Source organism: Ensifer sp. 22460 (genome assembly GCF_052044935.1).
GTDB lineage: Bacteria > Pseudomonadota > Alphaproteobacteria > Rhizobiales > Rhizobiaceae > Ensifer.
Genome location: NZ_JBQENZ010000015.1, coordinates 56,836 through 111,732, shown reverse-complemented (window position 1 = coordinate 111,732; position 54,897 = coordinate 56,836). Strand labels below are relative to the sequence as shown.

Annotated in this window: 56 protein-coding genes (2 of these 56 cut by a window edge); 29 read left to right on the top strand and 27 right to left on the bottom strand. The window is 62.8% G+C overall.

The annotated features are described in order from the left end of the window. Positions 1-259, top strand: the 3' portion of a protein-coding gene (locus ACTJKM_RS19550; RefSeq protein ID WP_058326543.1) for a DUF6958 family protein. It extends 41 nt beyond the left edge of the window; only the last 259 of its 300 coding nucleotides appear in the window; the start codon falls outside the window, past its left edge; the stop codon is at positions 257-259. Between the two features lie 42 nt (positions 260-301). Here the strand turns inward: ACTJKM_RS19550 and clpS are convergent, their stop codons facing one another. Both clpS and ACTJKM_RS19540 read right to left on the bottom strand, forming a co-directional pair. After that, positions 302-613, bottom strand: a complete 312-nt coding sequence (clpS, locus tag ACTJKM_RS19545) for an ATP-dependent Clp protease adapter ClpS (protein ID WP_057253114.1) — start codon at positions 611-613, stop codon at positions 302-304. A gap of 173 nt (positions 614-786) precedes the next feature. Further along, complete coding sequence (locus ACTJKM_RS19540) at positions 787-1,353, bottom strand: hypothetical protein (protein ID WP_058326542.1); 567 nt, start codon at positions 1,351-1,353, stop codon at positions 787-789. Between the two features lie 186 nt (positions 1,354-1,539). Between ACTJKM_RS19540 and ychF the strand changes: the two genes are divergently transcribed. Further along, positions 1,540-2,643, top strand: coding sequence for a redox-regulated ATPase YchF (ychF, locus tag ACTJKM_RS19535; RefSeq protein ID WP_093233981.1), 1,104 nt, complete (start codon positions 1,540-1,542; stop codon positions 2,641-2,643). A gap of 90 nt (positions 2,644-2,733) precedes the next feature. Here ychF and ACTJKM_RS19530 read toward each other — a convergent pair whose 3' ends face one another. Further along, on the bottom strand, positions 2,734-3,840 hold the full coding sequence (locus tag ACTJKM_RS19530) for a hypothetical protein (RefSeq protein ID WP_063893319.1): 1,107 nt from the start codon (positions 3,838-3,840) through the stop codon (positions 2,734-2,736). Between the two features lie 182 nt (positions 3,841-4,022). Between ACTJKM_RS19530 and ACTJKM_RS19525 the strand changes: the two genes are divergently transcribed. The 3 genes from ACTJKM_RS19525 (at position 4,023) to ACTJKM_RS19515 (ending at position 5,312) form a co-directional block, all read left to right on the top strand. Next, on the top strand, positions 4,023-4,475 hold the full coding sequence (locus ACTJKM_RS19525; RefSeq protein WP_057253110.1) for a MaoC family dehydratase: 453 nt from the start codon (positions 4,023-4,025) through the stop codon (positions 4,473-4,475). Next, positions 4,475-4,945 carry a MaoC family dehydratase gene (locus ACTJKM_RS19520; RefSeq protein ID WP_082616006.1) on the top strand — a complete coding sequence of 157 codons (471 nt, stop codon included), beginning with the start codon at positions 4,475-4,477 and terminating at the stop codon, positions 4,943-4,945. The genes ACTJKM_RS19525 and ACTJKM_RS19520 overlap by 1 nt, the downstream gene beginning before the upstream one ends. A gap of 154 nt (positions 4,946-5,099) precedes the next feature. Continuing rightward, positions 5,100-5,312 carry a hypothetical protein gene (locus tag ACTJKM_RS19515; protein ID WP_057253108.1) on the top strand — a complete coding sequence of 71 codons (213 nt, stop codon included), beginning with the start codon at positions 5,100-5,102 and terminating at the stop codon, positions 5,310-5,312. A gap of 69 nt (positions 5,313-5,381) precedes the next feature. On the opposite strand, the gene ACTJKM_RS19510 is transcribed toward ACTJKM_RS19515, so the two are convergent. Beyond that, the gene (locus ACTJKM_RS19510) at positions 5,382-5,924 is read right to left on the bottom strand and encodes an adenine phosphoribosyltransferase (RefSeq protein ID WP_057253106.1); all 543 of its coding nucleotides are present in this window, start codon (positions 5,922-5,924) and stop codon (positions 5,382-5,384) included. A gap of 195 nt (positions 5,925-6,119) precedes the next feature. Between ACTJKM_RS19510 and ACTJKM_RS19505 the strand changes: the two genes are divergently transcribed. Then, positions 6,120-6,305: a DUF1059 domain-containing protein gene (locus ACTJKM_RS19505; protein ID WP_057253104.1), complete on the top strand. Its 186-nt coding sequence runs from the start codon at positions 6,120-6,122 to the stop codon at positions 6,303-6,305. A 118-nt stretch (positions 6,306-6,423) separates the two neighbouring features. Here the strand turns inward: ACTJKM_RS19505 and ACTJKM_RS19500 are convergent, their stop codons facing one another. From ACTJKM_RS19500 to ACTJKM_RS19490, 3 genes are read right to left on the bottom strand one after another with little or no spacing between them, the layout of a single operon-like run. After that, positions 6,424-7,683, bottom strand: coding sequence for a CCA tRNA nucleotidyltransferase (locus ACTJKM_RS19500; RefSeq protein WP_058326540.1), 1,260 nt, complete (start codon positions 7,681-7,683; stop codon positions 6,424-6,426). After that, the gene (locus ACTJKM_RS19495) at positions 7,680-8,312 is read right to left on the bottom strand and encodes a CoA pyrophosphatase (RefSeq protein WP_057253100.1); all 633 of its coding nucleotides are present in this window, start codon (positions 8,310-8,312) and stop codon (positions 7,680-7,682) included. Before ACTJKM_RS19495 ends, ACTJKM_RS19500 begins: the two co-directional genes overlap by 4 nt. Next, positions 8,309-8,932, bottom strand: coding sequence for a DUF1285 domain-containing protein (locus tag ACTJKM_RS19490; protein ID WP_058326539.1), 624 nt, complete (start codon positions 8,930-8,932; stop codon positions 8,309-8,311). The genes ACTJKM_RS19495 and ACTJKM_RS19490 overlap by 4 nt, the downstream gene beginning before the upstream one ends. A 171-nt stretch (positions 8,933-9,103) precedes the next feature. Here ACTJKM_RS19490 and ACTJKM_RS19485 point away from each other — a divergent pair, with 171 nt between their 5' ends. The 6 genes from ACTJKM_RS19485 to ACTJKM_RS19460 are packed head-to-tail and all read left to right on the top strand — an operon-like array spanning position 9,104 to position 16,846. Then, a complete protein-coding gene (locus ACTJKM_RS19485) occupies positions 9,104-10,117 on the top strand; it encodes an AAA family ATPase (protein ID WP_057253096.1) in 1,014 nt (337 codons plus the stop codon). Positions 10,118-10,120: 3 nt separating this feature from the next. Continuing rightward, a complete protein-coding gene (locus ACTJKM_RS19480; protein WP_058326538.1) occupies positions 10,121-11,041 on the top strand; it encodes a DUF58 domain-containing protein in 921 nt (306 codons plus the stop codon). Then, on the top strand, positions 11,038-13,863 hold the full coding sequence (locus ACTJKM_RS19475) for a DUF4159 domain-containing protein (RefSeq protein ID WP_058326537.1): 2,826 nt from the start codon (positions 11,038-11,040) through the stop codon (positions 13,861-13,863). The genes ACTJKM_RS19480 and ACTJKM_RS19475 overlap by 4 nt, the downstream gene beginning before the upstream one ends. Before the next feature lie 10 nt (positions 13,864-13,873). Then, positions 13,874-15,943: a hypothetical protein gene (locus ACTJKM_RS19470; protein ID WP_440637844.1), complete on the top strand. Its 2,070-nt coding sequence runs from the start codon at positions 13,874-13,876 to the stop codon at positions 15,941-15,943. Continuing rightward, complete coding sequence (locus ACTJKM_RS19465; RefSeq protein ID WP_058326536.1) at positions 15,940-16,413, top strand: GNAT family N-acetyltransferase; 474 nt, start codon at positions 15,940-15,942, stop codon at positions 16,411-16,413. Before ACTJKM_RS19470 ends, ACTJKM_RS19465 begins: the two co-directional genes overlap by 4 nt. Before the next feature lie 10 nt (positions 16,414-16,423). After that, on the top strand, positions 16,424-16,846 hold the full coding sequence (locus ACTJKM_RS19460) for a GNAT family N-acetyltransferase (protein WP_058326535.1): 423 nt from the start codon (positions 16,424-16,426) through the stop codon (positions 16,844-16,846). A gap of 42 nt (positions 16,847-16,888) precedes the next feature. On the opposite strand, the gene ACTJKM_RS19455 is transcribed toward ACTJKM_RS19460, so the two are convergent. After that, positions 16,889-17,434: a GNAT family N-acetyltransferase gene (locus ACTJKM_RS19455; RefSeq protein WP_058326534.1), complete on the bottom strand. Its 546-nt coding sequence runs from the start codon at positions 17,432-17,434 to the stop codon at positions 16,889-16,891. A 259-nt stretch (positions 17,435-17,693) separates the two neighbouring features. Here ACTJKM_RS19455 and ACTJKM_RS19450 point away from each other — a divergent pair, with 259 nt between their 5' ends. Continuing rightward, positions 17,694-18,671 (top strand): glutathione S-transferase family protein, encoded by a 978-nt coding sequence (locus tag ACTJKM_RS19450; RefSeq protein WP_057253083.1) that lies wholly within the window; start codon positions 17,694-17,696, stop codon positions 18,669-18,671. A gap of 28 nt (positions 18,672-18,699) precedes the next feature. Here the strand turns inward: ACTJKM_RS19450 and ACTJKM_RS19445 are convergent, their stop codons facing one another. After that, on the bottom strand, positions 18,700-19,209 hold the full coding sequence (locus ACTJKM_RS19445; RefSeq protein WP_058326571.1) for an NUDIX domain-containing protein: 510 nt from the start codon (positions 19,207-19,209) through the stop codon (positions 18,700-18,702). 71 nt (positions 19,210-19,280) lie between these two features. Here ACTJKM_RS19445 and ACTJKM_RS19440 point away from each other — a divergent pair, with 71 nt between their 5' ends. Both ACTJKM_RS19440 and ACTJKM_RS19435 read left to right on the top strand, forming a co-directional pair. After that, the gene (locus ACTJKM_RS19440) at positions 19,281-20,183 is read left to right on the top strand and encodes a metallophosphoesterase family protein (protein ID WP_057253082.1); all 903 of its coding nucleotides are present in this window, start codon (positions 19,281-19,283) and stop codon (positions 20,181-20,183) included. A 235-nt stretch (positions 20,184-20,418) separates the two neighbouring features. Then, positions 20,419-20,970 carry a tetratricopeptide repeat protein gene (locus ACTJKM_RS19435; RefSeq protein WP_057253080.1) on the top strand — a complete coding sequence of 184 codons (552 nt, stop codon included), beginning with the start codon at positions 20,419-20,421 and terminating at the stop codon, positions 20,968-20,970. A gap of 89 nt (positions 20,971-21,059) precedes the next feature. On the opposite strand, the gene ACTJKM_RS19430 is transcribed toward ACTJKM_RS19435, so the two are convergent. Beyond that, positions 21,060-21,917, bottom strand: a complete 858-nt coding sequence (locus ACTJKM_RS19430; protein WP_058326533.1) for a DUF3313 domain-containing protein — start codon at positions 21,915-21,917, stop codon at positions 21,060-21,062. Between the two features lie 375 nt (positions 21,918-22,292). On the opposite strand from ACTJKM_RS19430, the gene ACTJKM_RS19425 reads away from it, so the two are divergent. From ACTJKM_RS19425 to ACTJKM_RS19405, 5 genes are all read left to right on the top strand, one after another. After that, positions 22,293-22,811 (top strand): RNA polymerase sigma factor, encoded by a 519-nt coding sequence (locus tag ACTJKM_RS19425; protein WP_058326532.1) that lies wholly within the window; start codon positions 22,293-22,295, stop codon positions 22,809-22,811. A 3-nt stretch (positions 22,812-22,814) separates the two neighbouring features. After that, complete coding sequence (locus tag ACTJKM_RS19420) at positions 22,815-23,642, top strand: anti-sigma factor family protein (protein ID WP_058326531.1); 828 nt, start codon at positions 22,815-22,817, stop codon at positions 23,640-23,642. A gap of 478 nt (positions 23,643-24,120) precedes the next feature. Beyond that, on the top strand, positions 24,121-24,330 hold the full coding sequence (locus ACTJKM_RS19415) for a cold-shock protein (protein ID WP_053248201.1): 210 nt from the start codon (positions 24,121-24,123) through the stop codon (positions 24,328-24,330). 184 nt (positions 24,331-24,514) lie between these two features. Beyond that, positions 24,515-24,739, top strand: a complete 225-nt coding sequence (locus tag ACTJKM_RS19410) for a hypothetical protein (protein WP_057253071.1) — start codon at positions 24,515-24,517, stop codon at positions 24,737-24,739. Between the two features lie 37 nt (positions 24,740-24,776). Further along, the gene (locus ACTJKM_RS19405) at positions 24,777-25,157 is read left to right on the top strand and encodes a DUF6481 family protein (protein ID WP_057253069.1); all 381 of its coding nucleotides are present in this window, start codon (positions 24,777-24,779) and stop codon (positions 25,155-25,157) included. Between the two features lie 112 nt (positions 25,158-25,269). On the opposite strand, the gene leuA is transcribed toward ACTJKM_RS19405, so the two are convergent. Together leuA and ACTJKM_RS19395 are read right to left on the bottom strand one after the other, a co-directional pair. After that, positions 25,270-26,979 carry a 2-isopropylmalate synthase gene (gene leuA / locus ACTJKM_RS19400; RefSeq protein WP_058321150.1) on the bottom strand — a complete coding sequence of 570 codons (1,710 nt, stop codon included), beginning with the start codon at positions 26,977-26,979 and terminating at the stop codon, positions 25,270-25,272. 409 nt (positions 26,980-27,388) lie between these two features. Continuing rightward, positions 27,389-27,976 (bottom strand): ATP-dependent Clp protease proteolytic subunit, encoded by a 588-nt coding sequence (locus tag ACTJKM_RS19395; RefSeq protein ID WP_057253064.1) that lies wholly within the window; start codon positions 27,974-27,976, stop codon positions 27,389-27,391. Between the two features lie 238 nt (positions 27,977-28,214). Between ACTJKM_RS19395 and ACTJKM_RS19390 the strand changes: the two genes are divergently transcribed. Continuing rightward, positions 28,215-28,793, top strand: coding sequence for a HupE/UreJ family protein (locus ACTJKM_RS19390; protein WP_057254325.1), 579 nt, complete (start codon positions 28,215-28,217; stop codon positions 28,791-28,793). 11 nt (positions 28,794-28,804) lie between these two features. Further along, entirely contained in the window at positions 28,805-29,320 is a 516-nt protein-coding gene (locus ACTJKM_RS19385; RefSeq protein WP_057253063.1) for a chloramphenicol phosphotransferase CPT family protein, read from the top strand. A gap of 20 nt (positions 29,321-29,340) precedes the next feature. Here ACTJKM_RS19385 and queF read toward each other — a convergent pair whose 3' ends face one another. From queF to ACTJKM_RS19370, 3 genes are all read right to left on the bottom strand, one after another. After that, positions 29,341-29,805, bottom strand: coding sequence for a preQ(1) synthase (gene queF, locus ACTJKM_RS19380; RefSeq protein WP_057253061.1), 465 nt, complete (start codon positions 29,803-29,805; stop codon positions 29,341-29,343). A 151-nt stretch (positions 29,806-29,956) separates the two neighbouring features. Further along, on the bottom strand, positions 29,957-30,874 hold the full coding sequence (locus tag ACTJKM_RS19375) for a cation diffusion facilitator family transporter (RefSeq protein ID WP_058326530.1): 918 nt from the start codon (positions 30,872-30,874) through the stop codon (positions 29,957-29,959). Positions 30,875-30,999: 125 nt separating this feature from the next. Continuing rightward, positions 31,000-32,574 carry an MFS transporter gene (locus ACTJKM_RS19370; RefSeq protein WP_197423419.1) on the bottom strand — a complete coding sequence of 525 codons (1,575 nt, stop codon included), beginning with the start codon at positions 32,572-32,574 and terminating at the stop codon, positions 31,000-31,002. Positions 32,575-32,751: 177 nt separating this feature from the next. On the opposite strand from ACTJKM_RS19370, the gene ACTJKM_RS19365 reads away from it, so the two are divergent. After that, on the top strand, positions 32,752-33,678 hold the full coding sequence (locus tag ACTJKM_RS19365; RefSeq protein ID WP_058326528.1) for a LysR substrate-binding domain-containing protein: 927 nt from the start codon (positions 32,752-32,754) through the stop codon (positions 33,676-33,678). A gap of 96 nt (positions 33,679-33,774) precedes the next feature. On the opposite strand, the gene ACTJKM_RS19360 is transcribed toward ACTJKM_RS19365, so the two are convergent. The 3 genes from ACTJKM_RS19360 to ACTJKM_RS19350 all read right to left on the bottom strand — a co-directional run bounded on the left by ACTJKM_RS19360 (position 33,775) and on the right by ACTJKM_RS19350 (position 38,350). After that, entirely contained in the window at positions 33,775-35,964 is a 2,190-nt protein-coding gene (locus ACTJKM_RS19360) for an anthranilate synthase (RefSeq protein WP_058326527.1), read from the bottom strand. 112 nt (positions 35,965-36,076) lie between these two features. Beyond that, entirely contained in the window at positions 36,077-36,121 is a 45-nt protein-coding gene (gene trpLE / locus ACTJKM_RS19355; protein WP_192494823.1) for a trpE operon leader peptide TrpLE, read from the bottom strand. 123 nt (positions 36,122-36,244) lie between these two features. Beyond that, positions 36,245-38,350, bottom strand: a complete 2,106-nt coding sequence (locus ACTJKM_RS19350; RefSeq protein ID WP_057253050.1) for a TonB-dependent receptor domain-containing protein — start codon at positions 38,348-38,350, stop codon at positions 36,245-36,247. Between the two features lie 399 nt (positions 38,351-38,749). Between ACTJKM_RS19350 and ACTJKM_RS19345 the strand changes: the two genes are divergently transcribed. Next, on the top strand, positions 38,750-39,670 hold the full coding sequence (locus tag ACTJKM_RS19345) for an extensin-like domain-containing protein (RefSeq protein ID WP_058321156.1): 921 nt from the start codon (positions 38,750-38,752) through the stop codon (positions 39,668-39,670). Positions 39,671-39,700: 30 nt separating this feature from the next. Here the strand turns inward: ACTJKM_RS19345 and ACTJKM_RS19340 are convergent, their stop codons facing one another. Further along, on the bottom strand, positions 39,701-40,153 hold the full coding sequence (locus ACTJKM_RS19340; protein ID WP_058326570.1) for a YiiD C-terminal domain-containing protein: 453 nt from the start codon (positions 40,151-40,153) through the stop codon (positions 39,701-39,703). A 241-nt stretch (positions 40,154-40,394) separates the two neighbouring features. Here ACTJKM_RS19340 and ACTJKM_RS19335 point away from each other — a divergent pair, with 241 nt between their 5' ends. After that, positions 40,395-40,904 (top strand): DUF1993 domain-containing protein, encoded by a 510-nt coding sequence (locus tag ACTJKM_RS19335; RefSeq protein ID WP_058321157.1) that lies wholly within the window; start codon positions 40,395-40,397, stop codon positions 40,902-40,904. A 99-nt stretch (positions 40,905-41,003) separates the two neighbouring features. Here the strand turns inward: ACTJKM_RS19335 and ACTJKM_RS19330 are convergent, their stop codons facing one another. The 8 genes from ACTJKM_RS19330 to ACTJKM_RS19295 form a co-directional block, all read right to left on the bottom strand. Then, entirely contained in the window at positions 41,004-42,683 is a 1,680-nt protein-coding gene (locus tag ACTJKM_RS19330; protein WP_058326526.1) for a formate--tetrahydrofolate ligase, read from the bottom strand. A 172-nt stretch (positions 42,684-42,855) separates the two neighbouring features. After that, entirely contained in the window at positions 42,856-44,079 is a 1,224-nt protein-coding gene (locus ACTJKM_RS19325; protein WP_057253042.1) for a DUF2333 family protein, read from the bottom strand. 3 nt (positions 44,080-44,082) lie between these two features. Beyond that, positions 44,083-45,372: a DUF6638 family protein gene (locus tag ACTJKM_RS19320; RefSeq protein WP_057253039.1), complete on the bottom strand. Its 1,290-nt coding sequence runs from the start codon at positions 45,370-45,372 to the stop codon at positions 44,083-44,085. Positions 45,373-45,388: 16 nt separating this feature from the next. After that, on the bottom strand, positions 45,389-47,308 hold the full coding sequence (locus ACTJKM_RS19315) for an AAA family ATPase (RefSeq protein ID WP_058321160.1): 1,920 nt from the start codon (positions 47,306-47,308) through the stop codon (positions 45,389-45,391). A gap of 2 nt (positions 47,309-47,310) precedes the next feature. Continuing rightward, positions 47,311-48,459: a hypothetical protein gene (locus tag ACTJKM_RS19310; RefSeq protein WP_058326525.1), complete on the bottom strand. Its 1,149-nt coding sequence runs from the start codon at positions 48,457-48,459 to the stop codon at positions 47,311-47,313. A gap of 58 nt (positions 48,460-48,517) precedes the next feature. After that, positions 48,518-49,606: a hypothetical protein gene (locus ACTJKM_RS19305; protein WP_058326524.1), complete on the bottom strand. Its 1,089-nt coding sequence runs from the start codon at positions 49,604-49,606 to the stop codon at positions 48,518-48,520. Between the two features lie 166 nt (positions 49,607-49,772). Then, on the bottom strand, positions 49,773-50,159 hold the full coding sequence (locus ACTJKM_RS19300) for a c-type cytochrome (protein ID WP_057254321.1): 387 nt from the start codon (positions 50,157-50,159) through the stop codon (positions 49,773-49,775). Positions 50,160-50,236: 77 nt separating this feature from the next. After that, a complete protein-coding gene (locus tag ACTJKM_RS19295) occupies positions 50,237-50,824 on the bottom strand; it encodes a thymidine kinase (protein WP_058321163.1) in 588 nt (195 codons plus the stop codon). A gap of 247 nt (positions 50,825-51,071) precedes the next feature. On the opposite strand from ACTJKM_RS19295, the gene ACTJKM_RS19290 reads away from it, so the two are divergent. The 4 genes from ACTJKM_RS19290 to ACTJKM_RS19275 form a co-directional block, all read left to right on the top strand. After that, positions 51,072-52,028 carry a choline ABC transporter substrate-binding protein gene (locus tag ACTJKM_RS19290; RefSeq protein WP_057253031.1) on the top strand — a complete coding sequence of 319 codons (957 nt, stop codon included), beginning with the start codon at positions 51,072-51,074 and terminating at the stop codon, positions 52,026-52,028. Between the two features lie 82 nt (positions 52,029-52,110). Continuing rightward, complete coding sequence (gene choW / locus ACTJKM_RS19285; RefSeq protein ID WP_057253029.1) at positions 52,111-52,956, top strand: choline ABC transporter permease subunit; 846 nt, start codon at positions 52,111-52,113, stop codon at positions 52,954-52,956. Further along, a complete protein-coding gene (choV, locus tag ACTJKM_RS19280; protein WP_057253027.1) occupies positions 52,953-54,002 on the top strand; it encodes a choline ABC transporter ATP-binding protein in 1,050 nt (349 codons plus the stop codon). Before choW ends, choV begins: the two co-directional genes overlap by 4 nt. Positions 54,003-54,195: 193 nt before the next feature. Beyond that, on the top strand, positions 54,196-54,897 hold the 5' portion of the coding sequence (locus ACTJKM_RS19275) for a HugZ family pyridoxamine 5'-phosphate oxidase (protein WP_058321164.1). It continues 42 nt past the right edge of the window; the window shows 702 of its 744 coding nt (coding positions 1-702); the start codon lies at positions 54,196-54,198; its stop codon lies beyond the right edge, outside the window.

The window sequence follows — 54,897 nt, the reverse complement described above, 5'->3', positions numbered from 1 at the left end:
CTCGCCCGGCCACAAATACCGTGTCGACCGGGTAAAGTACGAGGCAATGCGCGAAGCCCTGCTCGCGGTCCTGCCGGCCACACCGGGGCTGACCGTCGCGGAAGCGAAGGAGCGGCTATTGCCGTTGTTGCCGCAGGACCTTTTCCCCGAGGGTGCAAAGGCCGGCTGGTGGCTGAAGGCGGTTCAGCTCGATCTCGAAGCCAAGGGCACGATCAAGCGGGAAGCAAGCAAGCCGCTTCGTCTACATAAGAAAACATAAAGCGAACCGGCGACCCCCGCCATCCTTCGTACCGGCCGCTCGTTATTCCTCGGGTTCGGTGGTGAAGAGCAGCGGAAAACCCGCTTCCTTGGCAAGATCGGTCGCCGCCTTGGCCTTGGTTTCCGCAATGTCGCGCACACAGACGACGACCACCGAAGTGCCCATCTTGTGCGCCGTCATCATCACGCGGTAGCCGGCCTCCTCGCTCATATGGAACACGGCCTTGAGCACGCCGACGACAAACTCGCGCGGCGTATAATCGTCGTTGAGCAGCATGACTTTGTAAAGTTTCGGCCGTTCGAGCTTCGGCTTGACCTTCACTTTGACTTTTCTGGCAACCTCGTTGTCACTCATCGGAACCACCCCGTTGATGACAGAAAGAACGGAAATTCCTTAAACCAGAACCGATTTAGGGACAAAATCGTGAAGCAGATCTAAATGTTACAGCGACGCGCGGCGCTATATGCGCACTATCCTACGGGCGGGCGCACCGATCAAGCAAAAGCAGGGGCGGCAGTCACCGTCGGTCAGTTGGCGGGCCAGTGCCCGACGAACATCGTCGCCGCCTCGTCATAGGAGCGGGCCCGCTCCAGTGCCGCCTCGGGCGCCTGCTTGCGCGCAAGAAGCGCATGATAGAAGCAATGCACGAAGAGCGGCGCATCGGCCCCTTCGGGCGAACCATCGGGAGCGACGTAGAGGGCTGCGCCATCCGCCCCGACAAAGGCATCGCCGTATGCCTTGCCGCCGGTTTCGCAGCAGGTGCTGAGAACGATCTTGCCGCCGAGCCTGGCATGCTCGGCAACGACCGAAGGCGGCAGGCTACCGTCGACTAGCATCGATGTGTCGATGCCTTCGCAATACTCGCCGAAGACGAAACCATTTTCGTCGCCGTGACCGCAAATGACCAGATGCTGATGCACGAACTCGCCGCCGGCGATCAAGGTCAGGAAGTCCCCGGGTGTCCCCGGCAGATGCAGCGTGACGACGGCGCTAAGGCTCTCCAGCATGGAACGGATCAGCAGGGCTTCAAGCGTGTCGCCGATATCGACGACGGCCACCGGCACGCGCGGGAACATGAATTTCTGATCGATCAATGTGGGCTCCTCAGACTTTTCGCCGCGACGGGACCGGCGGATTTCTGAGGGCATATGCGGCCCAAATACCGCGCGTTCAACGGCGCAAGCCCCTTATTTACCGTGAACGGGGTGTCCACCCTTGACCAGGAAGCGCCCTTCCCGCATAGCCACGCCAACGGAATTTAAGGATACGGACGAGACCCCATGGGCTTCAAATGCGGTATTGTCGGGCTGCCGAACGTCGGCAAGTCCACGCTCTTCAACGCACTCACCAAGACGGCGGCCGCCCAGGCAGCCAACTACCCGTTCTGCACCATCGAGCCGAACACCGGCGAAGTGGCGGTGCCGGACCCGCGCATGCGCAAGCTTGCCGACATTGCCAAGTCGAAGGAAATCATCCCGACGCGCATCTCCTTCGTCGATATCGCCGGCCTCGTGCGTGGCGCGTCGAAGGGTGAAGGCCTCGGCAACCAGTTCCTCGCCAACATCCGCGAAGTGGATGCCGTCGTGCATGTGCTGCGCTGCTTCGAGGATGACGACATCACCCACGTCGAAGGCCGCATCCACCCGGTCGCCGATGCCGAGACGATCGAGACCGAGCTGATGCTCGCCGACCTCGACAGCCTCGAGCGCCGCACCGAGCAGACCCGCAAGCGCGCCGGCGGCAAGGACAAGGACTCCATGGCGCAGTTGCCGATCATGGAAGCCTCGCTGAAGCTGCTGCAGGACGGCAAGCCGGTACGCACGCTGCTTGCCACGCTCGATGCCGAAGAGCTGCGCATCCTGCAGGGCCTCAACCTCCTGACCGCCCATCCGGTGCTCTACGTCTGCAACGTCGCCGAAAGCGATGCGGTCGACGGCAACGAACACACCCGCGCGGTTGCCGAAATGGCAAAGGCGCAGGGGGCCGAAAGCGTCGTGATCTCGGCGGCGATCGAATCCGAAGTGGCACAGCTGCCGGAAGAAGAATCCAAGGAGTTCTTGAGCGCGCTCGGCCTCGAAGAAGCCGGTCTCGACCGTCTGATCCGCGCCGGCTACAAGCTGCTCGACCTCATCACCTACTTCACCGTCGGCCCCAAGGAAACCCGCGCCTGGACGATCCAGCGCGGCACCAAGGCACCGCAGGCGGCCGGCGTCATCCACACCGACTTCGAGCGCGGATTCATCCGTGCCAACACGATCGCCTACGAGGATTACATCACGCTCGGCGGCGAAGTGGGCGCCAAGGAAGCCGGCAAGGCGCGCGACGAAGGCAAGGAATACGTCGTCCAGGACGGCGACGTCATCCACTTCCGCTTCAACACGTAAGGCCGGTCGCAGCGCTTTTGCGCTGCATCAGGCATGAGAAAGCGCGCTGCCAGAGACGATCTGAATGCAGCGCACATCAAGGCTCAGAGATCACGGCGCGGCATGCAACCGCGCCGTCATCGTTTCCGGCAGCAGGCCCATGACCATACGGCGCAGCCTCTGCCAGAAGATGCCGATGACCAGAACAGTGACGCCGACGGCCGCGAAGGCGACGAAGACGTAGCTGTCGAGCGAAGCGCCGGTCTGGCTCAGCATCGTCCAGATCGCACCACCCAGCGACAACAGCCCTGAGGTGACGAAGGCGCGGCGGTCGATGATCAGCCCGACCAGCATGAAAGCGGCGACGATCAGGATCGCGGCAACCGCCTGGCCGAAGCCGGCCCGGCCGTCCCACCAGCTGCTGCCACCGTTCGACAGGAAAACCAGGCCCATCAGTGCGTAGAGCAATGCAGGTGCTGCGGCCAGGTGCAGCCAGAATGCCGTATCCGAGCGCGCGGTCTCACGCTGTGGATCGGAAACGTCGTAGCGCATGGCGGCCGCAAAAAGGCCCAGGGCTCCAACAAGAACGGTGAGCGCGAGAAGCATGAAATGGTCTTCGTTGGCAAGGTCGATCCCCAGGATCTTCTCGAGGGCAAGAAGGATCGCGACCACGCAGATGAGTGCGATCGATACCATCAGACCGGCCAGCGCCAGTGGTACACGATAGCGCCAGTAGAACAGGCCCAGCGGGATCGGGAACGCCGATAGGTAGGCGAGTGCAAAGACAAGCGGCTTCCAGGCATCGTCATGCTCGCTCACGAACAACAGTGACGTCGTCCCGACCCAGTGCACGAGCGCGACCGTCAGCGCCACCGACGGCAGTGCCAGCCGCTGGCGCCGCACCAGGATTTCGGCAAGGATGAGAATGACCGGCAGCGTTGCGAACGGACCACCCAGACCCCAAAGGCCGATCAGCACGACAATGACGCCGATGGTGATCAGGATATCGTGAAATCCCCGCACGAACCGCGGCTGCTCGCTGTCTTCGGCTGCACGCGCATCAAGCGCAGCGTCCTGTCGCTCCGCGGCGGCATCCGGCGCCGTCGGCCCGAAGATCATGCCGCGGTCCGCAAGATAGGCTTCCAGATCTCTCACCTGGTTCGCTGAGATGATCCCTTTTTCGGCAGCGCCTGCGAGCGCTCTGTTCAGTTCGGTCACGAATGCTCCTCGATCAAGCGCCGGCGGATGCGGCAGCTAGACAGGTGGTTGCATGAACGTCCGGCATGCGCAACCTGGAAATTCAGCCCGCGCTGCCTCGCAACAGATCCGCTCAAATGGATTCCGCTTCGATAAATTATGCAGTAGGTAGACGGCAGCAAATCAGACGGGACAACTCAAGCATGCTGTATTTCGAGGATTTTTCCGAAGGGCGCCGTTTCGACTACACGCCGGTCGAGATGAAGCCGGCGGAGATGATCGCCTTCGCCAGTGAGTTCGACCAGCAGCCGATGCATCTCGATGAGGAAGCGGGAAAACGCAGCATTCTTGGCGGCCTTGCCGCGTCCGGCTGGCACACCAGCGCCGTCGGCATGCGCATGATGCTCGACGCCTTCATGGGCAATTCGACGTCTCAAGGGTCGCCCGGCATCGACTTCATGGACTGGAGGAAGCCGGTCATCGCCGGCGATATCCTCAATGGCTTCAGCCTCGTGCTCGAGGCGCGGCGGTCGAATTCGAAGCCCGATCTCGGCATCGTCAAATTCCGCAACGAAATCACCAACCAGGCGGGTGAGCCCGTGGCGGTCTCCGAATGCACCGTTCTCTTTCGCTGCCGCGAGAAGGGGCAAGCCTGATGATGACGATGGAAGAATTTTACGCCGCCAGGGCCAGGACCGCCATCGGCAGCCTGACCTTCACGGCCGAAGACATCATCCGCTTCGCCCGCGACTTCGACCCGCAGCCTTTTCATCTCGATGAGGAAGCGGCACGGCATTCGCTGTTCGGCGGGCTTTGCGCATCGGGCTGGCATACCAGCGCCGGATGGATGCAATGCTTCGTCCGCTTCTGGAGGAACGAGCAGCGCCGGCTCGCCGCCGAGGGTCTGCGTGCGCCGAACCTCGGCCCCTCGCCCGGTTTTCGCGATCTCAAATGGTTGAAGCCGGTCTATGCCGGCGACACGGTCACCTATTTCGTGACCTTCCTCGAAAGCCGCTCGCTCACCTCGAAACCCGGCTGGCGGATCAACACGATCCTGTGCGAAGGCGACAACCAGCACGGCGAGGCGGTGATCCGCTTTGAGAGCAAGGTGATCGAGTTCGTGTAGCAACGAGCGCCGCCTTCGGGCGACGCACCTCCAGAGACATCTTAATTCCAGCGCGGTTTGCGCGTAAAATCAGCACCAGACAAAGCGCGGTGCCGACTGTCACTTACCCCGTGCGGGATGCCCGCCTTGCATCAAGGAAACGGGAGTGTTGGCCATGGAAAAAACCCATGTCTGTGAACTGGCGGACGCCTATCTGCGTCTTGGCGGCCATCGCCGTGTCGTGATCGACGATAACGAGACATCCGTCAGAAGTTGGGAAGACGAGCCTCCGGAAGCCGAACAGTTTTGGCAAAAGGAAGTAGAGACACTGCCACCCGCCACACAGCGTGAAGTTCAGCTGATGTTGCGGACGATCAATCGCCTCTGAAGCGATCGAAAATGATCCGGTGCGGAACGCGCGGATTTCGATCCGCAATGCCGCTATCGCCCGTCAGGATCAGTGGCCTTCGAATTCGATCAGCGTGCGGACATTGACGCCGAGCGCTTCGAGCTTCTTGCGTCCACCGAGATCGGGGAGATCGATGACGAAGCAGGCGGCGACGATATCAGCGCCCATCTGCTTCAGAAGCTTGGTGGCCGCTTCCGCCGTCCCGCCGGTCGCAATCAGATCGTCGACGAGAATCACCTTCTCGCCCGGCTTGATGGCGTCCTTGTGCATCTCCATTTCGTCGACGCCGTATTCCAGGCTGTAGGCGATGCGCACGGTGTCGTGCGGCAGCTTGCCCTTCTTGCGGATCGGAACGAAGCCGGAAGAAAGCTGGTGTGCAATCGCGCCACCGAGGATGAAACCGCGCGCTTCGATGCCGGCGATCTTGTCGATCTTGGTACCGGCGTAGGGATGCACCAGCTCATCGATCGCACGGCGGAATGCGCGCGGATTGCCGAGCAGCGTGGTGATATCGCGAAACATCACGCCCGGCTTCGGATAATCAGGAATGTTCCGGATGGCGGAGATCAGTTCCGATTGAACGGTGGTCATGGGCAAAAGGGCCTTTGCGTCTCTTGTTACCGCAAACCCATAACACCATCGGCCTCTTTGTCTATAACGGTTTCTTCTCGCGTCGTCGGCGGGAACAATTGGCCGCCCTTGGGGGTTGATGCTACTCTAATCGTGCGGTCGCCCGACCGGCGCGCCGCGCTCTCGCATCAAACTTTAGACAGGGAAGGAAGCACCATGCGCCTGTTTGAATGCGGTTCCCTCGTCCCGGGTTGCGAATGGCACACGCGCGCCGACAACGATGCCGAAATCGTGCGCCGCGCCGTCGAGCACATGCGCGAAACGCACGGCGAGACGGTTATTCGCGAAAACATGATCGACAACATCAAGGCCCGGATCACCGACGAATCCAAGGCGGCGTAACCGTCCGGCCAAGGCGGCGTAAGCCGTCCGGCCAAGGCGGCGTAAGCCGTCCGGCCAAGGCAGGGTAGCCGTCCTCAAGGCGGCGCTAGCCGTCCTCAAGGCGGCGCTAGCCGTCCGATTAGTCCGGCTGCACCATGGCTTCGAGCCGGGCGATGAGGTTTGCCCGGTCGAGACTGAAGTTGCGCTCGATCCAGAGATTTTCGAGTTCGCTGAGGATTTCTCCCACGCGCGGGCCGGCCGGAACGCCGGCCTTCAGCACATCGCCGCCATTCAGCGGGAAGCTCGGCCGCTTCCAGGCGTCGGCGCGTGCCAGCAGCCGGCGCAGCGCAGCGGTTTCGGACAGCAGCGCCGGATCGCCTTCCGACTTGCGCCGTGCCGTTGCCAGCGCCAGCCGCAGCCCTGTGACAATCCCCTCCACTCCATGACGATAGAGCAACCGATCGAAGGCCGTATCGACGGTGGTCGCGGGGACCGCCGGCGCCTTGGCCCAGCGGCTGAAATAGGCAGCTTCCGCCTTCGACAGACGCAGACGCTCCGCCATTGCCTCCAGCCGCTCTTCGTCCGGCGGCACGATCGCGGCCAGGCGCAGAAGCGGATCCGGCGCCCAGCCAAAGGCCCGCTCGGCGGCAACGATATCCGGGATCGCGTCGATGCCCCATTTTTCCGTTTCCGGCAGAACTTCGGTCAGCACGCCTGCCTGGCGCATCCACAGCAGCGCGCGGCCGGGATCGGCGGCGGAAAGCAACTTCTTTGTTTCGGCCCAGACCCGCTCGGCCGAAAGCGTTGCAAGCTTCGAGCGCGCCCTGGCACAGGCGCGCAGGCCCTCGGCATCCGGCCTGCCGCTGCCGTAATGCGCGAAGAACCGGAAGAAACGCAGGATGCGCAGATAGTCCTCGGCAACCCGCTCTGAAGCATCGCCGATGAAGCGCAGCGTGCGCGTCTCGATGTCCGAGAGCCCGCCGACATCGTCGAACACGTCGCCGCGGTCGTTCGCGTAAAGTGCATTGATGGTGAAATCCCGCCGTTCTGCATCCGCCTTCCAGTCGCTGCCGAAGGCGACTTCCGCGCGGCGGCCATCAGTCGAAACATCACGCCGGAGCGTCGTCACCTCATAGGGCGTACCGTCGATGACGAGCGTCACGGTGCCATGATCGATGCCTGTCGGCACCACCTTGATGCCTGCCGCCTTCGCCCGCTCGAACACTTCGTCCGGCCGCCAGGTGGTCGCCATATCGATGTCGCCGGCCGGCAGCCCCATCAGGCTGTTGCGCACCGCGCCGCCGACGACCCGGACCTCGCCGCCCTCGACGTTCAGGACCTCGAAAACACGGCGGAGAGAGGGCGATGAAAACCAGCCTTCGCCGGCAACGGAAGTCATGCGTAAAGCCTTTCATAGAGCATGCGGAGAATGCCGGCGGTGATACCCCAGATGTTGCGATCACCATAGGGCATTCGATAGAAATGCCGCTCCTCGCCCTGCCAATGCCCGCGACCGCGGGCGTGATTGCTCGGGTTCATCAGGAAGGACAGCGGCACCTCGAAGACGCTTTCGACCTCGTCCGGATTGGCGATCAGTTCGAAGCCGGGCTTGACCACTGCCAGCACCGGAGTAATCCGGAAACCGGACATGGCCATGTAGTGCGGCAGCCGACCGATGGTTTCGACGAAGCGCGGATCGAGGCCGATCTCCTCCTGCGCTTCGCGCAGCGCCGCCACTTCGACGGAACGGTCCTCGGGGTCGACGGCCCCGCCGGGAAAGGCAACCTGGCCGGAATGCTTGCGCAGGCTCGCCGTGCGCTGGGTCAGGATGACGCTGGCATCGTCGCCATCGTCGACGACGGGCACGAGCACTGCGGCATCCTTCAGATGCAGCGTCTCCAGATAGGGCACGATGCCCGGATTGAGCAGGAAATCGCCATGGTCGCGCCAGGAGGTTTCCACCGGTCCGCCCATCTGGGTCAGCGCACGTCGACGGAATTCGTCAGCGGAGAAGAGATGCCGGTTCATCGCGACAGCGCTTCCAGCTCTGCCGCCGGCATGATCGGGAAGACGGCGCCGCCCGAGCGCACGCAGAACATCTCGGTGCCATCGACTTCAAGCGTCTCACCGAGTTCGACGATGTCGTACATGACGGGCCGGGAGACCAGCGCCTCCAGGCGCCCGCGCACATGCAGATATGGTTTCAGCTCCCGGTTCTCGCCGTGGATGACGAAGCGCAGCGGATGCTCCGGCCCGGCTTCGACCACATCGCCGACATTGGTGCGGAAGGTCAGGACCTGGCCCTGTTCTCCCTCGGTCATGCTCATTTCGACGGCCACGAACGGCGCATCGACGATGCGGATGCCGACCTTTTCCACAGGGGTCACGAGATAGGTGCGCCCATCCTCGTCCTTGCGCAAAACGGTGGAAAACAGCCTGACCAAGGGCTGCCGGCCGATCGGTGTGCCGAGATAGAACCAGGTGCCGTCGGCGCGGATCTCCATGTCGATGTCGCCGCAGAACGGCGGATTCCAGCGGTCCACCGGCGGCAGGCCGCGCGCCTTTTCGCCGGTCTGCCCCGCAGCACGCGCAATCAGTGCCGCCAGTCCGGCGGCATCGCCGGTTTGCTGAATTTCGGCTTCTGCCATTGTTCCGTCCCGTTTGACCCCGATTTTCAGATCGAGACCTTTGATATGTCACGAGATAGTGCGTCGGCGCCGACTTGTCAGCCGTCCGGCAGGGTCTAAATTGGAATTTGGCAACTGAAATCCCGGTATAGGGCGATTCGGTTTAACAACGGGCGACCGGGGAGTACGACCATGACTGTCATGAAGGGCGCGGCCGACGCGATCGACGAGAAGACGATTGTCGCCGCGGCCGAAAGCGCACTCGGCGAAATCGCCCGGGTGCGTGCGGAAGTCGGCAAGGTTATTTTCGGCCAGGAAAGTGTTGTCGAGCAGACCCTGCTCGCCGTTCTCTCCGGCGGCCATGCCCTGCTCGTCGGCGTTCCCGGTCTTGCCAAGACGAAGCTCGTCGCCACGCTCGGCACGGTCCTCGGCCTTGATTCCAGCCGCGTGCAGTTCACGCCCGACCTGATGCCCTCCGACATCCTCGGCTCGGAAGTCATGGACCAGGATGCGGCCGGCCATCGCTCGTTCCGCTTCATTCCCGGCCCGATCTTCACGCAATTGCTGATGGCCGACGAAATCAACCGCGCCTCGCCGCGCACGCAATCGGCGCTGCTGCAGGCGATGCAGGAGTATCACATCACCGTGGCAGGCGCCCGCAAGGACCTGCCGGCGCCCTTCCACGTGCTTGCCACCCAGAACCCGCTGGAGCAGGAGGGCACCTATCCCCTGCCCGAGGCGCAGCTCGACCGCTTTCTGATGCAGGTCGATGTCGGCTATCCCGACCTTGCGGCCGAGCGGCAGATCCTGCTTGAGACCACAGGTGTCAGCGAAGCAACCGCTCACCCGGTCATCGATGCAGCGCGGCTGCAGCAGATCCAGGCCCTCATCCGACAGATGCCGATCGGGGAAAAGGTGGTCGACGCGATCCTGTCGCTCGTGCGCTCCGCCCGTCCGGGCAACGGCAATGCCGCGACCGACAAGAACGTTGCCTGGGGTCCCGGCCCACGCGCCGGCCAGGCGCTGATGCTCTGCGCCCGCGCCCGCGCGCTTTACGACGGGCGCCTGGCGCCGTCGATCGACGACATCCTGGCGCTTGCCGAGCCCGTGCTTCAACACCGCATGGCGCTCACTTTCGCTGCCCGCGCCGAAGGCATGACCGTGCGCGACGTCATCGCCGATCTGGTGAAACAGGCCAGAGGCTGACGAATGGCCACCGTCGGGCACATAGTCTCGCGTACTCCTGCTGGTGAAGTACTTTCCCGCGCGCAACAGCGCGCCATGCTCGTTCCCGATTGCCTGGTCGAAGCACGGCGGATCGCCAATACCGTGATTTCCGGCTGGCATGGCCGGCGCAAGCGCGGCATTGGCGAGAATTTCTGGCAGTTCCGGCCCTACAGCGACGGCGAGAGCCTGTCGCGCATCGACTGGCGCCGCTCGGCGCGCGACGACCACACCTATGTCCGCGACCGCGAATGGGAGGCCGCGCACACCATCTGGCTGTGGGCGGATCTTTCCCCGTCGATGATGTACAAGTCGAGGCTCGGCGCCGTCTCCAAGGAGAGCCGCGCGCTCGTGCTGATGCTGGCGCTCGCCGAGATCCTCGCGCGCTCTGGCGAACGCATCGGCTGCCCCGGCATCATGGAGCCGATCTCGGCCCGCAATGCCGCCGAACGGCTGGCGACCGCAATCATGCTGAGCCCGCTTGCGGAAGGCCTCCCCAATACCGGGATGATCCGCAGCGCCAGCGATCTCGTGCTGATCGGCGATTTTCTCGATCCGGCGGAAAAGATCATGGACCGCCTCGGCCCGCTGGCACGCCGGGGTTTGCGCGGCCATGTGGTCGAGATCGCCGACCCTGCGGAAGAGGTGTTTCCCTATAGCGGCCGCACCGAATTCACCGACCCGGAGACCGGCGAGAAGTTGACGGCCGGCCGCGCCGAAGTGCTGCGCGAGGACTATCAGCGCGCCTATGTCGGCCGCCGCGACAGCCTGGGCGTGACGCTCCGCCACCTCGGCTGGACCTTCACCCCGCACAGAACCGACCGGCCCGCCTCGGAGGCGCTCGTCGCCGTGCATACCTATCTCTCCGGCATGCCGGGACGCGCGACGCACGGGGGCCAGCTATGAGCAGCTTGCCCTTCCTGTTCACCAATCCCGCCATCCTCGCCGCCCTCGTTGCCCTGCCCGTCATCTGGTGGCTGCTGCGCATGACGCCGCCAAGGCCCGCGGCCGAAGTCTTCCCGCCGCTGCGCATCCTGGCGTCCGTGATGAAGCGCGAGGAAACCCCGGCGCAAAGCCCCTGGTGGCTGACGCTGCTGCGCATGCTGATGGCCGCGGCGGTGATCCTGGCGATCGCCGATCCGGTGTTCAACCCGCGGCAGAACACGCTTTCCTCCGCTGGCCCGCTGGCGCTCGTCATCGACAACAGCTGGGCGACGGTCTCCGATTGGGATCGGCGGGTCGAGGCCGCCAATGCGCTCATCGACGATGCGGAGGCGAAGGATCTGCCGGTTTCGATCGTCTTCACGACCGATCGACAGCACGATGCGACCCCGGCTTCCGCCACCACCGCGCGAGACCGGCTGGCCGCGGCGCAGCCGCAACCGCTGCCGGCCGCGCGCGATCGGGCGCTTGCCGCCATGAAAGCCGCCCTCGCGAACTCGCCGCCTGGCACGCTTGCGTTCCTCAGTGACGGGATCGAGGCTGGGGACGGTCAGACGATGCGCCAAGTCGCGGAGATCGGCGCGGCCAACGTCCGCCGGATCGAAGGCAATGCGGAAAGCGCCATCGCGCTGACATCCGCGACCAACGAAAACGAAGGCATGCGGGTCACGGCATCGCGGCTGCCGCTTGGCGAGCCACGCGCCTATTACGTCTTTGCCCGCGACGCGCGCGGCACCGCCATTGCCGAAGGCGAACTCCGCTTCGCCTCAGGCGCCACGGCAGCGAATGCCCTGTTGAGGGCCCCCTTCGAGCTGCGCAACGATTTCGCACGTCTGACGATCGAGGGCCAGGCGACAGCCGGCGGCATCCACCTGCTCGACGATGGCAATCGCCGTCGTCGCGTGGCGCTGCTGAGCGGCGAGGTTCACCAGTCGCAGCCGCTGCTTTCACCGCTCTATTACATCAAGCGGGCGCTCGAACCTCACGCCGACCTGATCGAGCCGCGAGAGGAAGCGATCGGCAAGGCGATTGCCGAACTTCTCGCTCAAAATCCGTCGATCCTGGTCATGGCCGACGTCGGCCGGTTGCCGGACGAAAGCTATCCGCTGGTGACGCGCTGGCTGGAGAATGGCGGCATGCTCGTTCGCTTTGCCGGCCCGAGGCTGGCCGGCGCGCCTGCCGACGACCCGCTCGTCCCCGTCATGCTCAGGCAGGGCGAACGGTCCCTCGACGGCGCGCTCTCCTGGTCAGAGCCGCAGCCGCTTGCCGACTACCCATCTTCCAGCCCCTTTGCCGGTCTCGAGCATCCGCGCGATGTGCTTGTCAAACGCCAGGTTCTGGCGCAGCCGACACCGGACCTTGCCGAACGGACCTGGGCCAACCTCGCCGATGGCACGCCGCTGGTCACCACAGCCGAACGCGGACGTGGACGCATCGTGCTCTTCCACGTGAGCGCCGACCCGGGCTGGTCGAACCTGCCGATTTCAGGCTCCTTCGTCGACATGCTGCGCCGGTCCATCCAGCTTTCACGTGCCGGCGGCATTGCCGGTGACCAGACAAGCAAGGCGCAGACCCTGCCGCCCTATCGCCTGGTAAACGCCCGGGGCGAACTGACCACGGAGACGGGCAGCGCCCGGCCGCTTGAGATCGCCCCCGGAGTTGCGCCGATTGTTTCCGCAGACACACCGCCCGGCCTCTACGGCTCGGAAGAGGGTTTTGTTGCCAACAATCTTCTCCCCGACGGCGGCAGCATCGCTCCGATCAGAGGCAACCTCGTCAGCGAACGCGCGGAAGGGCTGGAAGGCGTGCGCCCGTTCTCGATCCGGCCCTATCTCTTCGGGCTCGCGCTGATGCTTTTCCTGATCGACACGTTGATCGTGCTTTCCATGGCCGGCGGCCTCACAGGATTGCGCCGCCGCGCTGCCGGTGGCGCCGCCACGGCAGCCGTGCTTGCAACCCTTGGCCTTGCCACCCTTGGTGTTGCTGCCCTGGCACCCTCGATTGTTCACGCGCAGGATAGCCAGCCAAGCGACGCGCAGACACTGCAACGCCTCGACACGACCCACCTCGCCTATGTCATCACCGGCGAGGCCGAGGTCGATCGATTGTCGGAACAGGGCCTCCTGGGCCTCAGCAACTACCTGACCTATCGCACGGCTCTGGAACCGGGCGCCCCCGTTGGCGTCGATCTGGAACAGGACGAGCTGGCGTTCTACCCGATCATCTATTGGCCGGTATCCGCCACGGCGCCGATGCCGAGCAGCAGAGTGATGAGCCGGATCGACGCCTATATGCGCAACGGCGGGACCGTGCTCTTCGACACGCGCGACCAGTTCTCCTCGCTCACGCCTTCGACGGCGGGCGACAGCCCCAATGTGCAGCGCCTGCAGGAGATGCTGAACGGCCTAGACATTCCGCCGCTGGAACCGGTGCCTTCCGACCACGTGCTGACAAAGGCCTTCTACCTGCTTTCGAATTTTCCCGGGCGTTACACCGAGAGCCAGTTGTGGGTGGAAGCCGCCCCCCATGACGCCGAGGAGCAGAGCAACCGACCGGTGCGCGGCGGCGATGGCGTCACGCCGATCATGATCACCGGTAACGACTTCGCCGGCGCCTGGGCTGTCGACGCCAACGGCGCGCCGCTTCTGCCGACGGTACCGCCGGACGAAATGCAGCGCGAATATGCCTATCGGGCGGGCGTCAACATCATGATGTACATGCTGACCGGCAACTACAAGTCCGATCAGGTTCATGTGCCGGACCTCCTCCAGAGGCTTGGGCAGTGAGGGCTGATCGATGACTTATGGTTTTGCTCCGCTGCTTCCACTGGTGTTCTTCGTGCCGCTTCTGGTCGTCGCGGCGCTGTTCATCGGCTACGGTCTGTGGCGAAAGATACGCGGCGCCTGGCTGCGCGCCCTCGCCTTGGCCGCACTCGCCCTGGCGATCGCCAATCCTTCCATCTTCGTCGAACTGCGTGATCCGCTCTCGACGATCGTCGCGATCGTGGTTGACCGCAGCCAGAGCCAGCAGAATGGCGACCGCACCGAGCAGACCGATCGTGCGGTCGAGGGCCTGAAGGCGCGGCTGGCGGCGATACCGCTCATCGAGCCGCGTATCGTCGAGGCCAAGACCGATCCGGCGAGCGTCTCGCCGGCGACCAACCTCTTCACCACACTTACGACAGCGCTCTCCGATGTTCCGCCAGCGCGCATCGGCGGCGCCATCTTCGTGACCGATGGCCAGATCCACGACGTGCCCGATGTCAGCCGCAAACTGGGTTTCGACGCCCCGGTTCATGGCCTGATCACCGGCAAGCCTGATGAGTTCGACCGGCGCGTCGAGCTCATCAACCCGCCGCGTTTCGGCATCGTCGGCGAAGAGCAGAAGCTCTCGTTCCGGGTTGTCGACGACGGCGCCGCACCCGGCGGGACCGCGGAAGTCAGCATCCGCCTCAACGGCAACGAAATCGCCCGGGAACGGGCCGAGCCGGGCACCGACGTTCCCTTCAGCTTCAAGGTTACGCGCGGCGGCAACAACGTGCTCGAATTTGCGGTGGATGCGGTTCCAGGCGAAGTGACCACGACCAACAACCGTGCGGTTCACGTACTCGACGGCATTCGCGAAAATCTGCGCGTGCTGCTTGTGTCCGGCGAGCCTCATGCCGGTGAGCGTGCCTGGCGTAATCTCCTGAAATCCGACGCCGCGGTCGATCTCGTGCACTTCACCATTCTGCGCCCGCAGGAAAAGCAGGATGGTACGCCGATCAACGAACTGTCGCTGATCGCGTTCCCGACGCGTGAACTGTTCGTCGACAAGATCAACGAGTTCGACCTGATCATCCTCGATCGCTACCAGCATCGTGGCCTGCTGCCGATCCTCTACTACGACAACATCGCGCAATATGTGGAGAACGGCGGCGCGCTTCTGATTGCCGCCGGGCCGGAACACGCCGGCGACGATTCGATCGCCGCAACGCCGCTCTCGGCCGTGCTGCCGGCCGCACCCACGGGTGTGATGAACGAGAAGGCCTTCTTCCCCCGCCTGTCGGAGGAAGGGAAGAAACATCCGGTAACCCGCGGCCTCGAAGGCTCCGACAGCGAGCCGCCGCACTGGGGCCGTTGGTTCCGCACGGTCGATGTCGACAGGCCTGAGGGCAATACGGTGATGGAAGCGGCCGACGGCAAGCCGCTGCTCGTGCTCAACCGCGTCGGCAAGGGCCGCGTCGCCATGCTGCTCTCCGACCAGGGTTGGCTTTGGGCCCGCGGCTTTGAAGGCGGCGGTCCGCATGTCTCGCTCTATCGCCGCACCGCCCATTGGTTGATGCAGGAGCCCTCGCTCGAGGAAGAGGCGCTGACGGCACGCGCCCGGGGCCGCACGCTGGAAATCACCCGTCAGACGATCGACGGCGACCCGGGTCCCGTTTCGCTCGTCTCACCCTCGGGTCAAAAGCAGGACGTGAAGTTGACGGAGCGCCAGCCGGGTCTCTATTCGGCAGAACTCGCCACGACCGAGACCGGTCTGTTCGAGATGGCCAATGGTGAACTCACGGCCCTTGCCCATGTCGGCGATCCCAATGCGCCCGAGTTCAAGGCGGCGATCTCGACCGAGGACAAGTTGCGCCCGTGGGCGGAGAAGACCAAGGGACTGGTGCGGCGTCTCGCAAGCGCCGACGGGCCGCTCGATCTGCCCACGGTCCTGCCGGTCAGGGGCTCGATACGCTCGGCCGACGACCAGCGCCTCTCGATCCGCATGACCGACGAAACCGTGCTGAAGGGCATCAACTCGCTGCCGCTGTTTACCGGCCTCCTCGGGCTTGCGGCACTGCTCTTCCTGATCTCCGCCACCTGGTATCGCGAGGGACGATGACCGAACGGACCGTCGTCGTCAGCGACCTTCGCGACACACCACATTTCTTCGATGCCGTGGCCGACCGCATCTGGCGCGCCTGGTGGGAACCGCAGGGCTTTCCTCTGAGCCATATTACCTGCCTGCTGCAGGAGAGCCTCACCGAAGATGCAGAATCCCTTTGCCTGGTGGCGCACGCCGGAGATCGCTTCGTCGGCACCGCCTCGGTGATCGCCTCGGACCTCGAGGAGCGGCCGGATCTCACCCCTTGGGTGGCGGCCGTCTGGGTCGACCCGCCGTTCCGCGGCACCGGCATCGGCGGCGACATCGTGCTGAAGGCCGCCCGTGCGGCGCTCGATTCCGGCGCGGAGGCCGTGCATCTCTGCGCCCTTCCTGGCAAGCGCGCCTTCTACGAGCGCCTCGGCTGGCGGCTCGATGAACAGGACGTGGGCGAGGATCGCCTCGACGTCTTCAGCATGCGCCGCACCTGAAAGGTTTTCGATGTTCGAGGTAACGGACGCGCCTCCGACCGAGGCGCTGGAAGCGATCGGCAATGGCCTCACAGCCTTCAATGCTGCCGATGTCGGCCCGTCGGAGCGGCGACCGCTCGCCGTGCTCGTCGGCGGTCCCGAGGCGAAGGGGCAACGCGGCGGCTTGAACGGCTACACCGGCTGGGGCTGGCTCTTCGTGCAATGGCTGTGGCTGCCGGAGGATCTTCGTGGGCGGGGCCTTGCCGGCAAGCTGCTTCAGGCGGCGGAAGACGAAGCGCGACGCCGCGGCTGCCACAGTGCCTGGATCGACACCTTCAACCCGCAGGCCCGGCGCGCCTACGAACGCCAGGGTTACCGGGCCTTCGGCGAATTGCCGGATTTCCCGATCGGCCGCACCCGGGTCTTCCTGAAGAAATCGCTCGTCTCCGGCTAGAGCGCGGTGCGTTCAATTGAACGCACAAAGGACGCTCTAGCCTCAGACCGCGAGCTGCAGCTCGAGCGGCACGGCGGACGCCGCCGCATCGTCCCGCCAGCCGATGATACCGGCAAGGCCGGCATGCACGCCCTCGGCCATCGGCACGACGAGCACCCGGGCGGGATCGACCGGTCCCGGAAATTCGAGCGCACCGTAGCGCACCTTCTCGAAACCGAGCGGCTGATAATAGGGCGGGTCACCGACGAGGATCACCGCCTCCGAACCCTGCCGCCGCGCCGCCTCGACCGCGATGCGCACCAGCTCCCGGCCGATACCCATGTTCTTGTGCGACGGCCGGACAGCGAGCGGCCCGAGCAGATGGCCTCTGACAGTGCCCGCAAACACAGGCGTCATCCTGACCGAAGCGATGGTCTCGCCGTTGTCGGCACAGATGAAGGACAGCGACCGATCATGCGGCCCTTGCTCGCGGATGCGCGCGGCCGCCCGGGCAAACCGGCCGGGGCCGAAGGCTTCTTCATTGATGATTTCGATGGCTGCGTCATGGGACGCGTCTTCGGTCAGGTAGACGAGATCGTGCTTTTTCATGGGATCGAGAAACCAGGCATGCGAACAGACATAGGGATGGCTTCGCCCGAAGCGGGCGTTGGCAGCATCAGCGTCGTCGCAGGTTTCCCGAGAACATCATCAGTGCGGTTTCTTCCAACACGAAAAAAGTTGTGAGATCGCCGATATCAGAAAAATGCCCGCTGTCAAAGTCTAAAACGCACTGTTCGGATTTCGCCATCTATCGGACGCCGCTGGAAGCGCTATCTATGAGCGCAAGGATCACGAAGGAGATTTCAAGATGGGTAGATTAGTGGACGGCGTCTGGCAGGACGTCTGGTACGATACCGTCGCAACGAACGGCCATTTCAAGCGCAGCGCTTCGCAGTTTCGCAACTGGGTCACGGCAGACGGATCCGCGGGACCTAGCGGCGACGGCGGTTTCAAGGCGGAGGCCGGTCGCTATCATCTCTATGTTTCGCTCGCCTGCCCCTGGGCGCACCGCACGCTGATCTTCCGCAAGCTGAAGAAGCTGGAGGACCTCATTTCCGTTTCGGTCGTCGATCCGCTCATGCTCGCCCAGGGCTGGGAGTTCAAGGACGGCGGCATCGGCACTGGCGACCATCTCTTCGGATCGAAGGCGCTGTGGCAGATCTATACCCGCGCCGATGCCCACTATTCCGGCCGCGTGACCGTACCGATTCTCTGGGACAAGCAGCAAAACACCATCGTCTCGAACGAATCCTCCGAGATCATCCGCATGTTCAATTCCGCCTTCGACGGGCTGACCGGCTCGACGACCGACTTCTACCCGGAAGAACTGCGCGCCGAAATCGATGCGTTGAATGCCGACGTCTACAACGACGTCAACAACGGGGTTTACAAGGCGGGCTTTGCCACCACGCAGGCCGCCTACGAGGAGAGCGTCACCGCGCTCTTTTCCCGGCTCGACAAGCTGGAAGAACGCCTCGCGTCGCATCGCTATCTGACCGGCAGCCGCCTCACCGAGGCCGACTGGCGCCTGTTCACCACGCTGGTGCGTTTCGATCCGGTCTATGTCGGCCACTTCAAGTGCAACATCCGCCGGATCGCCGACTATCCGAACCTGCAAGGTTACCTCCGGGAGCTTTACCAGGTCCCGGGCGTGGCCGAGACCGTCGATATGCGCCACATCAAGGAGCACTACTACCGCAGCCACACGACCATCAACCCGACCGGCGTCGTGCCAGTGGGTCCGGTGCTCGACCTCACCTCCCCGCACGGACGCGAGAGGCTGTAGACCGATTGTTCGAGCGGCTGAACCGCCTCTACCAGTGAATGTCGAAGGCAGCGCTGCCGGCGAGTTCCGCAAGCCGGCGACGCGTCGCCGGCGTGGTATCCTCCGGCAGCGCATCGAGCGCGAAGAAGCCGCTTGCGGCGATCTCCAGATCCGGCGTCTTCGGCGCGGTCTGCCTGACGCCGTCGCAGCGGTAGAAGACGACATGGTCGCGGCGGCTCGTGCGCCTGTTGTAGTAGACCTGGATGAGCACCGGCGGCGCCGTTGCCTCCAGGTTTCCCTCTTCGCGCAGCTCCCGCAGCAGCCCGTCAATCGAGGCTTCGTCGCGATCGAGCCCCCCACCCGGCAGGTGCCAGCCCGGCAGATAGGAATGGCGCACGAGAAAAACCCGGCCCTCGTCATCGAAACAGGCAGCGCGAACGCCGATCGTCATGCCGCGCGCAAGGGCGTAATAGCCATGCGCGAGCCGCATCAGGAGCCGGAGATACCAGCGCCGCATCTCCGGTGGCCGTTCCTCGTTCAGTCGTCTCGTCCTTCCCATGTTTTCGGCCCGCACGCGATTCATCGGGCGACCTGATTCCCCTCGGCCGGAATATGCGCTAGACGGGGGCGATGTTCAAACTTGCCCATATCTCCGATGTCCATCTCGGGCCCCTGCCCGAATTGTCCTTAAGGGAGCTCGCGTCGAAGCGCATCACCGGTTTCGTCAACTGGCACCGCAACCGCAGCCGGCATCTCTTTACCGGCACGCTCGACACGCTGCTGGCGGATATCGAGAAGAAGGATCCTGACCATCTGGCGATGACAGGCGATCTCGTGAACCTCGCGTCTTCGCTTGAGATCAAGGCAGTGACCGAATGGCTGACGGATGCCGGCAAGCCGGAGAACATTTCCATCGTTCCGGGCAACCATGACGCCTATGTGCCGGGCGCCTACGAAAAGACCACCCGTGCCTGGTATCCCTACATGCGGGGCGACGATGCGCCGGCTCATTGGCACGACCGGCACCGTTGCTTTCCCTATATGCGGGTGCGCGGACCGGTCGCGCTGATCGGCTGCTCGACCGCTGTCGCAACGCCCCCCTTTGCCGCAAGCGGCTATTTCGGCCAGCGGCAGGCACGCGCGACCGTCAACATGCTGCGGGCCGCCGGCGAAGCGGGCCTCTTTCGCATCGTCATGATCCACCACCCGCCGATCCGCGGCGCGGCCTCGATGCACAAGCGCATGATCGGCATCCGCCGTTTCGCCGCGACGATTTCCTCGGGCGGTGCGGAGCTCGTGATCCATGGCCACACCCATCTCAACACCGTCTACTGGCTGAAGGGCCAGAATGCACCGGTCCCGGTCGTTGGCATCGCCTCGGCCTCGCAAGGCCCGGGCGGCCACAAGCCGCCAGCAGCCTATAACCTCTTCACCATCACCGGCGAGCCGGGCAATTGGCAGCTGACGCGCGAACGCTATGCGCTGAACGGCGATGCAACGACGGTGACACTCGCCGAAACGACGCGTTTCTGAAGCCGTCAGGCGGGCCACTTCGCAGAATATTCATCGCCCGGCGAATATTTTCCCGCATTCATGCGTCATACCCCAGTCGTGCGCCGCCCGCTGGTGGTGTGCATTGTCTTCTGGCATGCTTCGTGGCTGAAGCCGCCCGACGGCGGCTCACCTCCTTTCGGAGCGTCAAGGACACGCGATCATTTTGAAACGACGCGCGGGCTTTCAAGGGCATGCGCGAAGAACGGGAGATGGCATGATGTACCGAAAGGCCCTGCTTGGCGCCCTGATTGTGGCCGGCGCAACCAGCTTCATGGCGCAGGCCGTGATGGCAGCCGGCGAAGACACCAGCGAACCGCCCAAGAAGACCAAGACGACCAGCGAATGCACGGATGGCAAGGTGTGGGACGCAAAGAAGAATGCCTGCGTCAACGCCAAGAAAAGCGACCTCAGCGACGATATCCTGTTCCAGGCCGCCCGCGAGCTCGCCTATGCCGGCCAGTATGAAAATTCCATCAAGGTACTCGGCGCGGTCAAGGACCAGAAGAGCGCCCGCGTCCTCAACTATCTCGGCTATTCCAACCGCAAGGCCGGCCGCATGGAACTCGGCATGCAGTACTACAAGCGCGCGCTCCAGGCCGACGAGAACTACATTCTCGCGCGCTCCTACATGGGCCAGGCGCTGATCGAACAGGGACACGTCGAGGAAGCACGCGTGCAGCTCGTCGAGATCCGCGATCGTGGCGGGGAGAACACCTGGGCCTACCGCGCACTGTTGCAGTCGCTTGGCGGCGTGCGCCAGTACTGACCCACCGGGAGCATCGAGGCGGNCCGCCTCGATCGCAGCGCCAAACGACAGAGCGCCGAGCGCGCAAGAGACGCGCCGGCATTGGCTGTCTAGCCCTTCTTTGCGCCCCCGCTGCTGCCGCTTGCAATGGGCGCGCTCTCGTTCTTCTTCTCCGACCATTCCGGCGGCAGACCGAGCGCGCCGCCAGCGATGCCGCCGAGGCCGGATCCTTTCCCGAAAACAGCACAATCGGGATCGGAGGGTTTGCCGGTCACCGCATAGGCGACGCTGCTCTTGACGTTCTTCATCGAAGGCAGTTCGAAGTCGGATTTCATCGGGTCACCCGATTTTTCCAGCAACGCACTGAAATCGCCTGAAAAATCTCCGGCAAGCTCAAAGGCGTCGGCAGCCGTCGATGCGCGGGAACCATTGGTGAGGATGTTGGCACCGCGCGCCCATGTCAGCCCGGCGATCTGCTTGCCCCGCGCGTCGAAAGCCTCCGCCTCGACTGCGAGACTTCCGAGACCGATCGGAATGCGCGGAACCGGAACGGGAGCGACCGCCGAGGTGACGGTCGACACGCCCGCAACAACGGCATTTGTCGATTTGACCTTGCTGATCACGGAGCGCACGGCCATATCCGCCGGCTTCGATATCGGCACGACATCGAACTGCGCACTCAATGCCTCGCAGAGCGACCGGTCGATCGCCGTCGCCACCAGTTTCTTCTGCGGATCTCCAAGCTTGTCGAGATCGGCATTGGCCGCGAAGGTCGTCGGCATCACGTGCACCGTCTTGACGTTCTTGGTCGAGGCGGCATCCACCCGATACTTCGTCTTGGTCACCATCCCGTCGCTGGCGACGAAATCCTTGTAGGACGATAGCGATCCGGTTTCCATGACCTGAGCGCTCTGGCATGCGGCAAGCCCCACAAGCAGCGGAACCACGGCACCAATGCGCATGGCCATGGCCCCTCGCCGAAGCTGGGCTCGGCCCCATCGGCCGCCCCCGATCCGAGCGGCGTTCATTCTCTTGCTAGGATGCTGTGCGTTCATTGGCGTGTCCCCGACATCGACCTGCAGTTGTGCCATGGGGTCCAGCCAGATTCGGGCCGAACTTTGACGCGATCTCGGGGTGTCGGTGCAGTTTACGGTAACGAAGTCCTCGGTTAACGGCGGCCGGCAAGCAAAAGCTTTTTGGGAAAAGACGCTATGAAGCAGCAGAATTTGCTTCCCGTTCCGGCACTTCCCTTGCAGACTAAGGGGCAAATGTTTCATATCATCCGGCTCGTGCCTCGCACCGCGAATAAATGCACGATCCGGCACGTTTCATTTGGAAGAGCAATGCGTCCAGCGGCAGAAACGAAGGACTTCAGACGCGACTTGGTCAGTCTCCTGCCCAAATTGCGTCGGTTCGCGATGACGCTGACGCGCAACGCCAATGATGCCGACGACCTCGTCCAGGAAGCCTGCGAGCGCGCGATCACGCGCAGCCACCTGTGGAACGGAGAAGGCCGGCTGGAAAGCTGGGTCTATGCGATGACGCGCAACCTCTGGGTCGACGAGATTCGCAAGCGCAAGGTCCGCGCCGGCAGCGGCACGGTCGATGCGCTCGGCCAGGAAGAGCTCAGCATCGAGGCTTCGGCCGAAAAGGCCGTCTACGCCAACCAGTTGCAGAAGATGATCCTGTCGATGCCCGAAGGCCTGGCGAGCGTGTTCCTGCTGGTCAACGTCGAAGGCCATAGCTACCGCGAGACGGCCGACATCCTCGGCATTCCGATCGGCACTGTCATGAGCAGGCTGTCGACGGCGCGCCTCAGGCTTGCCGCCATGATCTCCGAGAATACCGAAAGGAGGGCCTGACCGTTGCAACAGACAAAGGGTCACGCACTCGAAGTTCGCCTATCCGCCTATATCGACGGTGAGATCGGCGAAGCGGAACGAAATGAACTCGACGCGCTTCTCGCCCGCGACGACGACGCCAAGGCTTTGTTCGAAAAGCTGAAAGCCGGCAGCAGCTTCGGCGATACGGCTTTTGAGGATTTTCTGCACGATCCCGTGCCGCTGGCCCTGGTGCGACAGATCAAGCAGGGTCCCGGTGTCAGCCCCAAAACCGAACGCGTGACGGCGACAGCCGCCAACGTCAGAAACGTGCGCATCTGGCCGCGCGTGCTTGCCGCATCGGTTGCACTGATGCTGCTCGGCGGTTCGGCCGGCTTCGTCATCGGCACGGCAAACAATGTGGGCGAACCGGCCGAAGTGGCAGCGGCGCGCGGCTGGCTGGACGATATCGCCGACTACCACCGCATCTATTCGCGCCAGAAAGAGCATCTCGTCGAGGTTCCCGCCTCCGAGGCTCCCAAGATCGAGACCTGGCTTGCGTCCAGCGTCGGCGTTCCCTTCAAGATTCCGCAGCTTGGCGGCAAGGGCCTGACCTTCGCAGGCGCCCGTCTGCTGGTGGCGAACGGCAAACCCGTGGCACAGCTCGTTTACCGCAGCACTGAGGGCGAGATCTTTGCGATCTGCTTCCTCAAGAATACCACCGGCCCGCAGTCGAACGATTTTGACGAGAGCATCCGCGATGATCTCGGCATGGTCTCCTGGCAGAGAGGTGGCGCCTCCTTCGTGCTCGTCGGTCCTTCCGCCCATGTCGGGATGCAGGATATCGCCGAGGCCGCCGCCGCGACGATCTGAGTTCACGCCTTCAAAGCTTGGCTTTGCCGCAACCAACACGAAAATTCTGGAACCGCCCCCTTGGCAACACCAGTTTCCAAGGCAGATTTCGCTGCCATGAAAAGCAGACATCGGCCGCGGCTCGGCAGAGACCATAATTCGTGCGCCCGTGTTTGGATCAAGCAGAAATTTGTGTAGGCAACCAAACGGTTACACCTGCGACCACGTCGCAAAATACACACATCGCATGGCCAAATATTGAGTCCGAATTGCAGCGTCACAACTCCCGCAAAATTGGCAAAAATCGGCAAGAAAAAACCAAAGGTTGACATTGCAATACTTTACCTCTATCTCTGGCAAATCGATATTTGCTTGCTAAGCTTTGGTTACCGCGCATCTAGCAACTGCGCCCTGAACGAACCTTCCTTTCAAAAATCGCTATCACCATCCGCAGCGCTCCCGCGTCGCGGTCGTTCAATATGCTATGAGAGGGTTCATCATGACCACCGGCACAGTTAAATGGTTTAATTCCACCAAGGGCTTCGGCTTCATTCAGCCTGACAACGGCGGCCCGGACGCCTTCGTCCACATCTCCGCCGTCGAACGCGCTGGCATGCGCGAAATCGTCGAAGGCCAGAAGGTCTCCTACGACATGGAGCGCGACAACAAGTCGGGCAAGATGTCGGCCTGCAATCTTCAGGCGGCCTGAATCGGTATCGGCTCTCCCTTGACCACGGATGTACTGGCACTGCCGAGAGCATGATACCCATCAAGGTCAGGCAATATGCCTGGCCTTTTTTATTTCCGCGCATCGAATGCACGTTCCCGCGACTGCGTTGCACATCGGGAATGACGTGACTGCCGTCGACGCGCCTGTAAGATCGGGATCCCCCATGACAGAGACCCACACCAAATCGCGCCAGCGGGCCGAGATTGCCTTTGCCAAGGAGCAATCGCAATTCTTTGCTCGAGGCAGCGCAGTCGAGGAACTCGACGCCATCGTCCAGGCACGCGAAGAGAAGACCTCGCGCCTGCGCGAAGCACGCCTGGCGAAGGAATTGCAAGATCGTCTGGCGGGTGCTGCCGCCCCCATTTCGAAACGCGTCAGAAAAACCTGACCTTCAGTCAGGGTGACACCTCAACTGGAAGAGAGACTTGAGAAACATCAGAAACAGTGAACTCACCGACCGTCGCAGCGCCGCTGCCGATGCGAAGAAAGCGCTTCTTGAAGCCTACCGCGCGGCAAAGGAAGCCGCAGAACCGACCCAGCTCGCCCGCCAGGCCGAGCGTCAGGCAGTCGCTGCCGCCCGCGAGGAACGGCGCGCTGGTCGCGAACGGGCGAAGGCCGAGGAGCGCGAGCGTTTGCAGGCCGAGGCGGCAGAGCGCGAGGCCGCCATCGCAGCCGCTGCTAGAGCCGAGACCGAGGCACGCGAGGCCGCTGACCGGAGCCGCATTTCGCGCGTGATCGAGGACGAGGCCGCTCGCAAGGCCGAACGCGACCGGCGCTACGCCAACCGCAAGGCGCGGCAGGCATAACAGGCGACCGGCGCGTCGGCATGACGCCGTCATGCCGAGCTGCGACTGCCCTGTCTCAACGATTGATCGAAAACGCCGCCCGTCCATTGAGGGCACGCGGCGTTTTTGTTGATCAGCCGCGCTTCATTTCCAGAACGCGGTTCGCCGCCGACACGATCGCTTCGAGCGAGGCGGCAACGATGTTGGTATTGATACCGGCACCGAACAGTTTTCCGCCCGGATGCTCCATCTCGACATAGGCGATGGCCGCCGCGTTGGAGCCGTGCTGCAGTGAGTGCTCGGAATAGTCGGCAACCGAGAGATCCACGCCGAGGTAGATCGACAGCGCGTTGATGAAGCCGTCGATCGGGCCGGTGCCCTTGCCTTCGATGCGCTTCACCTCGCCATTGTCGGTGATCTCGGCGGCCACCACGCGCACGCCCTTGTGCTCGCCGACCGGATAGGTGTGGTGATCGACGAACTTGATGCGCGCGCCCGGCTGCTCGACATAGCGCTCGATGAAGCGCTCGTGGATGCGCCTGGAGGGCACCTCCTTGCCTTCCTCGTCGGTAATGCGCTGGATGTCTTCGCGGAACTCGACCTGGAGGTTGCGCGGCAGGTTGATGCCGTAATCCTCCTGCAGGATGTAGGCGATGCCGCCCTTGCCCGACTGCGAGTTGATGCGGATGATCGCCTCGTAGGAACGGCCGACGTCGCGCGGATCAATTGGCAGATACGGCACTTCCCAGAGCGGCTTGTTGGCCGTCTTGATCGCCTTCATGCCTTTGTTGATCGCGTCCTGGTGCGAACCAGAGAAGGCCGTATAGACCAGCTCGCCGACGTATGGATGGCGCTCCGGAATGACCATCTGGTTGGAGTATTCGTAGACTTCCTTGATCCGCTCGATGTCCGAGCAGTCGAGCTGCGGGTCGACGCCTTGCGTGAACATGTTCAGCGCCAGGGTGACGACGTCGACGTTGCCGGTGCGCTCGCCATTGCCGAACAGCGTGCCTTCGACGCGGTCGGCGCCAGCCATCAGGCCGAGCTCGGTGGCGGCAATGCCGGTGCCGCGGTCGTTGTGCGGGTGCAGCGAGATGATCAGGTTTTCGCGGTTGTCGAGGTTGCGGCACATCCATTCGATCTGGTCGGCATAGATGTTCGGCGTCGCCATCTCGACGGTCGAGGGCAGGTTCAGGATCAGCTTGTTTTCGGGAGTCGGCTTGACGATTTCGGTGACCGCATTGCAGATCTCCAGCGCCACTTCGAGTTCGGTGCCGGTAAAGCTCTCGGGCGAATACTCGAAGCGGTAGCCGCCACCGGCCTTGGCCGCCATGTCGGTGATCATCTTGGCAGCGTCGGTGGCAATCTGCTTGATGCCGGCGACGTCCTTGGCGAAGACCACGCGGCGCTGCAATTCACTGGTGGAATTGTAGAAATGCACGATCGGCTGGTGGGCGCCCTCGAGCGCTTCGAAGGTGCGGGTGATCAACTCGGGCCGGCACTGCACCAGCACCTGCAGCGACACGTCCTTGGCGACGTTGCCCTCCTCGATGCACCAGCGGGCAAAGTCGAAGTCGGTCTGCGAGGCCGAGGGGAAGCCGATCTCGATTTCCTTGAAGCCCATGTCGAGCAGCAGCTGGAACATGCGGGCCTTGCGATCGTGACCCATCGGGTCGATCAGCGACTGGTTACCGTCGCGCAGGTCAACCGAGCACCAGATCGGCGCCTTGGTGATCGTCTTCGACGGCCAGGTGCGGTCGGTGAGTGCTATCTGCGGGTAAGGCTGATACTTCACCGACGCTTCCGGCATGCCGTTCTTGATGGAATGGGACTTCTGGATCATTGCAGCTTCTCTTCATCACTGAGCGCTCTGGCAGCATTGCCATAACCGATCGGGGACCGGATTGCGATGGCAAATGCCGCGGCGGGCGCGCCTTTGTCCTAAAACTCTATGGGGGTCGAGGAGCATCCGCCGGCGTGGCTTTTCGGCCGCCGGGCGCTCCTCAGCGAACCCGGCAACCGCGAGTAAGGCCGAGAAGAAGAAGCGATGCGAAGGCGCGCGACGGCGCACGATTGTCATCGTGTCCGGCGGGGATCGAGGCGATCCGATATGCGTCAGCCTTGGTCATGGTCAAAGCCTATACACGGCTTGCCGAACCGGAGCAAGCGGCACAATGCGCGCAGGTCGCTGCAAAAGAAAAGGGCACCGCCGCGATGCCGGTGCCCTTCATATCCGTTCGGCTGAAGCGAACTCAGATGTCCGCAGCCGAGGTGATGATGCGCGACACGAGACCATAGCTCTTGGCCTCTTCAGCCGACAGCCAGTAATCGCGCTCGGTGTCCTTGGCGATCTTTTCGACCGTCTGGCCGGTCGCTTCGGAGAAGATCTTGTTGAGGCGCTCGTTCATCTTGATGATTTCGCGTGCCTGGATCTCGATGTCCGAAGCCATGCCGCGGGTGCCGCCCGACGGTTGGTGAAGCAGGAAGCGGGTGTTCGGCAGGCAAAGGCGACGCTCCTTGGGAACGCCGACATAAATCAGCGCGCCGGCGGATGCGACCCAGCCGGTGCCGATCGTCCAGACCTTCGGCTTCACGAACTTGATCATGTCGTGAATGCTGTCGCCGGATTCAACGTGGCCGCCCGGCGAACTGACGAAGAGACGGATGTCCTCATCGCTGGCCGACGCAAGCGCCACGAGCTGCGAGCACACTTTCTGCGCCAGTTCCTGGGTGATCGTGCCGTAGATGAAAATCGAACGCGACTTGAAAAGGTTCGCCTCCGTTTCCTTGCCGAGCGGCAATTCGGTCTTCTTGTCGTCCTCGTCGTCGTTGTCGTACATCCGTGTTTCTCCGGCGTCTCATGAAGTCTTCAGTCAAAGTCAGATAATGCGACTCGACGCCGAAGACAATGCAACAAACCGAAGCGGCGACAAAGCGGCAAGGCGCACTTCGCTTATGGTAAAAACACCTACCGCCAAATGCCGTATAGACAGGTGGACAAAGGCCAATAAAATCAACCGCGCCAAACATTCAGAACGGGGCCATCCTCCCAGGCCTCGCCGATCCATGGGGACACGCATGAACAGACGCATCCTGATTGCTGCCGCGGCGCTGATCGCTTCCGCCGCCCCGGCCTTCGCCCACCTCAACCCGGAAGAAAACGGCTCGTTTGCGGCCGGCTTCTCGCATCCGCTCTTCGGCCTCGACCATATCCTCGTCATGGTCGCCGTCGGCCTCTGGGCCGCCCAGATTGGCGGCCGGGCACTGTGGATCGTGCCGACGGCCTTCGTCTCCATGATGGCGGCGGGCTTCGCGCTCGCCATGGCCGGCGTCGGACTGCCCTTCGTCGAGCCGGCGATCTTGGCCTCTGTGGTCGCACTCGGCCTGCTCGTCGCCATGGCGGTGCGCCTCGACACCGCTGCATCGGCGGCCATCGTCGGCGTCTTTGCCCTCTTCCACGGCCACGCCCATGGCGGTGAGCTTGGCAGCGCCGGGGCGCTCGCCTTCTCGGTCGGCTTCATTGGCGCGACCGCAGCGCTTCATGTAGCCGGCATCGGTCTCGGCATCGCCCTTCAGCGCCTTTCCGGCGGCAACGTGCTGGCGCGCATCCTCGGCGGGCTGACGGCAGTTGCGGGTGCAGCCCTGATCTTCGGCTGAGATCAGGAAACGTGCAGCACGGACGCATTATCTTTCTGAACGGCACGTCCAGTTCCGGAAAATCCACGCTGGCAAAGGCGCTCCGGGAAATCCTCCCGGAGCCCTTCTGCTACTATGCGTCAGATCAGCTTGCCGACGCCGGCTTTCGGGTGCTCAAGCGTGGCATGCACCATGGGATGCGCGGCGAACGCAACAGGTTCTTCGACGGATTTCACCGCTCGATTGCGGCTTTCGCCGGGGCCGGCAACGATCTGATCGTCGAGCATATCGTCGAGGAGAAAAGCTGGTCCGACGAGATCAGAAAACTGACAGCACATCTGGACGTCTTCTGGATCGGCGTTCATGCGCCTATCGAAGACCTTGAGCGTCGCGAGCGCGGCGATCGCACGATCGGTGAAGCCCGGTTTCACCTCAAGACGCATGCCCACTGCAACTACGACCTCGAAGTGGATACGCACGAACCAACCGATCAGGTTGCCGCGCGCATCGCTGATGCCTGGCGCCAACGCCGGGCTTTCAAGCCGTAGCGGAGACCCCGCTTTTTCCCTTACCCGCGACCGCGATAGGTCGGCACGCCCTGATCGGGCAGCCACAGGCCCTCCGGCGGCTTGCCGGTCTGCCAGAAGACGTCGATCGGGATACCGCCACGCGGGTACCAATAGGCGCCGATGCGGAGCCAGCGTGGCGAAAGCAGCGAGACCAGCCGCTGGGCGATCTCGATGGTGCAGTCCTCGTGAAAGGCGCCGTGGTTGCGGAAGGAGTGCAGGAACAGTTTCAGCGACTTCGATTCCACCAGCCACTCATCCGGCACATAGTCGATGACGATATGGGCGAAATCCGGCTGCCCGGTCATCGGGCAGAGCGAGGTGAACTCCGGCGCGGTGAAGCGCACCAGATAGTCCTTGCCCTTGTTGCCGCTCGGCACCCGCTCCAGCACCGCCTCTTCCGGGCTTTGCGGCAGGTCGACCTTCGCGCCCAATTGCGAGAGGCCAGATACGTCAGTCTTGCTCATTTGCCTGTTGCTCCGTGAGAACATCCGCGCGTGGGTTCGGTCGATACCGGCTTGCGCCCTCGCCGACCCGCCCCGTTTGCGGCCCTTAAATCAGAACTGCCTTAAGAAGGAAATCTTCTCGCAGTTCAAGCGATATCGGCCGTTTGTGTTTTCAATGGCGCGCTGACGTCGTCTTGACGCGCACGCCGTGCGCCTTCTCGCCCTCCGGCTCCACATGGATCGCTATCCTGGCGCCCGGATGCACCACACGGATCGCATCCTCGATCCGGTCGCAGATATCGTGCGCCTCGCCGACCGGCATCGCTTCCGGCACGACCATGTGGAAGTCCACAAAGATGGCCGGACCGGCCTGACGGGTCTTGAGATCGTGCACGCCGAGCGACCCCGCGGCATTGGCGGCGATCGCCTGCTTGATCGCCTCTTCCTCTTCCCCCGAAACCGCCCGGTCCATCAATCCATCGATCGAACGCGAGATCACCATCCAGCCCTGGAAGAGGATGTTGCAGGCGACGACGACGGCGAGCAGGGGGTCGAGGATCGCGTAGCCGGTCGCGATGGCAAGCACGAGGCCGACGAGAACGCCGATCGAGGTGACGACATCCGACAGGATATGGTGACCATCGGCACTCAGCGCCGGCGAGCGATGGTTGCGGCCGGCTGTGATCAGCACATAGGCCCAGATGGCGTTGACGACTCCCGCGGCGAAGTTGATCGCCAGGCCCAGAGCCGGCGCTTCCATCACCACCGGCGCCATGATCGCCGGCACCGCTTCCCAGACGATCAAAAGAGCTGCAACGACAATCAGCACGCCTTCGATGACGGCTGAAAAATACTCCGCCTTGTGGTGGCCGAAGGGATGGCCGGCATCCGCCGGCTTGGAAGCATAACCAATCATCAGATAGGCGATCACTGCGGCGATCACGTTGACCGTGGACTCGAGGCCATCGGACAAAAGGGCCACCGAGCCGGTGAGCCACCAGGCAAGAAGCTTCAGCCCCAGCACGGCCAGAGACAGCGGAATGCCCCAAAAGGCAAGCCGCAGGACGGTTCTGTTGTCGGACGCAGACATTTTTATCATTCCCTATGCAGATGCAAACGAGTTGCAAACGCAAGCCCATTGAAACGCAAAACCGCCCGCGCGAATTTCGCGCAGGCGGTCTATCGCTAAGCATATGAGCGATAGGGCCCCGCTTGTCAAAGCTTGGTTCGGCTGGCTCCGGTTTCTCCGCAGGCAATGACCTCGAGGGCCAACAGCTTGGCTTCGATTTCGTCGCCGTCGGCAACCTTGCTACCCCGGCCAATGAAGAAGAACACGACGGCTGCGGTCGCAACCGTGATGCCAGTCAGCAGCCAAAGCAAGGCACTGAACGCATCGCCATAGGCGTGGAGGAGAACGACGTGCGATGTCTGCGGTGCAAGCAGCGCTGCGTCCGTAAGGTTGCCAGTCACGACGCGCTGGGCCATTGCAGCGGCATTCGCGCCGGCCTCCGGCCCCAGGTTCGAAGCGGTGAGCGCGGCGAGAACTGCGCTCACGATCGCGAGCGCAACCCCCTCGCCTGCAACACGCGTGGTGCTGAAGATCCCCGTCGCCATGCCCGCGCGCTCCTTCGGCACGACGCTGACGGCAAGCCCGTCCATCAGCCCCCAGGGCAGGCTGATGCCAAGTCCTATCAGCAGCAGAGGTGCGAGCAGCACGGTCGGCTCGGAACCCACCGGAAACCGGCTTAGCCAGAAGAGCCCTGCCGCCGAGAACAGCAAGCCCGCTCCACAGATCGCTGCCGGCGTGAACCAGCGCGTCAACAGGCCTGCGGCAATTGGCAGGATCAGAAGCGGCGCAGACATCGCGATCATCATCTGGCCACCTGAGACCGCGCTCATGCCCTCGATACCGATGAAACGCACGGGAAGCAGGATGAGTAGGACGACGAAGCCATAGGCGGGAGCTGCCGCAAGCAATTGCACGCCGACGAAGCGTGGATAGCGAAAAAGCGTCAGATCGAGCATGGGCCGCGCGACCGACCGCTCGATCCGCCAGAAGGCCAGAAAGAAAAGTACGGAGGCCGCGAACATGGCGACCACGAGCGGGTGGCTCCAGCCGCTTTCCGGTGCCTGCAAAATGCCGAAGGTGAGCGCAGTCAGCGCCGCGGTGAAACTCGCAGCTCCCTTCCAGTCGAGGCCCGTGGCATCCGGATCCCACGTCTCCCGCATGAAAACCGCTCCGAGCGCCAGCGCCAGGCCAGCGAGAGCAACGACGAGCAGGAAGATCGCAGGCCACCCAAAGGCCTCGACCATGAGGCCGGAGGCGATTGGCCCGAAGGCGAGGCCGACGCCGAAGCTGGCGCCAACGAAGCTGAAGGCTCTCAGCCGCTCGTTTCCTTCAAACTCCTGGGCGAGCGAGGCCATGCCGCCGGAGAAGGCGGCGGCTGCCCCGATCCCTTGAAGCGCTCGCAACACGTCGAACCAGACGATGTTGCCGGCGAATGCCAGAGCAGCCGAGAACAGCAGGAAGGCAGCAAGTCCGCCGAGGAAGACGCGCTTGCGACCGAAACTGTCGGCAACTGCGCCTGCCGCCATCAGCGAACTGCCGAAGGTCAGCATGAAGGCATTGGTGACCCAATTGAGCGCGATCGGATCGGCGCCGAGGCTGCGGCTGATCGCCGGCAACGCCACGGCTGGTCCCGTGAAGGTGAGCGGCATCGCGGCCGCCGCGCAGCAAACCGCGAGGAGCGCGAACCGGCGTCCGCGCCCGTCTTTGAACTTTTCTCTCATATCGTCCATCCGTTGGAGCAAAGGAGATACCCACACAGACTTCCTGGAAACCTGCAGCTGGACGTCCGCCGCTTGGGTATCGATTGACGAATGCAGGATAGTTTCGCCATAATCTGTTGAGTATTGCGCCGAGAGGACAGGCATACCGGAACAGAACGCTCGAATAGGAAGTCAGCAATGGATCGCCTGAGTGGATTGACCGCCTTCGTGCGCACCGCCGATCTCGGCAGCTTCGTCGCCGCCGGGCGCGTGCTCGGCCTGTCCGCCTCCGCGGTCGGCAAGGCAGTCACTGCTCTCGAAAAGCAGCTCGGAGTGCGCCTGCTGCAGCGCTCGACCCGTAGTATCCGGCTGACCGAGGAGGGACGCCTCTTTCACGAGCGCTGCCGCCGCATTCTCGACGACCTCGACGATGCAGAAGCCTCATTGGCCGAGGCGGTGGCCGTTCCGCGCGGACGGCTGCGTGTCAGCGTGCCGATCGTCAGCTACCATCTGCTGTTACCGGTGCTGCCGGAGTTCGTGCGGCGCCATCCCGAAATCGAGCTCGACCTCGACTTCAACGACCGCATCGTCGATCTGATCGACGAGGAAGTCGACGTCGCCATCCGCAGCGGCGTCCTGCCGGATTCCCGGCTGATGACCCGGGCGCTGCGACCGTTCCAGCTTCTGCTCTGCGCCGCCCCCGCCTATCTCGATCGGCACGGCACACCCGAATGCCCGCGTGACCTCGACGGGCACCATGCGATCCGCTTCCGTTTTCCCAACAGCCGGAAGCTGCAGGAATGGCCGATCGCCATGCCCTCAGACGGACCCGGACCGCAAATCAAGACCGTGCTCTACAGCAACAACATGGAGGCGCTCAGCGGCGCCGTCCTCAGCGGTCTCGGCATCGGCTGCCTGCCGGATTTCCTCGCGCGCCAGCCGCTCAGTGACGGCCGGCTCCGCACGGTGCTTGACGCTTATCTTGACGCTCCCGGACAGTTTCACCTCCTCTGGCCGTCAAACCGCCATCTATCGCCAAAGGTGCGTGTGTTCGTCGATTTCCTGAGCGAACGGCTTTTTGCCGATCGCTGCGAGCGCGCGCCAGCCATTCAGGCGACACGGTAGGAATAAAAAGGGCCACCTCCATGACGGAAGCGGCCCCTTGGTTCTTCAATATCGTCAAGATCTTCCCAACGTCAGCATCGCCCGAATGCGGGAAGCTCAGGCGGCCTTGATCTTGGCGCGCTTGGCAAGATGCGCCACGACGTTCTCGATCATCCGCATGCCGGCGTCGCCGCCAAGCGTCATGATCGATTCCGGATGGAACTGCACTGCAGCCACCGGTTCCTTGGTGTGCTCGATACCCATGATCGTGCCGTCTTCGCTTTCAGCTGTAATCATGAAGTCGTTAGGCAAGCTCGACGGATCGGCGAAGATCGAGTGGTAGCGCCCGACGGTCACTTCCTTGCCGAGACCGGAGAAGACGATGCCCGGTTCCAGCACGCGGATGCGCGACGGCTTGCCGTGCATCGGGATCGCGAGTTGGCGCAGGTCCCCGCCATAGGCTTCGGCAAGCGCCTGCAGACCGAGGCAGACGCCGAAAATCGGCAGTTCGCGGGCCCGCGCCTTCTTGATCGTTGCCCTGCAGTCGAAATCTTTCGGATTGCCGGGTCCTGGCGAAAGCACGACGAGATCCGGCCTGACGCGATCGAAGATCTCTTCCGCGACCGGCGTGCGTACCGTCGTGACGGTTGCCCCAGTCTGGCGGAAATAGTTCGCGAGCGTATGAACGAAGCTGTCTTCGTGGTCGACGAGCAGGATGTTGACGCCGGCGCCGACCGCCGCAACGTCGCGGCTTGCCTTGCCGGCGTTGGCGGATTTCGCATCGCGAATGGCAGCGATCATGGCGGAGGCCTTCAGTTCGGTTTCGGCTTCTTCTTCTTCCGGGTTTGAATCGTAGAGCAGCGTCGCCCCTGCCCTGACCTCGGCGATGCCGTCCTTGATGCGGATCGTGCGCAGCGTCAGGCCCGTGTTCATGTCGCCGTTGAAGCCGACCATGCCGATCGCGCCACCATACCATGCGCGCGGGCTCTTCTCATGGCTTTCGATGAAGCGCATGGCCCAGAGCTTCGGCGCACCGGTGACCGTCACCGCCCAGGCATGGCTCAGGAAGCCGTCGAAGGCATCCATGTCGTCGCGCAGGCGTCCTTCGATATGGTCGACCGTGTGGATCAGCCGCGAATACATCTCGATCTGGCGGCGGCCGATGACCTTGACCGAGCCGGGCACGCAGACGCGGCTCTTGTCGTTGCGGTCGACGTCCGAGCACATGGTGAGCTCGGATTCGTCCTTCTTGGAATTCAAGAGCTTCAGAATCTGCTCGCTGTCGGCGATCGGGTCGTCGCCGCGCTTGATCGTACCCGAGATCGGGCAGGTCTCGATGCGGCGGCCGGAAACGCGAACGAACATTTCCGGCGAAGCGCCGACGAGATATTCCTGGTTTCCGAGATTGATGAAGAAGGAATAGGGCGACGGATTGATCGCCTTCAGCCGATTGGAGATTTCCGAAGGCTTGCTCTCGCAGCGCTCGAAGAACTTCTGGCCGGGCACCACTTCGAACAGATCGCCACGGCGGAAGCTCTCCTTCGCCTTGACGACGAGCTCGGCATATTCGCCGGGGCGATGGTCGCCATGCGGCGGGATGCTGTCGACTGTCTGGAATGGTTCGCTCGCGATCTCGTCCGCCTTGCCTTCGGTCGTCTTGCCATCCTTGGCGAAATCGTAGCGGTCGATCCAGGCCTTGGCGGCATAGTGGTCGACGACGAGGATCTCGTCCGGCAGGAACAGCACCATGTCGCGCTGGTCGTCGGGACGCTTGAGCTTCAGGTCGATCGCGTCGAACTGGAAGGCGAGATCGTAGCCGAAGGCGCCATAAAGGCCGAGGCTCGCGTCCTCGGCCGAATGGAAGAGATTGGTGACGGCGCGCAGCACGCTGAACACCGTCGGCATCTTCGAGCGCTCTTCCTCGGTGAAGACGCGGTCAGGCTGATTGATCGTCAGATCGAGGCGGCGGCTGGTCGAGGCGCCGAGGGTGATGTCCGCGACTGTCTTCAGCTGCTCGGCGATGATCGACAGCAGCACTTCGCCACGGTCGTTATAGGCTTCGATCCAGAGCGCGCGGCCGAACGAGGAAATGCCGAGCGGCGGATCGACGACGGCCGTGTCCCAACGGGTGTAGCGGCCGGGATATTCATAGTTGGAGGAAAACACCGCGCCGCGGCGTTCATCGAGCTTGTCCACATAGCTCGCGATCGCCTGCGTATAGGAGGCTTCGCGTCGCCTGCGCGTCACCACGATGCCGCCTTTGGTGGTGTAGCTCTCCGCTCCGCCCTCGAGAATTACCGTTGCCATTCGCCTCGCTCCGTAAAAGCCCGGTCCTTGAGCGGCCCAAACATGAAAAAAGCCGCCTCGAAATCTCCGGGCGGCTTCATCTCTCAATCACGCATGACTGGTCAAGGCCGCTTCAGCGAGCCCACCACCAGGTCGAAATGTTGCGTGCATTTTCCATGGGCGAAAGTGTTAGCGTGGGTTGATGCCTTGCGCAAGCGGGAAAGCCGCGCCGGATATCACGGATCGATCAAAAAAAGAGGCGGCTCTTGCGAGCCGCCCGACTGGAGTTAATCTGATCCTATCAGAACTTCGCCTTCGCCGTAACCAGGAAGGTGCGGCCGCGGCCCGTATCGATCGTGCTGCCTGCAATCGTGCTCGACGACGGCGTGTAGGTCTTGTCGAACAGGTTCGTCACCGTCGCCGTCACCTCGAAGCCGTTCTCGAACTTGTAGTTCGCGAAGAGGTCGACGAGGCCATAGCCCGGAACGTTCGGCGGCGTGCGGTTGATCTCGCCGACGAATGCGTTCGACACCGCATAGAGCCGCGTGCCGACCGTCAGGCGCTGGTCTTCGAGGAAGCGCGCACCGAGCGTTGCGCTGATGATGTTATCAGGCAGGTAGCTCTGGACACCGAACCCGTTCACCTGGGAAGGCAAATTGCTGTCGGTGTAGGTGTAGGCGAGATCACCGAAGACATAGCCGGCATCGTAGGCCGCCTGGAGTTCGAAGCCCTGCACCGTCGAGGTGCCGGGATTGTTGACGAAGAAGATCTGGCGACCACCACCCAGCAGCGCTGCGGTGATGTAGTTGTCGATGCGGTTGTGGAAGTAGTTCGCCTTCACACGCAGGCTGTCGCTGGGATCGAGCAGCCCGTCGAAGGTGAAGTTCGCGCCGATTTCCCAGCCCTTCGAGATTTCAGGCTCGAGGAACGGATTGGGGAAGAACGACTGGCCGGTCGTACCCGGGTGCGTGCCGCCGGCGAAGGTCTCGTTGACGGTCGGCGAACGCGAGGTCTCGGCGTAGGTCACGTAGGGCTGGAACCAGTCCGTCGGGTTGAGCGCGACCGTGACGCTCGGATTGAGACGGCCGTCGGACTTGTCGACCGTGTAGGGACCCGCCGGCAGGCCGATCGGGTTGCCTCGCACCACGGCGCCGGAACCATCGAGGCTGAAGTGATCCCACCGCAGGCCGGCCGTCAGATCGACGATACCATAGGTGAAGGTCGTGTTGCTGAAGACGCCGGTCGTGGCATTGGTGCCGCTGCCGTTGACGCCGCCAGACGGGCGCGCCGTGCTGTTGATGACGTCATAGTCGTCGCGGAAATATTCGACGCCGTAGTTCGCCCGGACGGCAACCTCACCGAGATCGAACAGCGAGGTGTTCGAGATATCGAAGCCCTTGCCCGTGTCGGTGATGCGGCGACCGGCCGCCGTGCCGCCACCGCGAACATCGGTGTCGTACTTCATCTTCAGCCGGTTCCAATAGGCATTGGCCCGGAAATCGATGAGTTCGTTGTCCGGCGTGTAGGAATAGCTGGCCGAAACGGTCTGGTTCTTCACGTTCTGGAAGTAGGAGTTCGCGAAGAAGTCGTTGTCATAGGTGATGCCGGTGAGCTTGAAGGTGTGGTCCTGATCCGGAGTCACCTCGAACTTCAACAGGCCGGAAAGCAGGTCTTCCTCGGTGTAAGGCACCGTTACGCCGTTGCCGTTGTCGTAGTTGCCGGGATCAGCCTTGCTGATGCCGCCGAGCACCGAGAAGACGTCGTTGAAACGATAGGCACCGATCAAAGATTCCGACCAGCCGGCCTCGTTGCTGCCGTAGGTGGCAGAAGCGATGCCGCCGTAGTTCTTGCCGTCCTGGATCAGGTCTTCGACGTCGTAGGTCTTGAAGTTGACCGAACCGGCCAAAGCACCGCCGCCGACACCGGTGACGGCACCGCGGGTGACGTCGATCTCGGAAAGGAATGCCGGATCGAAATAGGCAAGGCCCTGGGCTTCATGGCCGGTGAAGCGGAAGTTCTGGCGCACACCGTCGATCATCATGTTGACGCGGCCGGAACCCTCGAAGCCACGGATGTTGACGGCGACGCCCGGGTTCTGCGGGTTGTTGGCGGTTGACGTGCCGGGAACGCCGCGCAGCAGGTCGTCGGTCTCGAGACCGGATTGCAGGTCGATCTGGTCGGACGTGACGACACTGACCGGGCCGGCCTTCGCATAGGGGTCAGCGGTGCGTGAGCCCTTGGCAACGATCGGCGACAGGTAGGTTTCGCCCTTCTTGGTCTCCTCGGCCTTTTTCTCTTCCGGCTTTGCCTGGTTTGTCGAACTCTGGGCGAATGCGACGGTAGCGACTGAAATTGCAAGAGTTGTCGTGCAAGCCAACAGGGCCTGGCGACGATGCCGGGTGAGCATGGACCAATCCTTTGAGGTTCGAGGCCGGGCTTGCTGTTGAGCGGCAAACTCAAGGGGCTGGCTGGGCGCGTTCTGGGCGTTGCGACATGTCGTCGCCTCATTTATGCCGCATAAAAAACATGAGTATAATTGTCAACATACAAAGATACTCCCCACAATTTGTGGGGTCGTGCCAATTCGAGGCGTTGCCGAACTGCAACGCTTTTGCCGGAGAGTTGGAGCGGACGAGGAAAAGTGCATGCGGCCTTCCGCCCGCATCCCGCTCTAATTTATTGGAATCGGTCACGTTTATGATTTGGTCGATTCCAACCAAAACATCGCGATCTCATGAAACCAGATCCGGTTCTGCGCGTTCCCTCCGCTCAAAGCCCGCCGCGCGGGCAGTGAGAAAGGTACTGGATGCGTCGCTCTTTCCCCTTGATCCTGCTGTCACTCCTGATCCTGACGGGCGCCAGCCTGCCGAAACACGGCCCCATCCCGATAGAAAAGCCGCCGACGGATGCAGGAGCGGAAGAGGCTGTTCCCACACCCGACAAGAAGCCGGCGGCACCGGCGGACGACGGCAAGGGCGCGACGGAGAAAGGGCCGACGGCAGCCAACGGCGAACAGCCCGTTCCGCAGCCGAAGCAGGCGGATGGAGACGAGCAATCGACAAAGGACAAGAAGCCGCCGGCGGACGAAAAGGACCAGCGCGCGGACGAGAAGAAGGATGCCGAGCCAGCGCCGGCGCCAATCGTCTATCCACCGGTCGAGACGGAGAATGCTGCCGAATATGCCAAGTGCCTTACCGACCTGAAAGCGGTTGGCGCGACGTTTGTCGAAGCCAAGCGCATCGACGACGGCAAGGGCTGCGGCATCGACAAGCCACTGGAGGTCACCAGCATTCTGCCCGACGTTACGCTCGCGCCCAAGGGAGTGATGCGGTGCGAAACGGCGCTGGCGCTGGCACGCTGGACAAAGGAAGCCGCCCAGCCGGCTGCCGAGGTCGCCTTCGACAAGAACATCAAGATCAAGGCGCTGAACCAGGCGTCGACCTATATCTGCCGCCTGCGCAACAATGCAACGTCAGGCAAGATCTCCGAACATGCCCACGGCAACGCCGTCGACATCGCGTCCTTCCGCTTGAGCGACGGAACGACGATCGCCATCCAGCCGCGCGACGAGGATGGCACGATGGACGGCGCGTTCCAGCGCGCGGTCACCGCCTCCGCCTGCCTGTATTTCAAGACTGTGCTCGATCCCGGCAGCGACGCAGCCCACGAAACCCACCTGCATCTCGACGTGATCGATCGGCGCAACGACTATCGCTATTGCCGCTAGGCGGGGATCACCTGGCCCGGTCGCCGCAACTCAGTCATTGCTATAGCCGAGGGCTACAAACTCGCCCTCGAAACGCCCGGCCACCGCGTCGCCGTCAAGCAGGTCGGCAACGACCACGGCCCGCGCCCTGCCCCGCCGTTCGAGCAATCGCAGAAAGCTCGGCCACTGCCCGGCATTCGCGAACGACGAGCGAGCCGAAAAGGCGCCGGCCACCGGCTTTAGATAGTCCATGCGGTTGCTCTGGATCACCAGGCGCGCAGCCACGCCGCTTTTGCGCAACCGCACATGCAGGAGCGACCAGGCCGACAGGATCGATAGCGCCGAGGCGCTGCCGCCGAACACCGTCTCGCGATGATTGATGTTGGGTGCCAGAGGCGCGGAAAGCAGGACATGATCTTCCGCTATGTCCTCTACCTGAACCTGCATCGCCGCCGAAAGCGGGATATGGGCGTGAAGATAGGTCTGCAAATCCTGGGGCGTCATTGCGGTGTCCATGTGTCTGCTACAGCGGCGTACGCCTTGCGTGTCGCGCAAGGTCGCCCCCGATCAATGCACGAGACCCCATGTCCTGGCCAGTGCCGCAGGCCCGCGTTCAGTCGCCTCTCGCCAGCCTCATAACCACAAAGATACCGGTCGGCGCGCCTTGCAGGACCGCACCCCGGCTCCCAAATACAGGCATGAGGAAAATCCACCCGTTTTGCGCCCAGTCTCAAGGAAATGTGTCATGGCATTGACGATCTACCAGCTCTCCATTCCCGCATTCATTCGCGGTCTTGGTGTGCTCACCAAACTGCTCGACAAGGCCGAGGCTCATGCGCGCGACAACGGCATCTCCCCTGATGATCTCGTCATTGCCCGGCTGGCGCCGGACATGCTGACGCTTGCCGGCCAGGTGCAGCGAGTGAGCGACACGAGCAAGGGTCTGGTCGGGCGCCTGACTTCGATCGAGGTTCCCCGTTTTCCGGACGAGGAAAAGACCCTGGACGAACTGCGTCAGCGCATCGCCAACACGGTTGCTTTTCTTGAAATTGTGCGCCCCGTCGACCTGGAGGATAGCGGCAGCCGCGAGGTCGTCCTCAACTTCCCGACCCTGAAAGTGACGCTCACGGGCGAAGAGTATCTGCTGAGATTCGTTCTGCCAAACTTCTATTTCCACCTGACGACGGCCTACGACATCCTGCGTCACAAGGGCGTCTCGATCGGCAAGGCCGACTTCCTCAGCCTCACTGCCTAACTTCCATTCTGGAAGCGAAGATAAAGGAATGCAAAACACGACAACGCCGCGCATCCCGAAGGACGCGCGGCGTTGTTTCGATCAGGCCAGTCGGTCGCTCTAGAACAGCCCCTCGATGTAACCCCGCTCGTTCAGGAAGATCTTCTCCGACGACGGCACTTTGGGAAGGCCGGGCATGGTCATGATCTCGCCGGTGATGACCACGATAAAACCGGCGCCGGCCGCAAGTCGCACCTCGCGGATCGGCACCGCATGGCCGCTCGGCGCGCCGCGCAGGTTCGGGTCGGTCGAGAAGGAATATTGCGTCTTGGCCATGCAGATCGGCAGGTGGCCATAGCCCTGGTTCTCCCAGGTGTGCAGTTGATCGCGCACCGACTTGTCGGCGATCACTTCGCTCGCATGATAGATGTCCTTGGCGATTGTCTCGATCTTGTGGAAGAGCGGCATGTCATCCGGATAGAGCGGCGAGAACTGCGAATGGCCGCCCTCGGCCAGATCCGCCACCTTGCGCGCCAGTTCTTCGATTCCCGCCGACCCCTCGGCCCAATGCCGGCAGAGCACGGCGTCGGCACCGAGTGTCGCCACATAGTCCTTGATCGCCTGGATCTCGGCCTCGGTGTCGGAGGTGAAGTGGTTGATCGCGACGATCGCGGGAACGCCGAACTTCTTGACGTTCTGCACATGGCGCCCGAGGTTGGCACAGCCCTTGCGCAGGGCCTCCAGGTTTTCCTTGCCGAGATCGTCCTTCTTCACGCCGCCATTCATCTTGATCGCTCGGACGGTGGCGACGATCACCGCGGCATCGGGCTTCAGCCCCGCCTTGCGGCACTTGATGTCGAAGAATTTTTCTGCACCGAGATCGGCGCCGAAGCCGGCTTCCGTCACGACATAGTCGGCGAGCTTCAGCGCCGTCGTCGTCGCGATCACCGAATTGCAGCCATGCGCGATGTTGGCGAAGGGACCGCCATGCACGAAGGCCGGATTGTTTTCCAATGTCTGCACCAGGTTCGGCTGCATCGCGTCCTTGAGCAGCACCGCCATCGCGCCATCGGCCTTGATGTCACGCGCAAACACCGGGCTCTTGTCGCGTCGGTTGCCGACGATGATATTGCCGAGGCGCTTCTCGAGATCCTTCAGATCGGTTGCCAGGCAGAGGATGGCCATGACCTCGGATGCAACGGTGATGTCGAAACCGGTCTCGCGCGGATAACCATTCGCGACACCACCGAGCGGTCCGACAATGCTGCGCAGTGCCCGGTCGTTCATGTCCATAACGCGACGCCAGGCGATGCGGCGGATGTCGACGTTCTGCTCGTTGCCCCAGTAGATGTGATTGTCGAGCAGCGCCGCGAGCAGATTGTGCGCTGAAGTAATGGCGTGGAAATCGCCGGTGAAATGGAGGTTCATGTCCTCCATGGGCACCACCTGTGCGTAACCGCCGCCGGCGGCTCCGCCCTTGATGCCGAAGCAGGGGCCGAGCGACGCTTCGCGGATGCAGACGATCGCCTTCTTGCCGATGCGGTTGAGCCCGTCACCGAGGCCGACCGTCGTCGTCGTCTTGCCTTCGCCGGCCGGCGTCGGATTGATCGCCGTCACCAGGATCAGGTGGCCGTTTTTCTTTTCGCGCTGGCGGGCGATGAAATCGGCCCCGATCTTCGCCTTGTCGTGGCCGTAGGGCAGCAGATCTTCCGCTGGGATGCCGAGTGCCGCCCCTATCTCCAGGATCGGCTTTTTCTTCGCCGCACGCGCAATCTCGATATCGGACTTAACCTCGGTCATGACATGTCCCCTCCCCAGGGTCTCGTTTTCATCCACGCCTTTCAAGGCGCAGTTCGCGATGCCGGAGCGGGATGAGGAAACGTGTCTGCGGTTTTCGGCCCGCATCCCGCTTTAACTCAAGTAAGGTCTGCGGCAGCGCCCGGAAGTTCAGGCGCCACCTTGCCGTTCCGCCCTATCGGGCGAGGATATCGCGCATTTCGACGATGTTCGAGCGTACCCTCAGCGTATAGAAGCCCATCGTCGCCAGATGCGTCGGCATGATCCAGCCGGCCTCCTCGCCGTTGGAGATGATCAGCGGCTGGATGCGCAATGCGGCGCGCAGTTGCTTGATCGTTTCCGTCCAGATCGGCGTCAGGCCGCGCTGGGCAACGACGTTGTCGAAGTCGGCGCCGGCGGCCGACAGAATGCCGTAATAACCGTAGAGCTGGCCGTAGGCGAACCAGAAGCGGTCGTCGGCGCGCGTGTCGAACCAGCCGCCATTGTGGTTTTCCGACCGTTCGCGAATGATCGCCGAGGTGTTGCCGAGATCGTTGGCAACACGGTCGAGGAATTCGACGAGGTTGTCGGAGCGGCCGTCGAAGATCGCTTCGCATTTGCCGAGCGAGATGTTGAAGGCCCTGAGGTCCTTCATCGCCGCCCGGTAGAAGCTCGGCGTCGGCGTCTTCGGGCCAAACGGGTTCAGGCCGAAATACCAGGTCTCCTCATCGAACTGGATATTGCCGCGCGCACTCTGCAGGTCGCTGTTGATGCCGGACGTGCCGCGCACGCGACCAAGCGAATCGACCAGTTCGACCGAGGTGCGGCGCACCGCCTGGTTGATGCCGCGCTGGAACGACGCCTTGTTGTCGAGCCACGGCGTGTCGTCCCAGTCAAGCCCGAAGAAACCGAGCTTGTAGAGCAGCATCGACGATATCCACGCATTCTCGTTGACATTGTAATCGATAAGGTCGGCGGCGACATCGACGATTGCCGAGGTCTGGCACACGGTACCGGCAGGCAATTGCACCACCGCCAGCGCCTCCGGTGTCGATTCGGTCTGCGGTGCAGCCGCCGCCGCAAGGTTGGTTGCCGCCGCACCGGTCGTCGATTGGCCCGTCGTCGCGCCCGGGCCGCTCTTCGGCGAGCCCGCCGGCACCTTGTGCTCGGCCAGCTTGTAACGCTCGACATAGTCAGGATCGAAGTTCGTCCAGGCCTGCGTCTGCCAGATGAAATAGCCGTAGAGGAAGATGAGGCCGAGCAGAACGATGCCGATTGGTCCTTTGATGATCCAGCTCCGCTGCCGATACCAGTTACCGGCCGCGACGAACGGCCAGAGCAGCCAGGCAACGGCGAGACCTATGCCGCGGCCGATCGCGGTAAAGACCCGCTGGAAAAACGCTACGATCGGATCGAACATGTCCTATTCCTCTCTGAGGCCGTAAAGCTTGTGGCGGAAGGCCGCCTTGTCCTTGAGATATGAACCCGTCAGCGTCGCCACAACATAGGCCTTGAAGCTTTCGCCATAGCGCTCGTAGGCGTCGTAGAAACCCTGCTTGTCGAAGACGAAGCGCGAGACGAAATCGCGGGGCACGAGCTGGGAAATCAGTCGGTTGACCAGCCACTGGTCGGGATGGGTGGGTGCTGCGCGCACCAGCATGAAGCGGTTCGCCGGCGCCACGTCCTGCATCTTGATCGTGCCGGTCGCGGCAACCATGCGGATCATCTCCTGCAGGAACGGATAGGCCCCGTCCCTCGCGACGACAGCCGCATTGCGGTGCATCCAGGTCTGCAGCCAGATCCGGTCGGCATTGGCGAGATCGGCCGTCGGGTCAATTTCGTCGATCAGCCCGCGCACGATCATGTCGGCCCGGTGCTGATAGAGCCCCGACTCCTCCACCCAGGACGCCTGTGGCAATTGCAGCCGCTTGGTCGAGGCGAGGAAGTCGTAGATCCGGGCATGATCGTTGATGGCGATATAGCTGACCTGCCATGGCCGCGAGCGGCGGAAGCCGGGGACCGAGGGGTCGCAGATCACGGTCGTCGTCTTGTCGTCGAGAAAGACATAGACGCCCCCGAAATGATTGGCCCAGAAGGCTTCGTGGCGGAAGACGAGCTGGTCCGGCACCAGCGCATTCTGGCGGATATCGCCGGTGAGCTTGGCAAGCTCGACCATGCGGTTCAGCATCTCGTCGTCGGCCCAGGCCGTCGGCACTTTCTTCAGCCGGTCGACGAGGCCCCTGAGTTCGGCGGCCTTGCCGAGCATGTCCTCGGCCGACAGCACCCGGAAACGCACCTCGTTGATCGACAGCAGGTCGTCGATGTCGTCGACGACCGAAACCGAATCCTCGATCTCGCCGTAGAGCGCGTCCTTGATCGTGATCGCATTGATCGCGCGGCCGTTGGCGTTGAAGAATTCGTGCATCAGCGCCGCCGTATTGGAGAAGCTCGTATGCACGACCGGCAGCTCCGCCTGATCCGGTGTCATGATGATGAACCGGCGGTTGACCCGGTTCGGATCGAGATAATCACGGTCACCCAGTTCGTCAGCGATTTCGGGCGAAAACCCGGTCATGTCGATGCTGAACGCCGTCAACGCCGTCGGGCGCAGGCCGAAGCCTTCGAGTGCCTTGTTGTAACGCGCGATCAGGTGCGGCTCGGAGACATCGAGCAGCCGTCCATAGATGAGCTCGGCTTCGAGCAAGCGTTTCATCGGTCAGCTCTTCCCATCATAACCCCTGCCACCGGCCGTCGCGCTTCATCGCCTCGATCTCGCGGATCGCCTTTTCGCGCTGGCGCTCGCGGCGGATGATGTCGGTGACGGCGGCATCGTCGGATTTGTCGGTGTAGCGGAATTCGCTGTCGGCGTAGCGGTTGATCTCCTGCAGCACCATGTCGATGGTGATCGGGCCGCGTAGCGCCTCGATCATCGCTTTCTTCTCGTCGTAGCTCTTGTGCATGAACGAGCCGGCATCCCTGAACCAGTCATCCGGCAGCTCGACATCCATGGCGCGCAGCTTGATCGCGTCGGTGATGTTCTTGATCGCGCGGCCGGTAAAGCGCGGCTCGGCCTCCTTGATCATGTGCAGATAGGCGCCGACATCGGCGAGCGAGGCGAGCGCGCCCCGTTCCTTCTGGTAACGCTCCCAGACGGCGATGAGGCCATCCTCCTTCGGCCGCGCGTGCTCGGCATAGGATTGCGACACGGCCCGCTTGATCTCCTGCCCCTCGAACAATTGGTGTTCGCCGAGCGGGATCTTGTGGTTCTTGCCAACGAGCAGCGCGAAGATGTCGACATAGTCGTCTTCCGTCTGCGGCCCGTCGACCAGCCAACGGGCGCCGGCGCGCTGGCGCAGCGCATCGTCGACATTCTCGGGATAGTTGGAGAACATGCCGAAGGTGCAGTTGCCGCGCACCACCGTCGAAGCACCGGCGAAGCTCTCCATCAGCACCGCCGTCACCTCATGCTGGCCGGCGGAAGCGCGATCATCGGAGCGCTTCGCCGCCACCTGGTCGACATCGTCGATCGTGCCGAAGCCGATCGCGCGCGGGTTGATGACGTTGTTGACGAACTCCTTGCAGTTCTGGCCCGATTTGCCCTGATAGGAGGAGATCTGGTCAACGCCGAAATTCTCGTAATGGAAGGCGTAGCCGGCAATCTCGCAATATTCGTTGAGCATGCCGGCGAGCATCTGGATCAGGATCGTCTTGCCGGTGCCCGGCATGCCGTCGCCGATGAAGGTGAAGAGGAAGCCGCCAAGCTCGACGAAGGGGTTCATCTGCCGGTCGAAGTCATAGGCCATCAGCATCTTGGCAAGCTTCAACGCCTGGTACTTGGCAATGTGGTTGCCGATGATCTCCTCGGGCTTCTTGAAGGTCATCACCAGCGGCTTGCGCTTCTGGCCCGGTGCGACATCGAAGCCGTTCAGCGTGAAATCGTCCTGGTCGAGCCGGATATGCACGGTCTCGAAGCTCTGCAGTCCAGTGAACCGCGCCTTGCGCGCGATCAACCCCTCGACTGCCACGCGCGAAAAGGCGCGCGCCCGGGCGGTCAGCGCCAGATCGTCAGGCGCCCCGGCAATGCCGCGGTCGAGCGCCGAGATGAGGCTCTTCAATGCGTCCTGCGGCGTGTCGAACAGAAAGTCGGGCTCGACCGCATCGTCCACCGGCTCGCCCTCACCTGAAAGCGTCGAGCCGAGATAGGCGGCAAGCGTAAACGCGGCGACATAGGCAGACGCCGAAAGCAGCGCCTTGAACTGGTTGGCCTCATCTCCTCCGAGCGGCGATGTGGCGTTTTTCGCCTGCAGTTGCTCGAGGTTTGTCTGCCGCGCAAAGACGTCGGCCACGGCGAGCGCCACCTGAATACCGCGGCGTGTGCGATAAAGCACGGCGTGCTGGGCCGGCGACAACATCGGATCGCCTTGGCGCACTGACTGAATGGTCTTGGTCAGCTCGACTTCGCGTGTGCGCCGCTGGCCACCGGTCGAAACCGTCGAGACGAAGCGGCGGCCGGTGCCGGCAAGCGTCGTCCCGGCGGATGCATCCTCGCGCTCCAGAATGATGAGCTTCGTCACCAGCCCCTGCGCCACCGCCTGATGCTTGGCGATGTCGTCCTCGTGCAGCGTCGTCAGCCCCGTATTGAGTGTCATCGTCAAACCTCGCTTACGACCTGGTTGCCGGAAATGACGTGGACCTTGTAGTCGCCGAACACCTGTTCGGCCTCGCCGGCGGCATAGAGCGCCTGATAGGCGTCGTGCGGCACCAGCGCGTGCTTCTCGTAGGAGGAGACACCCATGCGCGCCGCTTCCAGATTGGCGGTATCGATGTGGAACTCCTCCTGCGCCGGCGTCGATGACCAGAAGCCGCGTTTGGCGGGCCTTTCGGCCGTGGAGAAGACCTCCTGCACGGTCCAGGTCAGAAGCCAGGCATTCTCGGTCTTTCGCACCTTGGAGAGGATGTCGTTGATGCGCGCATTGTTCTCGGTGATCCCGGCAGAATAGAACGGGCCGAGCACGATGCGGCGCAGCTGCTTCGGATGGAGCTCGTCAAAATCCTTGTCGAGATTGGTCGCGATCGTCACCGGGGTCAGCGAATAGCTGCTGTTCTTGGAGGCGAAATCGTCGAAGCGGCTGGCGAGATCTGGATTGAGCAAACCACCAACCGGCAACGGGATCTCGACCTGCGGATTGAGCTTGCCGTCCTCGGTCACCAGCATCTCGACGATCTTCTCGGAGGAATCCTCGATCGTCGCCATGTAGACCATCGGCAGGGTATTGGCGCCGTCGAAGGCGCCCCAGCTCACGATGTAATAGGGACGCATCGTCTTGGAATTGACGGCGACGCGGATGGTCTCCGGCAAGATAAAGGGCGAGAAGATCTCACCCTTGCCGATCTGCTCCAGATAGAGCCGCTCGGCCATGCGCGTCTGCAACGCCTCGGGAAAGGCCTTCTGACGGAGGATGAAATCGACCATCTCGTCCCTCAGCGCATCGGCCGTGGGAATGTCGGCGAGGCGCTTTACCGCCGTCTGGCGATCGTTCTCCAGTTCCAGCACGTTCTGGAACACCGGAAAACCGCTTTCGGCGCGCGAGATCCGGAACTGATCGACGAAGCCGATGCGGTTCTCCCAGCAGTCGATCGACGCCTTCAACCGGCCGAGATAGGGGACGATCACTTCGCCGACGACGGTGTTGCGATAGAGCGGCGAGTTGCGGTCGCCGAGAAAGAGTTCGAGCCCGGCGAGTGCGGCGTGGATCGACGCGAAATATTGTGCGACAGCGGATGAAGCCGCGACTTTCATGCAAATCCCCGTGGCGCGTGCCAGACGGCAAACTCGGTTCCGATCATTCGCCTGCCGATCACTGCTTCACGTAGTTGGCAGTGTTGTGCTTGTCCATGACAGCCTGGAAGCGACGGGCAAAGGCGTCGTCCGCCAGCTTCTTGCGGCGCTGGATATCCTGCGTCGAAAGCATGTTCTTTTCATGCATTTCGAGGAGATCGCCGATATGGCGCTGCGCAGCGGCACCGATGCCGGCCATCGTCTCTTCGGCGGCGGTGTCGACCTGGCTGCCGAGCGTGTTGATCTTGTGGGCGACATCCTGCTGGGCAGCCGTCTTCAAGGAGTCTTCCAGCGCCTTGTAGAGCACGATGCGCTGTTCGGTATCGATCGTCAGCTTGTTGATCAGCGTGTTCTGCGCGGCGATCTGGTTGTTGAGCGAATCGACGAAGGTCTGGAACATCGCGGTGTAGCGTTCGAGCGTCTGGCTCTCGGCGAGCAGCTCCTGTTCCTTGGCCTGCTTCTCGTTGTATTCGGTGGCAAGCGCCGAGCGTTCGCCTTCGAGCTCGGTGCGGACCTTCTGCTCCGTGGAGGCGGCAATGCGGTTCTCGATGTCGAGCAGCAGCGGGTTCAGTTCCTCGATGCGCTTCTGCACCGCTTCGAGGTTCGTCATCGTGCCCTTGCGGCGCTCGATCACCTGAATCAGGCTCTGCTCCGAGGTCTTGTAGCGCTGGTCGAGGACCGACTTCTGCTCCTTGAGGATGCCGACGATCATGTCGGATTTCGAAAGCAGCTCCTGCAGGTTGCCGGCAAGCGACATGTTGCGCACGCGGTCGGTGCGCATGCGCTGCATCTTCTGCTTGGAGAAGATGCCGATGAACTTCTCATAGCCGGTATAGTTCTTCATGCTCTCGAATTCGGAGCCGAAGACATTGGTCGCATCCTCGAGGCCGATGATCAGGTCGGCAATGTTGGCTTCCATCACTTTCTGCTGGTTGATCACGTCCTGGATGCGGGCGTTCTCGATGTCGAAGTTGACGTCGCCGAGCTTGGTCTCGGCCTTGGCGAATTGCTCCAGCACCACACCGGATTGCTCGAGCTTGCCGCGCATCTGTTCGACGACGCCTTTCGTCTTCTCGATCTCCGCGTCAAAATTCTGAAGAGTCGCCATGTCCTGCCCCTCGATCCACCGTGGCGCGATCCGCCAGCCCAGCCGAATTATTCAGCCTTCGATTGCAGTTATATAAAGGGTGTTTATGGAAAGAGAACAAGCCTGCCGCAGCGGCTTTTTTCGATCAAGCGTTGCAGCGAAGTGCTTGAGATATCGAAGGCATTGCCTATTTGGCGGCCGGCGGCGCCTTGAGATAGGCGATCACGTCGGCAATGTCCTGAGGTTTCTTGAGACCGGGAAAAGTCATCTTGGTGCCGCCGACCATCGCCTTGGGGCTCAAGAGATATTCGCTCAGCGTCGCCTCGTCCCAAACGTGCCCCTCGGCGCCGAAGGTCTTCATCGCCTCGGAATAGTTGTAGTCGGCAACCGACGCCACCGGCCGGCCGACCACGCCCATCAGGCTCGGGCCGACGCGATTGACCGGCTCGCTGGCGGTGTGACAGGCCGCGCACTTGCGGAACACCGCGGCACCCGCCGTCGCGTCGCCGCCGGCGTGGGCAGCCGGAGCTGCGACACCAAGACAGAGGAAAAGACTGGAAAGCAGGCGCCGCATCGAAAACCTCTTGCTGACAGGACCCGACGAGAATGGCACCGCGACCAAGGCGGCCGCAAGCGGCCAGTCGGTCGCACTCACTCGCAACGCATCAGGTCGTCCCAATGGCGCCGGCAATAGGAGACGTATTTCTCGTTGCCGCCGACATCGACCTGGGCACCCTCGCGCACCACCTTGCCCGTACCATCGAGACGCACGACCATCGTCGCCTTGCGGCCGCAATGGCAGATGGTGCGCACCTCGCGCAACTCGTCGGCGAGCGCCAGCAGCGCCATCGAGCCCGGAAACAACTTGCCCTGAAAATCCGTACGTAGGCCATAGGCCATGACCGGAATGCCGATCCGGTCGGCGACGCGCGCGAGTTGCCAGACCTGCGCCTCGTTGAGGAACTGCGCCTCGTCGACGAAGACGCAGGCGATCTCGCCGGCACCATCGGAATGAAGCGTTTCGATCAGCGTATAGATGTCGTCATCGCCATGGAACGGAATGGCGTCGGAGGCAAGACCGATGCGCGAGGAGATGCGGCCTACCCCTGCCCGGTCGTCATGCGCAGCGATCAGCATCACCACACGCATGCCGCGCTCCTGGTAGTTGTAGGAGGCCTGCAACAGCATCGTGCTCTTGCCCGCGTTCATCGTCGCATAGCTGAAATAGAGTTTGGCCATCTTCACCGCGTCCGGTTTCCGTCTCCCGGGTAATGACGAGCCTTGTCCCGGAAGGCCAGAGCGTGTTTGCGGCACCCACAGTTTTTCGCCGGACTAGACCATTTCGTGGACAATGCGACATTCAGCGTCGCATCGTGCACCCCCTCAGCATATTGACGCAATACACTTCCTTCGACATCAAAGCGCTTGAATTCGCTATCCAATGGTGTTTGGCTAAAACAATAATAGAGGCAGGGGAACGACAACGATGAAAAAACGACTCTCTCTCAAACTGATGCTGGCGGGCGCCGTTTCGGTCGTCGCCCTCGCCGCTGGACAGGCTGCAGCTGCCGAGCCGGAAAGCTGTGGTACCGTCCGTTTCTCCGACGTCGGTTGGACGGACATCACTGCAACCACCGCGACCGTTTCCACCGTCCTCAAGGGCCTCGGCTACCAGACCGACATCAAGGTTCTCTCGGTTCCGGTCACCTACACCTCGCTCAAGAACAAGGACATCGACGTGTTCCTCGGCAACTGGATGCCGACCCAGGAAAACGACGTTCGCCCCTATCTCGACGACAAGTCGGTCGAATCCTTCGGGCCGAACCTGGTCGGCGCCAAGTACACGCTGGCGACCAACGCCAAGGGCGCTGAGCTCGGCATCAAGGATTTCAAGGATATCGCCACCAAGAAGGACGCGCTTGAAGGCAAGATCTACGGCATCGAGCCCGGCAATGACGGCAACCGCCTGATCATCGACATGGTCGACAAGGACACCTTCGGCCTCAAGGGCTTCGAGGTGGTCGAATCCTCCGAACAGGGCATGCTGGCGCAGGTGTCCCGCGCCGAAAAGGATGGCTCGCCGATCGTCTTCCTCGGATGGGAACCGCATCCGATGAACGCCAACTTCAAGCTGACCTATCTTTCGGGCGGCGACGACATCTTCGGCGCCAACTTTGGCGGCGCGGAAGTCTTCACCAACGTGCGCGCCGGCTACACCACCGAGTGCCCGAACGTCGGCAAGCTGCTCACCAACCTCAAGTTCTCGCTCCAGATGGAAAACGAGATCATGGGCAAGATCCTGAACGACGGGCAGGAGCCGGACAAGGCTGCCGAGGAATGGCTGAAGGCCAATCCGACGGTCGTCGATCCGTGGCTTGCCGGTGTGACCGCCAAGGACGGCGGCGATGGCCTGGCCGCGGTCAAGGCCGCTCTTGGCCTCTGATCGGCATCGAGGCGGGGAAAAACCCCGCCTTTTTTCACCGCGTCATGCGCTCCTTTTGACCTGACGAGACGGATTTACCTTCGTGGAATATCTGACCGATAACCGCATCCCCATTGGCGGCTGGGCCAAGGCGTTCGTCGACTGGCTGACGACGAATTTCGAGCTGTTCTTCGACCAGCTCGCTCGCTTCCTCTCCGGCGTTGTCGCCGTGCTGCTCTGGATTCTCCAGACCCCGCACCCGCTGATCGTCGTTGCCGTGATCACGGCGGCTGCCTGGTGGTTCCGCCGCTCGATCGGCGTAACGCTGTTCACCGGCCTTGGCCTGCTGCTGATCATCAACCAGGGCTACTGGAAGGAAACGACGGAAACGTTGGCTCTGGTGCTCGCCGCCAGCTTCGTCAGCATGGCCGTCGGCGTTCCGCTCGGCATTGCCGCTGCCCGTCGCGCCTGGATCTATGCCATCATGCGGCCGATCCTCGACCTGATGCAGACGATCCCGACCTTCGTTTATTTGATCCCTGCGCTGATTCTCTTCGGTCTCGGCATGGTTCCCGGCCTTATCGCCACCGTGATCTTCGCGATCCCTGCGCCGATCCGCCTGACCCGCCTCGGCATCATCTCGACGCCGCCGTCGCTGGTCGAAGCCGCCCAGGCCTTCGGCGCCACGCCCGGCCAGGTGCTGCGCAAGGTGGAGCTGCCCTTTGCCATGCCTCAGATCATGGCCGGTCTCACCCAGACGATCATGCTGTCGCTGTCGATGGTGGTTATCGCCGCCCTCGTCGGCGCCAACGGCCTTGGCGTTCCGGTCTTGCGAGCCCTGAACTCGGTGAATGTCGCCAAGGGCTTCGAAGCCGGCCTCTGCATCGTCATCCTGGCGATCATCCTCGACCGCCTTTTCCGCTCGTCCGACGAAGGAGAAGGCGCATGACCACCGCCGTCGTATTCAAGAATGTCGATATCATCTTCGGCAACAACCCGCAGATCGCGCTGCAAATGGTCGACCAGGGCAAGACTCGCGACGAGATCGGTGCCGAAACCGGCCTCGTGCTCGGCGTCGCCGGCGCCTCGCTCGAAATCACCGAGGGCGAGATCCTGGTGCTGATGGGGCTTTCGGGCTCCGGCAAGTCGACCCTGCTTCGCGCCGTCAACGGCCTTGCGCCGGTGGTGCGCGGCGACGTCGAGGTGAAGACCTCGAACGGGCCGCTCAATCCCTACCGGACCAATGCGAAATCGCTGCGCGACTTTCGCATGCACACGGTCTCGATGGTGTTCCAGCAGTTTGCTCTGCTACCCTGGCGCACAGTTGCCGACAATGTCGGCTTCGGCCTCGAGCTTGCCGGCATGCCGGACGCCGAGCGCAAGGCGCGTGTCGGCGAACAGCTCGACCTCGTCAACCTGACGAAATGGGCGGGGCGCAAGGTCAATGAGCTTTCGGGCGGCATGCAGCAGCGCGTCGGCCTCGCCCGCGCCTTTGCCACCGGCGCACCGATCCTGTTGATGGACGAGCCGTTCTCGGCCCTCGACCCGCTGATCCGCACCCGACTGCAGGACGAACTGCTCGAGTTCCAGCGGCGGCTGAAGAAGACCATCATCTTCGTCAGCCACGACCTCGACGAGGCGTTCCGCATCGGCAACCGCATCGCCATCATGGAAGGCGGACGCATCATCCAGTGCGGCACGCCGCAGGATATCGTCAAGAATCCGGCCAACCAGTATGTCGCGGATTTCGTTCAGCACATGAACCCGATCACCATGCTGATGGCGAAGGACGTGATGCAGACCGGCGTCCAGCGCGGCGCGACCGTTGCCGGCGTTACCGCCACGGCCAAGCCGACGACACCGCTCGTCGACATTCTCGACGCCATGTCCCGCCAGCCGGGCAGCATCGGGGTCGTCGACAACGGCTCCGTCGTCGGCACCATCGACGCCCAGGACATCGTTCAGGGATTGACGCGGCACCGCAACAAAAGTTGACGAAGCCGCTCATCAAGCCAATAAAAGCCCGGAGCGTCGTTCCGGGCTTTTTTCGTCACAGCATGTTTCCTTAAAACGTAGCCGATTTCAGGATAAAAACATGCAGCCATTCAAAGTGCTACGGCGACCTTTGCGCGTCTGATAAGACGCGGCGCTGTAGGCATTGATGGCATGGCAGGAAAGGTTCAAAGACATGAGCGACAAGCCGAGCGTATTGCGCGACACCGATGACGAGGCCCGCACCCTCGCCCGCACGCTTCTGCGCGGCGCGCGCAGCGCTTCGCTCGCGGCGATCGAACCCGAGAGCGGCGGCTTTCCCTTCGTCAGCCGCGTTCTTGTCGGCATGGATGTCGACGGCGTACCCGTCATCCTGATCTCGAAGCTGTCCACCCACACCCAGGCGCTGCTCGCCGATATCAGGGCCTCGTTGCTGACCGGCGAGCCCGGCAAGGGCGATCCGCTCGCCCATCCCCGCCTCACGGTGCAATGCACGGCCGAACAGGTCGCTCGCGACAGTGAAACCCATGTGCGCATCCGCGAGCGATTCGTTCGCCGTCACCCCAAGTCGAAACTCTACGTCGATTTCCCCGATTTCGGCTTCTTCCGGCTGAAGCCCTTGCGCGCCAGCCTCAACGGCGGTTTCGGTCGCGCCTATGTCTTGACCGCGGAAGATCTGCTGATCGACACGCCCGCCATCGCTTCGCTCGCCGCCACGGAAGCCAGCGCAATCGAGCACATGAACGCGGATCATTCGGACGCCGTGCAGCACTATGCGGTCAAGCTTTGCAATGCGCCGGAAGGCAATTGGAAGATCGTCGGGATCGACGCCGCCGGCCTCGATCTTGCAGATGGCGATCGGCTGAAACGCCTTGAATTCCCGGCACCTATCGAAGAC

What these genes read in the sequence shown, in the direction of transcription:
- ACTJKM_RS19450 (WP_057253083.1), top strand. Translation starts at nt 17,694, where the DNA reads ATGGGTAGATTAGTGGACGGCGTCTGGCAGGACGTCTGGTACGATACC.
- ACTJKM_RS19470 (WP_440637844.1), top strand. Translation starts at nt 13,874, where the DNA reads ATGACTTATGGTTTTGCTCCGCTGCTTCCACTGGTGTTCTTCGTGCCG.
- ACTJKM_RS19310 (WP_058326525.1), bottom strand. Translation starts at nt 48,459, where the DNA reads ATGAAAGTCGCGGCTTCATCCGCTGTCGCACAATATTTCGCGTCGATC.
- ACTJKM_RS19505 (WP_057253104.1), top strand. Translation starts at nt 6,120, where the DNA reads ATGCGCCTGTTTGAATGCGGTTCCCTCGTCCCGGGTTGCGAATGGCAC.
- ACTJKM_RS19315 (WP_058321160.1), bottom strand. Translation starts at nt 47,308, where the DNA reads ATGACACTCAATACGGGGCTGACGACGCTGCACGAGGACGACATCGCC.
- ACTJKM_RS19365 (WP_058326528.1), top strand. Translation starts at nt 32,752, where the DNA reads ATGGATCGCCTGAGTGGATTGACCGCCTTCGTGCGCACCGCCGATCTC.
- ACTJKM_RS19485 (WP_057253096.1), top strand. Translation starts at nt 9,104, where the DNA reads ATGACTGTCATGAAGGGCGCGGCCGACGCGATCGACGAGAAGACGATT.
- ychF (WP_093233981.1), top strand. Translation starts at nt 1,540, where the DNA reads ATGGGCTTCAAATGCGGTATTGTCGGGCTGCCGAACGTCGGCAAGTCC.
- ACTJKM_RS19520 (WP_082616006.1), top strand. Translation starts at nt 4,475, where the DNA reads ATGATGACGATGGAAGAATTTTACGCCGCCAGGGCCAGGACCGCCATC.
- ACTJKM_RS19330 (WP_058326526.1), bottom strand. Translation starts at nt 42,683, where the DNA reads ATGACCGAGGTTAAGTCCGATATCGAGATTGCGCGTGCGGCGAAGAAA.
- ACTJKM_RS19490 (WP_058326539.1), bottom strand. Translation starts at nt 8,932, where the DNA reads ATGGCAGAAGCCGAAATTCAGCAAACCGGCGATGCCGCCGGACTGGCG.
- ACTJKM_RS19430 (WP_058326533.1), bottom strand. Translation starts at nt 21,917, where the DNA reads ATGGCCATGCGCATTGGTGCCGTGGTTCCGCTGCTTGTGGGGCTTGCC.
- ACTJKM_RS19300 (WP_057254321.1), bottom strand. Translation starts at nt 50,159, where the DNA reads ATGCGGCGCCTGCTTTCCAGTCTTTTCCTCTGTCTTGGTGTCGCAGCT.
- ACTJKM_RS19455 (WP_058326534.1), bottom strand. Translation starts at nt 17,434, where the DNA reads ATGAAAAAGCACGATCTCGTCTACCTGACCGAAGACGCGTCCCATGAC.
- ACTJKM_RS19335 (WP_058321157.1), top strand. Translation starts at nt 40,395, where the DNA reads ATGGCATTGACGATCTACCAGCTCTCCATTCCCGCATTCATTCGCGGT.
- ACTJKM_RS19305 (WP_058326524.1), bottom strand. Translation starts at nt 49,606, where the DNA reads ATGGCGACTCTTCAGAATTTTGACGCGGAGATCGAGAAGACGAAAGGC.
- ACTJKM_RS19410 (WP_057253071.1), top strand. Translation starts at nt 24,515, where the DNA reads ATGACAGAGACCCACACCAAATCGCGCCAGCGGGCCGAGATTGCCTTT.
- ACTJKM_RS19425 (WP_058326532.1), top strand. Translation starts at nt 22,293, where the DNA reads ATGCGTCCAGCGGCAGAAACGAAGGACTTCAGACGCGACTTGGTCAGT.
- ACTJKM_RS19460 (WP_058326535.1), top strand. Translation starts at nt 16,424, where the DNA reads ATGTTCGAGGTAACGGACGCGCCTCCGACCGAGGCGCTGGAAGCGATC.
- ACTJKM_RS19465 (WP_058326536.1), top strand. Translation starts at nt 15,940, where the DNA reads ATGACCGAACGGACCGTCGTCGTCAGCGACCTTCGCGACACACCACAT.
- ACTJKM_RS19415 (WP_053248201.1), top strand. Translation starts at nt 24,121, where the DNA reads ATGACCACCGGCACAGTTAAATGGTTTAATTCCACCAAGGGCTTCGGC.
- ACTJKM_RS19510 (WP_057253106.1), bottom strand. Translation starts at nt 5,924, where the DNA reads ATGACCACCGTTCAATCGGAACTGATCTCCGCCATCCGGAACATTCCT.
- clpS (WP_057253114.1), bottom strand. Translation starts at nt 613, where the DNA reads ATGAGTGACAACGAGGTTGCCAGAAAAGTCAAAGTGAAGGTCAAGCCG.
- ACTJKM_RS19295 (WP_058321163.1), bottom strand. Translation starts at nt 50,824, where the DNA reads ATGGCCAAACTCTATTTCAGCTATGCGACGATGAACGCGGGCAAGAGC.
- ACTJKM_RS19475 (WP_058326537.1), top strand. Translation starts at nt 11,038, where the DNA reads ATGAGCAGCTTGCCCTTCCTGTTCACCAATCCCGCCATCCTCGCCGCC.
- ACTJKM_RS19360 (WP_058326527.1), bottom strand. Translation starts at nt 35,964, where the DNA reads ATGGCAACGGTAATTCTCGAGGGCGGAGCGGAGAGCTACACCACCAAA.
- ACTJKM_RS19290 (WP_057253031.1), top strand. Translation starts at nt 51,072, where the DNA reads ATGAAAAAACGACTCTCTCTCAAACTGATGCTGGCGGGCGCCGTTTCG.
- ACTJKM_RS19515 (WP_057253108.1), top strand. Translation starts at nt 5,100, where the DNA reads ATGGAAAAAACCCATGTCTGTGAACTGGCGGACGCCTATCTGCGTCTT.
- ACTJKM_RS19350 (WP_057253050.1), bottom strand. Translation starts at nt 38,350, where the DNA reads ATGCTCACCCGGCATCGTCGCCAGGCCCTGTTGGCTTGCACGACAACT.
- queF (WP_057253061.1), bottom strand. Translation starts at nt 29,805, where the DNA reads ATGAGCAAGACTGACGTATCTGGCCTCTCGCAATTGGGCGCGAAGGTC.
- ACTJKM_RS19375 (WP_058326530.1), bottom strand. Translation starts at nt 30,874, where the DNA reads ATGTCTGCGTCCGACAACAGAACCGTCCTGCGGCTTGCCTTTTGGGGC.
- ACTJKM_RS19370 (WP_197423419.1), bottom strand. Translation starts at nt 32,574, where the DNA reads ATGAGAGAAAAGTTCAAAGACGGGCGCGGACGCCGGTTCGCGCTCCTC.
- ACTJKM_RS19325 (WP_057253042.1), bottom strand. Translation starts at nt 44,079, where the DNA reads ATGTTCGATCCGATCGTAGCGTTTTTCCAGCGGGTCTTTACCGCGATC.
- ACTJKM_RS19445 (WP_058326571.1), bottom strand. Translation starts at nt 19,209, where the DNA reads ATGGGAAGGACGAGACGACTGAACGAGGAACGGCCACCGGAGATGCGG.
- ACTJKM_RS19435 (WP_057253080.1), top strand. Translation starts at nt 20,419, where the DNA reads ATGATGTACCGAAAGGCCCTGCTTGGCGCCCTGATTGTGGCCGGCGCA.
- ACTJKM_RS19320 (WP_057253039.1), bottom strand. Translation starts at nt 45,372, where the DNA reads ATGAAACGCTTGCTCGAAGCCGAGCTCATCTATGGACGGCTGCTCGAT.
- ACTJKM_RS19395 (WP_057253064.1), bottom strand. Translation starts at nt 27,976, where the DNA reads ATGTACGACAACGACGACGAGGACGACAAGAAGACCGAATTGCCGCTC.
- ACTJKM_RS19480 (WP_058326538.1), top strand. Translation starts at nt 10,121, where the DNA reads ATGGCCACCGTCGGGCACATAGTCTCGCGTACTCCTGCTGGTGAAGTA.
- leuA (WP_058321150.1), bottom strand. Translation starts at nt 26,979, where the DNA reads ATGATCCAGAAGTCCCATTCCATCAAGAACGGCATGCCGGAAGCGTCG.
- ACTJKM_RS19495 (WP_057253100.1), bottom strand. Translation starts at nt 8,312, where the DNA reads ATGAACCGGCATCTCTTCTCCGCTGACGAATTCCGTCGACGTGCGCTG.
- ACTJKM_RS19345 (WP_058321156.1), top strand. Translation starts at nt 38,750, where the DNA reads ATGCGTCGCTCTTTCCCCTTGATCCTGCTGTCACTCCTGATCCTGACG.
- ACTJKM_RS19390 (WP_057254325.1), top strand. Translation starts at nt 28,215, where the DNA reads ATGAACAGACGCATCCTGATTGCTGCCGCGGCGCTGATCGCTTCCGCC.
- choV (WP_057253027.1), top strand. Translation starts at nt 52,953, where the DNA reads ATGACCACCGCCGTCGTATTCAAGAATGTCGATATCATCTTCGGCAAC.
- ACTJKM_RS19525 (WP_057253110.1), top strand. Translation starts at nt 4,023, where the DNA reads ATGCTGTATTTCGAGGATTTTTCCGAAGGGCGCCGTTTCGACTACACG.
- ACTJKM_RS19500 (WP_058326540.1), bottom strand. Translation starts at nt 7,683, where the DNA reads ATGACTTCCGTTGCCGGCGAAGGCTGGTTTTCATCGCCCTCTCTCCGC.
- ACTJKM_RS19340 (WP_058326570.1), bottom strand. Translation starts at nt 40,153, where the DNA reads ATGACGCCCCAGGATTTGCAGACCTATCTTCACGCCCATATCCCGCTT.
- ACTJKM_RS19440 (WP_057253082.1), top strand. Translation starts at nt 19,281, where the DNA reads ATGTTCAAACTTGCCCATATCTCCGATGTCCATCTCGGGCCCCTGCCC.